Raw genomic sequence first — 57671 nt, 5'->3', positions numbered from 1 at the left:
GCCTGCTCTTTTAACTCATACAGATGTTTTTCAATCCCTGCCACATTCATATGATAATCGAATGAAGAGACATAGTTTTCACCCTTTGGATTGGGTAAAGAGGGTAAACCAGCTTGTTTTTGAATATGGCTAATTGCATCGACACGGAAACCATCAATACCTCGTTCCAACCACCAATGAATCATTTTAAATAGTGCTTGTTTAACTTCAGGGTTTTCCCAATTAAGATCTGGCTGTTTTTTAGAAAATAGGTGCAAATAATATTGTGCAGTTTTGTCATCATATTCCCATGCACTACCATGAAAAATACTTTCCCAGTTATTTGGTTCGCAAGTCGGCTTTTCAGCTGTAGGCTCACAACCATCACGCCAAATATACCAATCACGCTTAGGGCTATCTTTGTTATCTCGCGATTCGATGAACCATGGATGCTCATCGCTAGTGTGGTTTATCACTAAATCCATAATAATGCGAATGCCACGTTCATGAGCAGCAGTGATTAATTTATCCACATCCTCAAGGGTTCCAAAGTCAGGATGAATCGCTTGATAGTCACTGATATCGTAACCGTTATCATCATTCGGTGATGCGTAGAATGGGCAGATCCATATTAAATCAATGCCCAAATCAGCAAGATAATCTAGCTTAGCAATGATCCCATTGATGTCACCAATACCGTCCTGGTTTGTATCATAAAAACTACGGGGATAAATTTGGTAGGCAGTTGCTTTCTTCCACCACGCGAGTGGTTTTGAGTGTAGATTATTAGCGAGTGTCATCGGTTATACTATGTGTGTTATCGTTAACACATAGTGTTAAATGGAACCTATTTGGACTCAATACAATTTCAGAGAAACTGTGAACTTTCTCTCATTCTTATGTCGAATGTGCCTTCAACGGAACTGAAATCGCGCTTGAGCAATTTTTTGACAGCTTGGTAGCCCACTTGATAGTAGTTAAAAGCGACAGTAGTCAGGCTTGGGACTAACAAATCGCTGTAGTCATAGTCACCCATGCCTACAATCCATAAGTTATGACCAATCTTGAGTTGCTGTTCTTTGGCGCGACGATATAAACGAATAGCAATATTATCGGTGGCACAAAAGTAGACATGATTAGGCTGTAATTGAATTGCCTGGTAGCCGGCTTTGTCCTCCGAGTTGGCTAGAGCTTGTAGTGAAAAATTCAACTCAGGGACGGTGTCAGTAATGGTGGCTTGCATCAACTTAGTACGGCTGGAAAGCATACGCTCATCATAAATATAATGTACGGCTGCCAGCGGTGCCTGCTGTTGTTTTAACTGAGTGATGGTTTGGGAAACGAGTGCTTTAATTGCAGCATGGTCGGGGTAATATAAACAGCAATGGTGGGGGGTGTTTTTACCAATAAATAACACATTGTCTAAGGTTTGATAAAACGTCTCTTCGACACTGTGCTTTGAAGCAATAATAATAGTGCCCAATGCATTTAAGCCATTAAACTCTCTCACAGCTTGGCATTCTGACTCATGGTTAAACCCTGAGGCATGAAAAAGCATTCGTACTTGTGATTCATTGGCAGCCGCCAGTGCCCCTTTGATTACTAAACTAGTTGTATATGACTCAATGCGAGGAGCAACGAAACCAATAATATTAGATTGGCTACGAATGGAACGAGCAAATATATTAGGGGTATAATGATTTTCTTTGACGATAGCATCAATTTTAAGGCGATTTTCAGCCGAGACATAACCGTCATTAAAGTAACGTGACACGGTCATTGTTGAAATTCCAAGCTGTCTTGAAATCTCCGCCATGGTCATTTTTTTACTCATCACATTTTCCTTCCATAATGTATTATTGCCATATTATCCAATATATTGGCTGACAACAAAGTAAATAAAAACGCTACCTGATGATATACACATAGTACTTCAAGTTTATAAGATATTGTCCACTTCTTGACCTGAACTGAATACCCGTAGTTACGGCCTTGCTAGCTCAGGTCTTCAGTGCAACGACTGCTAATTTAAAAATGGGCAGGAGATATCACCGACGTAGCTACAAACAAATATTGGCTATAATTAGTTGCCATTATTGACCTTTATTCAAGGCAAGTTATTGGTTGGTTTATGGGTACGAGAATAAAGGCCTCATTGATCTGTGATGTCTTATCGATGGCTTTATTTCGCCGAGAGTTTCCTGAAACGGTTATTACTCATAGCGAGGTAGTCAGTATTGTTTGAAAGACTATTGAGGCCTCATAAGCACCTATAACCTAAAGCAAAGTATGAGTAGGAAAAGAAATTGCTGGGATATAGAAAAGGGCTAATACGCTTAGGTAATAGCTTCTAACTCGATCAGGTTATCAAGGGCTTCTTGGTCGGTTTTACCACAAATGACAGGGCAAGCTTTGAATTGGTGACATACCTTCGGGCGTGAAGGTTGACCAAATAATTTGCAGAGATCTTGCTCATTTAATTGGATGCAGCGTACCCCAGCAGGCTTACCATTAGGCATTCCAGGAATAGCAGATGTAATACTTGGAGCGATACAGCATGCTCCACAACCTAGGCGACATTCCATCAAATTAAACTCACTAAATAACAGGGTGCGCGATAGTAGCAAAAAATGATGAGAGTGACAGCTGTTGATTGAATCAAAGAATGAACAATTATTATCCTTGAACTTTTTATGGGCTAGCGGTATAACACGCACCCCAGTAAAAGAGTAAGAAGTAATCCTATGACGAATCCATTTTGGCAAGAAAAGACACTAGAACAGATGACCGAGAACGAGTGGGAATCACTTTGTGACGGTTGTGGTAAGTGCTGCCTGCATAAACTAATGGATGAAGATAGCGATGAAGTTTACTACACCAATGTGGCGTGTAGCTGGTTAAACGACAAAACATGTTCGTGTAAAGATTACCCGAACCGCTTCACTTCAGGTGAAGAGTGTTTGAAGCTGACTCGTGACAAGATCGATGAGTTTCACTGGCTACCAGACACTTGTGCTTACCGTCTTCTATCAGAATCTAAGCCGATCCCTGAATGGCACCCGTTGATCACCGGATCAAAAACAGAGATGCATGCAGCAGGTGAAAGCGTTCGTAACAAAGTGGTATACGAAATCGATGTTGTCGATTGGGAAGAACACATCTTGAACCACCCGAACCGCTAGTTAACGAAGACTAGTCAATCACCCGAATAAAAAAAGGCTCACATTTCTGTGAGCCTTTGTCGTATTTAGGAGGGTCCAAATCAATGGACTGTGTCATGGCTAATGTCAAGCAAGCGGTAAGTCTGCAACCACCTGGTTGAACGTGATACGAGCATTCTGAGCTTGCTCAGATAACTCGATCTTTTTCGCTTGTGCGGCACTAAGATTACTCTCGGCCTGCTCAAGTGCTTGTTGTAGGTTCTCTGGTAACTCGTGAGTTTCCATTTGTGAACCTTGTTCTAACACATAAGCGCGAATTTCTTTCTTCACTGCGGCAAGTTCTGTGTAAGCAACACGCTCAAGTTCTGCGGCTTCTTGTGCTGCATCTCTTTCTTTCTCAAACTGAGCCAACGCCATACCTTCAGCAGACCAAGGGTCCATGTCTGGCAGTTCTTCGATGTTGATCGTTGGCTCGATATACGCATCTTGATGGCGTAGGTCGAGGTTAGTCGCACGAACCGCTGAAATCATCAGCATCACAGAGATAGCAAGCAGTGGTAAGCCACCAACAATCGCCGCCGTTTGTAGCGTACTTAGACCGCCTAAGAACATTAGAATCGTTGGTAAGAACGACAGAGTAAATGCCCAGAACATACGGTTCCAGCGCATTGGCTCTTCGGTCACGTTATTTTGTACAACAGACGCTAGGATGTATGAGATAGAGTCAAATGTTGTTGCCGTGAAAATGATACACAGCATTGTAAATACAGCGATAACCAGCGTGCTCATTGGCAATTGTGCAAGCATCGAGAAGATAGCTTTGGTTGCGCCTTCCGCATTCAAAATGGCAACGACATCTAGCTCACCAGAAAGCTGCAGTGATAGGCCGTAGTTACCTAAGATCATGAAGAACAGGAAACAACCTAGAGAACCAAAGAAGATCGACCCTGACACCATTTGTTTGATGGTTCTGCCGCGAGAGATACGCGCAACAAACAGACCCATACTCGGTGCAAATACTAGCCACCATGCCCAGTAGAAAATCGTCCAGTCTTGTGGGAAGTGAGTGTTTTCGAATGTACCGTAACCACCAAATGGTTCAGCCCACGTTGCCATCACGAAGAAGTTAGACAGTAGACGACCAATTGAGTCTAAGCCTGTTTCTAACATGAAGATTGTTGGACCCGCGATCAGAACGAAAGCCAGTAGACCCATCGCACCCCAGAAGTTGATGTTACTTAGGATCTTGATGCCTTTTTCCAATCCAGCATAAGATGAGTAAGCAAAAATCGCAGTACACACTAAAAGCACCATCACTTGCGTTAGGTTATTTTTAGGTAGACCAAATAGGTGATTTAGACCTTCAGTGATCAGAGGAGCGGCTAAACCTAATGTTGTTGCAGCGCCGCCTAATAGACCGAAAATGAATAGGATATCAACGATCTTTCCTGGTACGCCTTTACTACGGTGTTCACCAAGAACAGGCATTAATGCGCTTGAAATCTTTAGAACAGGTTGTTTACGTACGTAGAAGAAGTAAGCGATAGGAATTGCCGGGATTAGGTAGATAGACCATGCGATTGGTCCCCAGTGGAATAGGCCGTAGGTCGCAGCCCAGCGTACTGCTTCTTCACTGCCAGGTTCTAGTTGGAAAGGCGGTGATTGGTAGTAGTAAGCCCACTCAATACAGCCCCAATACAAGATACTTGCACCGATACCGCCACAAAATAGCATGGCAGCCCATGATGCAGTTTTAAACTCAGGCTCTTCATCAGCTTCGCCTAGTTTAATTTGTCCCATATCACTGAATACTACGTACACCATAAATGCACAGGCTGCGAGACCTAGAGCAAGATACAGGAATCCGAGTTGATCAGTCATGAATGTTTTCGCAACCGCAATCCAGTCTGCGCCCTGTGCAGGGAACAAAATGAGCGGGAAAACTATCGTGAGTAGGAGTGCTATAGCACCAAAAAAGGTTGGCTTATCGATAAGCTCAAAAGTGTTTTTCACGAGTATTATTCCATTAAAATGAGAGCGGAATTATGGAATGAACTCGTTTTTTAGACCTAATCGGGTCTATTGTCGTAACGATAAATCGCTTTTATTCTAGAGAATGCGATAGGTTGGCAAGGCTAAATGAGTGCGAGAAGAATACCGCCTACGGTTGCCGCTGCGGACAGGTATTGCCCCGCTGAATAAGAACCATCATCTTCTTCTTCAATCTTATCTGGGTGATCCATACCCAAGGCACCATGAGCGAATGACTCAACTTTATCGGTAACTGTCGCGTTTTCTGCTTCGACTTTCTTCGCTTCTTTATCAATTTCTTTTAGGGCAGATAAGAGTGCTTTGCCTTCATCAGAAAGCTTAACCGTATTTTGCTCAACCTTAAGCGGTGTAGGCTTTTCAGCTTCGTTAGCTGAACTCTTAGCGTTCATCTGCGAAGGCGAATACAGCTGAGTATTACTCGTTCCTACTGGCGTCATATAGCTCTCCTTACCTATCCTTAAATATAGTATCGGCAGAGGTGTGAAAAACTTGTGCAATTAATCATCGATAGTGATGTTTTTTTATTCGCACATTACATTTTCGTCTGCTTGGTTAAATCGTCTATTTACTAAGCAAGTCTTGTGCCGATAAGAATGTTTGATTTTAGATAGAGTTAGGATGAATGACGGGAACGTGATCAAGTTGTGACGATGGGCTAATTATCTAGGATTAGCCCATCGACTCTTTAGCTTAGAAGAGTGGATCAACAGATCCTACTCACACTCTAGGCTAGCGCTACGTTTTGACAGATGCTTGTATGTCTTCATTCGGTTCTCTTTCTTAACAAAGCGAGCCGGCGGCGAAAGCACTTCAAGCTGATAATCACCGCTATCCGATGAGATCGCTTCAACCGGGCTGATGATGGCGATTTTTAAATCAGGGTTACGACGTAGAATTGATGCCGCCGTCCCTAAACCACCCTCGGTGTGGAACTTGCCAGCCACGTGAATCACTTGTTTATCAGGGTTTGATGCTAGGTAATCCACAATCGACTCAGCCATGGTTTCGTCCCAGGTAACCTGAGCGGCAAACTGCTTTTCTGTTTGCTCTGGCGTACCGTGATGCATAGAAGCCATGAACTTTTCTTTGTAAGGGCTATCGCCAGTATCCACTTCGGCAGCAATCCATTGGCGTTGCTCGGTCGATAATTGGTCTAGGTAAGGCAATCCTTTACGGCCAATACACTGCACGAATGGCTTTGGTGCATTTGCCGCAATAACATCGACGTCGTTGGCTTTTGCGAACTCAACTAACGCGCGGTAATCACTTTCGTAATTTGGCCAAGCTGCCGCTTGAGACATGAGAATTTGTTCGCCAATTTCGCCGTTTAAGTATTGGTCAAGTGTGGCTTGGTGCTCTCGAGTGAACTGTTCCATTGAAAGCGCAATGTTTGATGTTGCGTTGCGGCGCGCTTTTAAGAAGTCGGTTTGGAAGCGGTGAATGGCAGAATGCGTGTGCCATTCGCCAATTAGAACCACATCAGCGTCAATCAGCTGCTCGGGTAATGCATCGAGAGAAAGTGTTTCGCCTTGTGGAGAAGCGAACTGGTAGTCATAGAATGTGGAAACGGATTCCGTTTGAGCCACTTTTTGAGAAGTGTCTTTTGCAGGTTGACTAGCACAAGCCGTGAGAAGAGTAGCTAATCCGATAAGAATAATACGTTGCATGAAATGCCTCCTTGAAGAACACGCATACTAAAGGAGGCAAGATAAGATTTCAATGCAAACGATAATCAATATCAATTAAATTTGTTTGCGGTACACTCGCAGCATAAAGTCAGCTTCACAGTTGAATTGCTCTGCCTCGGTGAGTTGTAGTTTAAACTCTTCACTCGCCTTCCAAGCAAACGGCGTCATCTGTAGCAGGTCGAATGCATCTGACCCCGATAGTTCCATCATATAGTTTAGTTGCTCTTGATGCTCAAGCGTAAAACCTTCGATCACTTCTGGATCTTCGTCGTGCAAGCGAACGCCATCATAAATTGCATCACGCAGTTGATACAGGTGTCGGCTAGCTGGTGTCACGGTGATCACCACACCATTATCTTTGATGGTGCGTTGTAACTCTTCAGCCTTGCAAGGCGCGTAAATGCGTAGAATTCCGTCTAAGCTGTTTTCAGCAAAGGGTAGGCGATGGCTTGATGCAACTGAGAAGTCGACAGCAGGGTAGCGTTTAGCGGCGTATTTGATAGCAATCTTAGAAATGTCTAGGCCAAAAGTAGCCCCTTTCTTTTCTTGAAGATTCACAGCAATTTCGTTGGTGTAATAACCTTCGCCACAACCAATATCCAATAGGCTAGGCGTCTCTTCTGGTAGATAGCGAGAACACAACGTCACCACCGCTTGGCGCATTGGGTCATAGTGGTTACCTTCAAGGAAGCGACGACGTGCCTGCATCATCTCTTTGTTGTCACCTGGATCTTTTGAGCGTTTGTGGTGCGCAGGCATCAAATTGACGTAGCCTTCTTTCGCTAGGTCGAACTGATGGTTCTTTTCACACTTAAACGTACGATCGTTTTGAGATAAAGATTGGTGACACAAAGGGCATTGGTAAGTCATGGAGACCTCTAAAGGAGAATAGACAGCGCAAGTGTAACGAGCTAAAACCAAAAAGTAAAAGAGCGACATAAAGCCGCTCAAAAATCGTTTTTTATAACTGTATTTATACGGTTATTGGGCACTAATCACAGTAATCAGCTGGTGGCTTTCACCAGGCTGTAATGTTTTTCCTGCTTCTAGGCTTGGTGCGTGCAGTGTTGATTCAACACATAGCATGGTTAGGTAACCGTCGTCTTGCATGTCGCCCATACCCGCAGCGCCTTCTGCCCACGGGTTCCACAGTACTGCAGAGTTATGACCGTGGTTTTCAACTGTTAGCGTGCGATCCAGCTTCTTGTCAGCAACAAAGATTTGCGCTTCTGGTTGCGTGTAAACGCGGTCAATCGTGTCGGTCAGTACCAGTTCAGATCCACCTTGGCAGATCTTGCCACCTTGCAGGCTATCAATGTACTCAGCACCCATACCAGTGGTGGTTGTGTTGTGGATATCGCCAACGTTTAGGTAAGTGTGTAGTGCACCAGAGAAAGTCCATGGCTGAGAATCAGTGTTCTTCACGTCCAGCGTTACTTTTAGTTGTTCGCCGATCTCAACATTCAAGCGAGCATCAAACTGATGAGGCCATACTGCTAGCGTCTCTTCGCTTGGCTTCAGACCTAAGCTAACAATCACGCCAGCTTCGCTTTCACGGTGTTCAACCAATTGCCATTCACTTGAACGGGCAAAACCATGTGCTGGTGCTGCAATGCGGCCAAACCAAGGCCAACATACTGGAATACCACCACGCAGAGCCGTTTTACCATCGAACTTAGCTTGTTGGCTCATCCAAATTAGGTCTTCTTGACCTTGCGGTTGGAATGACACCACATGGCCGCCAAACAGTGAAATCGCTGCGTTTGCTTTATCGTGGATAACGCGAACCAGTTTTACACCTTCGTGTTCAACGATAGTGACGTTGTCAGAAAGTACCGCCAGTGCAGGTAGAGTAGATAAATCCATTACATGATCCTTCTAAGGAAATTGAATTCAAATGCTGACTAGAGTGATGCTTGTGTTTTCATGAGTAACAAGCAGAGTCAGTATTAGAATTGAATTTTGCGTTTGGGCTATCTTGATGAGCTTAGACAGACGCGGTTTAAAAGATAGCAGGCATTAAAAAGGCGACACTAAGGTCGCCTTTTTCAAAGTCTGCTCAAAACAGCCTTCGCTAATGCTTATCTAAAGCGATTTCTAAAAAGAAATTACTTAGAGATGTGAGCGATTAGGTCTAGAACTTTGTTTGAGTAACCGATTTCGTTGTCGTACCAAGATACAACTTTAACGAATTTGTCAGTTAGAGCAACACCAGCTTTAGCATCGAATACTGAAGTTTGAACTTCACCGATGAAATCTTGTGATACTACTTGGTCTTCAGTGTAACCAAGAACGCCAGCCATTTCGCCTTCAGAAGCTTCTTTCATTGCAGCACAAATTTCTTCGTAAGATGCAGCTTCTTTTAGGTTAACTGTTAGGTCAACTACAGATACGTTAGCAGTTGGTACACGGAAAGCCATACCAGTTAGAAGGCCGTTTAGTTCTGGAAGAACAACGCCTACAGCTTTAGCAGCACCAGTTGAAGATGGGATGATGTTTTGAGAAGCACCACGGCCACCGCGCCAGTCTTTAGCAGAAGGGCCATCTACAGTTTTTTGAGTTGCTGTAGTAGCGTGAACTGTAGTCATAAGACCAGACTCAATGCCCCACTTATCGTTAAGTACTTTAGCGATAGGTGCAAGACAGTTAGTAGTACAAGAAGCGTTAGAAACGATGTCTTGACCAGCGTAAGATGCTTGGTTAACGCCCATTACGAACATTGGAGTTGCATCTTTAGAAGGACCAGTAAGAACTACTTTCTTAGCGCCAGCAGTGATGTGCTTACGTGCAGTCTCGTCAGTTAGGAAAAGACCAGTTGCTTCAGCAACTACGTCTACGTCGATAGCATCCCACTTAAGGTCTTCTGGGTTACGCTCAGCTGTAACACGTACAGTTTTACCGTTAACGATTAGGTTACCGCCTTCAACTTCAACAGTACCGTTGAAACGGCCGTGAGTTGAGTCGTACTTAAGCATGTATGCCATGTACTCTACGTCGATTAGATCGTTAATACCTACTACTTCGATGTCTGCACGCTCTTGAGCTGCGCGGAATACGAAACGGCCGATACGGCCAAAACCGTTAATACCTACTTTGATAGTCATTGTAGTTGCTCCACAACTTAATTTCTGATTAAAGATAACTGGTAGTAAAATTACAGAATCCAGTATACATCTGCAATAGATAATCCGACTTAACTTGTTTAATGTCAAAAAAAAGCGACGCTTTTCTTAACAATTGGGTGTAAGTGATTGAAAATTGACCATTGCAAGTGGCTCTGTACCCTTCCAGTTGGGTAAAATACCCCTAAATGATGATTCACTTATGAGTGTATATGTACAATGTTTCCTGGTGAGAAAGTATGTGCTACAAAACGACTCATATGCAAGCCTTTATAGAAAAAAGTAAATATAATAACTGAGAATGTGGAGAGATATTAACGTGATTCAAAAGGGAGGAAATATGATAAAGCCTGATGAATACTGGCGTGAGCGCCTAACGGACGACGAATTTTCAGTGTGTCGTGAGCGTGGTACTGAAGCCCCATATAGCGGCAAGTTACTGCACAACCATAAGACTGGCGTCTATAGCTGCACATGCTGTGAAAGCCCTTTGTTTCTGTCGGATAACAAATATGACTCTGGGTGTGGTTGGCCAAGCTTTGATGCCCCAGTGAATGATGAAGCAGTACGCTATATAGAAGATCTAAGTCACGGAATGAAGCGTGTAGAGATCCGTTGTACCGCCTGTGATAGCCATTTAGGTCACGTTTTTCCAGATGGCCCGAAGACCACAGGTGAACGGTTCTGTGTTAATTCAGTGTCGTTAATTTTCAACAAAAATGACGAAAGTACGAAATAACTTGTAACTATTGTCTAATCCTTACAGGTCGCATTTGTCGATTTAGGAATGCTGAAACGCCCAAGATTTCAGATTTAACTCTAGTACAAATAAAAACAGCTACCAAAAAGGTAGCTGTTTTTATTTGAAAGCAGGTGAATAAGAAGCTTAAGTAAGAACACTATAAATGAAGCGATCAGTAACTCGGGACGATTGAAGGGCTGTAAATTCCATCCTCAATCGCTTCGACGATGTTATCTGCGTCTTTATTTAGCTGCTTATAGGTTGCCTTGTCGAAATGGTACAACACCGTGAGCTCGGCTTCAGAAGCAATCGGCACGTCAAAGTCTTTGGCAACCATTGCCCAAACGTACGCTTTTTCCATATGTCCCAGGCTGTGGTTGATACTGGCCATCGACTTGAAGATTTCAGTGTTGGCTACCGAGCCATTAGAAAGCGTTAGCGCATTATTGAGTAGCTTAAGTGTCTTTATATGATTGCGGGTGGTATAGAAGGTTGCCAAGGCATATTGCATCTCAGCTGTGTTTAACGCTTCAGAGCCTTCTAGTTGTAGGAAACTGCGTCTGGCATTGGTGTCCCCAGTTTGCGACCACAAGAAGTAAAGCGTTTCCGGTGTATCAGATTTCGATAGCTCATCAACAATGCGCTCAGACTCTTCGATACTGTGCATTAAAGAGGTAAAGCGACGCTCTTGCAGCTTAGATTGATCGATCGTTTCGATCTGTGCCGCGAGCTCTAGGCACTTTTTGTAGGCAGTGACTAATTCGAATTCTTTAATTTTGTTGATTTCGGTGGGTTGCTTCTGAACTTCAAATCGATGCCAGATGAGGTCGGTACGTGCGACACGACATTGCCCATCGTTCATGTTCAATTGTTCACACTGAAGACCCGGATTGCTTTGGCACAGTTGATCGGTATTTTTGTTCCCTTCAAGACACCCAACCAGAGTGAAAGGCAATAGGCTAATCGCCAACCATTTCATAATTTTCATATTCCTTCACTTGTGATCAGATGCACTTATTATTGGTCAGGTTCTTGACTCAATTCTGTTACGGGTTATTTTCTGGTGAAAATTGTTAAAACTAAGGCTTTACCATGGATGCAGAACAACTTCTTAGCGCAATGACACCCGAGGTCTACGAACGTTTAACCTACGCAGTTGAAACGGGTAAATGGCCAGAAGGTACGGCGCTCTCAAAAGAACAGCGCGACTCGTGTATGCAAGCGGTTATGTTATACCAATCTAAACATAACTCTGAAGCTCAACATATGACAATTGCAGCTGGTGGTGAGATTAGCTTTAAATCTAAGTCTGAACTAAAGAAACAGTTTAAGTCAGATCAAGAAGACATTGTGAGAGTTAACCCGAATCATTAAGCTTAAATTACAACAAAGGGGTGGCAATGTGCCACCCCTTTTAGTTTAACTCGTTTATTTATAAGCAATAAAACGATTTAGTTCACGTTAAGCCGCCGTTACTTTCATAGAATAACTGGCTTTAACGTGAATCCTTGAACAGGTTATAAGCTCATCTCACCGCGCAATACTTGTTGCATCTGAGCCTTCACTTCTTCGTAGCCTAGGTTTTGGCTTAATAGATAATGCAACTTCGCCAGTGCCGCTTCTGGTGTCATATCGTAACCACTCACCACGCCCGCTTCTGCTAGTGCACAACCTGTCGCGTAACCACCCATGTTGACTTTACCAGCCAAACATTGAGTTAGGTTCACCACAATAACACCGCGCTCTGAGGCATCTTTCAGGTGCTGAAGCAGTTCTGGGTTTTGTGGTGCGTTACCCACACCGAAAGTAAGCAGAATCATCGCGTTAACAGGTTGTAATAGCGTGTTACGGATAACTTCGTGTGAGATGCCTGGGTACATTGTGATTACGCCGATAGGTTGCGGAGTAATGTTATGAACCTTGAAAGCACCTTTAGGTTGTTCGTTTACCTTTACGTTATTGCTAAGTTGGATATTGATACCCGCTTCTAGCAATGGATTCAGGTTTGGAGACGTAAACGCATTGAAGCCATCTGCGTGTGATTTTGTGCTGCGGTTACCACGCATCAACTTGTTGTTGAAGAACAGTGTCACTTCGTTGATAGGGTAGTTTGCGGCAATGTGTAGCGCATTCAGCAGGTTTGCTTGTCCGTCTGAACGAAGCTCTGCTAGTGGGATCTGAGAGCCCGTAACAATCACAGGTTTGCCGAGGTTTTCAAGCATGAAAGACAGTGCAGAGGCAGTGTAAGCCATAGTGTCTGTGCCATGCAGGATAACGAAACCATCGTACTTATCGTAGTTCGCGCGAATGTCATCAGCGATAGTCTGCCAATCAAGTGGCGTCATATCTGAAGAGTCCATTAATGGAGAGTATTCGTGAATGGTGTACTTAGGCATCTCTGGGCGATGGAATTCAGGCATGCCAGCTAGCTGCTTATCCATGAAACCTGCGACTGGAACATAGCCGTGGTCAATAGACTTCTGCATGCCAATTGTGCCGCCGGTGTACGCGATATAGATGTGTTTTCTTTCCATGGCGATTAATACTTAGTGTGATGTAGGGAACAGGGGGGCGATTATAGCGAATTATCATGCAATAAAAAGAGGCACCTCACACAGAGGCACCCCTTAGCTATTGAGTTATTGGCTCAACTTATTGAACTTGGCAATTTAAGCAGAAAGCGTATCGGCCTTGTGGGTCGTTAAAGTTGCCTAACAGCTGGCTATCTTGAGCTAACTGTTGAGTAACAGGCTGTAAACTGCTTGGTATCATCGATTGAATATCTAGGCCTATCGACATCTGAACTTGGTTCATAAATTCTTGAATAAATTGTTCAGTGGCCGAAAGTGGCTCTTCTACCCAGTAGATGTTGTAGCTTTCAAGCTCTGCAAGTGAAGCCGCAGCTGCAACCGCATCATCGAAATCACCAATCTCATCGACTAAGCCTTTCTGAATCGCATCTTGACCTGTCCAAACTCGACCTTGAGCAATCTTGTCGACAGCATCGACTTCCAGACCGCGATTTTCTCCAACTAGGCTGATGAATCGGCGGTATCCGTTTTCAATGCCCATTTGGAACGCGTCTTTCGCGCCATCGCTAAGTCCAGTTGTAATACCAAGACCTGAGAAAGGTGAGGTGCCAACGCCATCAGTGTAAACACCAATATCGTTCAACCCTTTTTCGAAGGTGGTGATAACACTGAAGATACCAATTGAACCCGTTAGTGTGGTTGGCTGAGCTAGGATCTTATCCGCACCCATCGAGATCCAGTAACCACCCGAAGCAGCAAGGCTCGACATCGACACAACAACCGGTTTACCCGCTTGCTTGATCGCTTCTATTTCATTACGGATAACTTCAGAAGCAAAGGCACTGCCACCTGGGCTATCGACACGAAGTACAACCGCTTTCACTTTATCGTCGTTACGTGCTTGGCGCAGTAGGGCTGCTGTGGTATCGCCGCCAACGGTGCCACGTGGTTGCTTGCCATCCATAATTGCGCCGCTCGCTACAATCACGGCAACGTCGTGTGATTCACTAGTCATGTTTGGAAGCATGGTTGTACGGTATTCGTAGTAACCAAACGCGTTGTAGCTGTCTTGGCCGTCACTGCCGAAAACATCGGCAAGCTCTAGTCGAACTTGCTGGCGTGTCGCTAGCTCATCCACTAAGCCAAGTTTCTCGGCCAGTTTTGCAATGTCACCGTCCACAGACTCAAGTTCTTTCAAGAAGGTGTCCATGCTTGGGTTCAGTGTCTTAGCGTCTATTTGACGGTTGTTGCTGACATCATCAACGTACGCACCCCATAGTTGGCTTAACCAACGAGAAGCGGACTCTTTCGCTGCGTCTGACATGTCATCACGAATGAAAGGTTCGATAGCTGACTTATAAGTGCCTACACGGAACACGTGCGTGTTGACGTCTAGTTTCTCTAACAACGTTTTGTAGTAAAGCGAGTAAGCGCTATAGCCTTTAAGAAGAACCCCACCATCTGGTGATAGGAATACCTTAGTTGCGTAGCTGGCTAGGTAGTATTGGCTTTGGTTGTAAAAGTCACCCACCGCATAAATCGGTTTGCCTGATGCTTTGAACTCATTCAATGCTTTAGCAATGTAGCGCAGCTTGGTCAGGTTGGTTTCTGGCAGCTCTTTGAGTGCTAAAACGATACCAGTAACCTTGTCATCGTCTTTTGCGTAGCGAATCGTTTCAACGATATCAAACAGGATGTTCTCTTTTGGAAGGTCTTTGCCAAGCAGTGAACCTGTGACCGAATCCATCGGATTGATATAGCGGCTTTGTTCCACAATAGGGCCAGACAGGTTAAGCACTAAAGCCGAATCCTGTGGAACCGTCGGTTGAGCCGTATCTGAGTGGAAGTACACAAAGTAGATGATGGCGATACTGAGTAAAAAGACTAGGTTAACCAGCGCAAGACGTACAAACGTAATGAGCTTCCAAATCCCTTTAAAGATCATGCCTATAAATTTGAATATTTTTTTCATTCTGTCTCCGCAGTGAGATCACGTCGCTTTAACAAGCCGTAGTACCATTAATCTCAATAATATTAACTGCTTAGTATCCTACGATAATTCCCAAGCTCAAACTACACCAAGAATTGTTAATCGATATATATTCTCATTAAGTGTAGTCAAATTAAGGGCTTCTGAACGATTAATACGTGCAGCATTATGATCGGTGTTACAAAAATGTAAACGGTTGTTTGAACTTTTGGTAATTGAACTATACTGTGGTCAGACCACAAGGATAAAATAATAGAAGTGATGTCTGCCATGTACCCACATTTACTTGAACCACTCGATCTTGGATTTACCCAGTTACGTAACCGTGTATTGATGGGATCAATGCATACAGGTTTAGAAGAAAATAAAGAAGGTCTCCACAAACTCGCCGCGTTTTATGAAGAGCGAGCAAAAGGAGGCGTTGGCCTTATTGTTACCGGTGGTTTCTCTCCTAATTTACGTGGCAGATTAACCCCATTTAGTGCTGAATTCAGTAAAGTGAAGCATGCAAAAGCTCACCAAGTTGTTACCGAGGCCGTCCACAAGCATGGCGGTAAGATTGCCCTTCAGTTGCTGCATGCTGGCCGCTATGCCATGCACCCATTCGCGCAAAGTGCTTCGGGTATTAAAGCGCCAATCGCTAAGTTCGCACCGAGTGAGATGAGCCCTCGTCAGATTAAAAAGACCATTGGTGCCTTTGCCAACAGTGCCGAACTCGCCCAAGTCGCGGGTTACGACGGCATTGAGATTATGGGATCTGAAGGTTACTTGATTAACCAATTCATCTGTAAACGTACCAATATGCGTTACGACGAATGGGGCGGTTCTTATGAGAAGCGCATGCGTTTCCCGCTGGAGATTGTTAAATCGATTCGCGAAGCAGTGGGTGACGACTTCATTATTATTTTCCGACTGTCGATGCTGGATTTGGTTGAGCAAGGCAGCACCTTTGAAGATGTTGTTCTATTGGCTCAAAAGCTGGAAGAAGCAGGCGTGACTATTATCAATACCGGCATCGGTTGGCATGAAGCGCGTGTTCCGACTATCGCGACACAAGTACCACGTGGTGCATTCTCTTGGGTGACGGAAAAAGTGAAACCATACGTGTCGATCCCAGTGGTGACATGTAACCGAATTAATACGCCAGAAGAGGCCGAACGTATTCTTAGCTCTGGGCAGGCTGATATGGTGTCTATGGCGCGTCCATTCTTGGCAGACCCGGATTTTGTTAATAAAGCAGCTCAAGACCAAGCTCAGTTCATCAATACCTGTATCGGTTGTAACCAAGCTTGCCTTGATAACGTGTTTAAAGGTAAACGTGCGAGCTGTTTGGTGAACCCACGCGCTTGTTACGAGACTGAAATTGTTGTTCAGCCAGCGCAAGCGACTAAGACCATTGCGGTTGTTGGCGCAGGCCCAGCCGGTTTAGCTTGTGCGACGACACTAGCCCAGCGTGGACACAAGGTTGACTTGATTGAGAAAAATGACCGTATCGGCGGCCAGTTTAGATTAGCAATGCAGATACCGGGCAAAGAAGAGTTCAGAGAAACGATTCGTTATTTTGCTAACCAAATCGATGCATCCGGCGTGAATCTGAAACTGGATACGGAAGCAACGTTTGAGATGTTGTTGAAGTACGATGAAGTGGTGATGGCTGCTGGCGTAGAGCCAAGAAAGCTCGATATTGAGGGCATTGACCAAGAAAACGTGGTCGATTACCAAACCTTGATTCGCGAAAAGACACCAGTAGGCGAAAAGGTCGCGATTGTTGGTGCTGGTGGTATCGGTGTCGATGTGGCAACCATGCTCACCGAGCCGGCGTCACACAGCCTAGATGATTGGCTGCATGAGTGGGGCATCGATAAGAACATGGAACACCCAGGTGGTTTGTATCCTTACCCGGATTCATTCAGCGACAAAACGGTTTGGGTGATGCAGCGTAAAGCGGGGCGCGTTGGTAAAGGTCCGGGCAAAACAACGGGCTGGATTCACAAACGCACGCTAGAGAAACGAGGTGTGAATCTACTGGGCGGTGTAAGCTACAACAAGATTGATGACCAAGGTCTGCATATCAGTATTGGCAAGAAAGAACAGGTCCTCGATGCCGATTCCGTTATCGTGTGTGCAGGTCAGGTGTCAGTTCGTCCATTTGAAGATATGTGGCAAGAGTTTGGTGGCAAACTGCACGTGATAGGCGGTGCTGATTATGCCGGTGAGCTGGATGCAGTACGTGCTATCCGTCAAGGTGTTGAGTTAGCTATTAAGTTATAGAATCATCTATCAAACTGTAATCTTATCGGTAGATATTGTTACTTAATTTGCTGAGCTAGATTTTGAACAAGGCTCCTAAGTCATAGATTTAGGAGCCTTTATTGTTTCTAATCTAGCCCAAATTGACAGCCGTTGAGATTTATTATCGTTTGTATTCTGTGCTAAAGTTCAAGTATACAAATAATAAAGAAATAGTAAGGACTTCAAATGGATGCTTTGGATCTATTGCTCAACAGACGCTCAATCGCAAAACTCTCTGATCCGGCACCTGAAGGTGTGGCGTTAGAAAACATCATCAAAGCAGGGCTGCGTGCTCCAGACCACGGTGCACTAACACCATGGCGCTTTGTTATCGCGCAAGGTTCAGGCCTACAAAAGCTTTCAGACATCTTGGTGCGCGCCGCTGAAGCGGATGACAGCGAAGAAGCGGTTATCGAGAAAGTAAAAAAAGCGCCGTTCCGAGCTCCAATGGTGATCACCGTGATTGCAAAAGTCACCGAGCACGAGAAAGTGCCTGCTATCGAACAACATCTGTCTGCGGGTTGTGCTGCACAGGCGATGCAAATGGCCGCAGTCGCACAAGGTTTCCAAGGCTTTTGGCGCTCAGGTAAATGGATGTTCCACCCAGAAGTACACCAAGCATTTGGCCTAGAAGGCGACGATGAAATTGTTGGCTTCCTATACCTAGGCACTCCAGGCTGTACACCAATGAAAGTGCCAGAGCGCGACTTCTCTAAGTTCGTTGAGTTTTTATAAAGAAAGCTGAAGCTTGAATAGTGGAATGCTAACTGTATAAACAACCAGTTTTTCTTGATTTATTAGAGCCACATTAGATAATGTGGCTCTAATTGTTTGTAGCATCTGGAAAAACATGTCTCGCCTTATTATTGCTGAAAAACCAAGCCTCGGCCGCGCGATCGCCGCTGCACTACCTAATCCACAGAAGAAAGACCAAGGGTTTATCAAATGTGGTAACGGGGATGTGGTGACTTGGTGTATTGGACACTTATTGGAGCAGGTTGAGCCGGATGCTTATGATGACCGTTATAAGAAGTGGAACTTAGCCGATCTTCCTATTGTGCCAGAGCAATGGCAGCTAAGACCGCGTAAGACGTCAAGCAAACAGCTCACGGTGATCCGAAAGCTATTGAAGGACGCAACCCAAATTGTCCATGCGGGAGACCCAGATAGAGAAGGGCAGCTGCTGGTGGATGAAGTGATCGATTACTGCAAAGTCTCTAAGGCTAAGAAAGAGTCGATGGACAGGCTACTGATCAGCGACTTGAACTTACCTGCCGTAAAACGTGCACTTTCTCAAATGCGCAGCAACCGTGACTTTATTCCGCTTTCTATTTCCGCATTAGCGCGCTCTAGAGCCGATTGGCTGTATGGCATGAACATGACTCGTGCTTATACCTTACTCGGTCAAAAGGCTGGCTACCAAGGTGTGTTGTCGGTCGGGCGAGTACAAACGCCTGTACTTGGTTTGGTGGTAAGGCGCGATGAAGAGATCGAAAACTTTATTCCGAAAGATTACTTCACTTTGCACGCTTTGATCCCTTATCAAAATCACGGCCAGAGCTTTGATATTCGTGCGCGTTGGAAGCCAAGCGAAGCATGTAAACCATGGCAAGATGAAGAAGGGCGCGTGCTCAATCGAAAGCTGGTTGAGAATGTGGCTAACCGAATTGCGAATCAACCCGCGACGGTGACGGAATCAGAGCAAAAGCAAAGTAAACAAGCTGCGCCACTGCCTTACTCGCTGTCAGCCTTGCAGATTGATGCGTCTAAGCGTTTTGGTATGAGTGCTCAACAGGTGTTAGATACGTGTCAGTCATTGTACGAGAAACACAAACTCATCACTTACCCACGTTCTGATAGCCGCTATCTACCTAAAGAGCACTACTCGCAGCGAGAATCGATCGTTGATGCTATCGCTAACAATGCGAAAGAGCTGCAAAGTGGCGCTCAAGGTGCGGACCTTTCTCTTAAATCAAAAGCATGGAACGACAGTAAGGTCGATGCTCACCACGCGATTATTCCTACTCCGAAGAAGTCATCGGTGAACGGCCTGTCTGCCAACGAGATGAAAATCTATCAGCAAATCGCTCGTCAGTATCTAATGCAGTTTTACTCACCTGCGGTTTTTGCTGATGCTAAGCTGGTCTTTGATATCGCTGGTGGCGTGTTCATCGCAAAAGGGCGTCAGCTTATCAACCCGGGTTGGAAGGTGTTGATGGGTAAAACGGATACCGAAGAAAAAGGGGATGGCACGGATACGATTCCTCCATTGGATAAAGGTACGGTGTTGACGTGCCGTGAAGGCGTGATTGGTGATAAGAAAACTGAGCCACCAAAACACTTCACGGAAGCGACATTGCTTCAAGCGATGACAGGTATCGCGCGTTTTGTTGCGAACAAAGATCTCAAAGCCATTTTGAAAGAAACCGATGGCCTTGGCACAGAAGCAACCCGTGCGGGTATTCTAGATACTCTATTCAAAAGGCAGCTGCTAACGCGCCAAGGTAAGAGTATTCACAGTAGCCCTGCGGGCAGAGGCTTGATTCATGCCTTACCTGAGGATTCTACCTTCCCAGACATGACGGCACATTGGGAGCACCAGCTGCAAGGCATGGCAGAACGAAATCAAGCGTATCAGCCTTTCATGCAAGCGTTAGAAAGCAAGATTGATGGTTTAATGGGTAAAGTAAAAACGGGAGAAGTTCCTGAATCACTCCGCCACCTTCCTAAAGTCGAGAGACCTGCCTTCAAACGCCGTAAAGGCGGTGGGGCGAAGAAGTCTTACGCCAAGACAGGTACGTATGCTAAGAAAGGTACTTCCGCTAAAAAGAGCACTAAAAGCTAAGACTTATTGAGGTTAGGATTAGCGACCGACTTTACGGCCACAACGTTTAAACAGTTGCTGCCAATAGTCAACATGGCGACGAGTGGATGATCGAAAGGCTTGATGTGCATCTTGGATGGGAAAGTAATAACTGTGCAGTTCAGGTTGCGCGTCAAACATTCCTAGTTGCGGGGCTATGTGCTGATAGTAGCCATCCAGTTGCGCCATGTAAGGCTGAACCTTACCTATGTATTGTTGCTCGAACACATTGTTGAGATAGCGGAACTTAGTGGTGTCTCGTTGTTTACCACAGATGATCTTGTCATCAAAAGTTGTCAGCTGTTTGGTGATGGTATCAAGCTCAACTGACGCCCGAGCGAGCGAGTAGTATAAATCCCCAAGGGTCGAACTCTTCTCTAATACTTCTTGAACCTCAGTGGTTTTGCCGGAAACGAGCGATGTGTTTAACGCTTGATTGATGTGTTCTAACGCATCACTGGTTTGTCGTACCTGATCGCCTATATCAGCGCGTAACCACTGACTACCCCGCATTTGTGACTGCATAGCATCGCTGGCATAGATGAGATTCCATTGATGCAGTGGAAACTGTGCGAGTTTCTGTTGCTCAATTTCTCTTAGTAATTCTACGATCTCTGGGTCTAATTCATTACTGGATAAACATTTGCCCACGCCTTCAAGTAGCGCGACTTGATAATCGTAATTACGAAACTCATCCGCGACCTTGCCCAGAACCGAATTTCTTTCTGCAATCAGATTGAACAATCCACACTGACGAAGCTGGTAGCTGTCGATGAGACCGATAGAGAGTGAGGGCACGTCAAGCAGCAGTTCTCGTTTTCTCGGTAGGCTTTCAAATTCCCATTCCTCTATTATCTCGTCAGCATCTTGTACTCTGGCTATCTTTGTTTGATAGTCGTCGAACAAGTCGCCGGGGCCATCACTGAAACAGCCAGCTAGCATCACTGTTAGACAAAACAGCGTTGAGTGCTTAACTAGGTTTGAGAGATGCCCTGCATTCATCTGTGGATTACCAGTCAATTTCGCTGCCATCGAAATTGAAGAAGTGACCACTCACTTCGGTATTCGCTGACTCGATGACTTCAATCAGGCCGGAAGCTGAAGTGTCGGTGTCGATCAGAGCATTAGGGCCACCCATTTCAGTCTGCACCCAACCTGGATGCAGTGCTAACACCGTAAAGCCATCATCGGTTAAGTCGTTGCTTAGGCTCTTCACCACGGAGTTTAGAGCGGCTTTAGAGGAGCGATAGATGTAACCGCCGCCTGAGGTGTTCTCTGACATACTGCCGACTCTAGAGGATAAACAAGCGACCTTTTTGATATCGCTGTCTTTGAGTAAAGGCAATAGCGTTTCGACAAGCTTTAGTGGAGCGATGGTGTTGACTTCGAATACACGACGCCACTCTTCAACATCGGTATTACCCAGCCCGTAGCCTTTAGGGCCATAGTAGCCAGCGTTGTTGATCAAGATATCAATCGACTCTATTTGCGAAGGGAGTTGGCTTACTGCTTGGTAATCGGTTATCTCTAATTGAATACAGGTAAGGTTGGTGTTGTGGTCTGCGAGTGAGAGCAGTTCTTTTGCTGAATTGTCATCACGATAAGTCGCGTACACCTTGTGATTACTTTCCAAGTATTGTCGAGTCAGGCTTAAGCCAATGCCGCGGTTCGCTCCAGTAATAAAAATAACGCTCATGGTGATTCCTTTTCAGTTCAATTAGTTAAGTTTGATGGCTTAACACGAGAAAATCAACGCTCCACCAACTGGCCATTAGCATTCCTACAAAAATCATTACTGCTGCCGCTGAGCCGCAGATCACCCCAAAGATGAGTATTAGGTTTTTCATTGCTGTCTCTTTTTTAAAGCCAAGATAATGATAACTATTATCATCAATTAAGGTTGTCGCCTAGGCTGAGACTGTTATGATTTTGAGAAAGATACGCAATTAACCTGATTATGATTCCTTTAATTTACCACCCAATCTATTCGCAGTTACCTTTACCAGAAGGTCACCGTTACCCGATTAACAAATATCAGTTGTTACACAGTGCCGTTGAAGCATTAATGGATAGAGATCCTCTATGGAAGAGTCAGTTTGAAATGTTCCAACCAACGCCAGTTTCGGTTGAACAGGTAAAACAGGTTCACGATAGTGAGTATGTGGATTTGCTTGTTTCTGGTAATTTGCCCGCAGCAAAGATGAGACGTATCGGTTTCCCCTGGAGTGAACAACTTATCGAAAGAACACTCTACTCAAGTGGTGGAACCTGCTTGGCCGCTGAAATGGCAATAGAGACTGGTTTAGCGATTCATTTGAGTGGTGGTTATCATCATGCGCATCATGATTTTGGCAGTGGCTTTTGTTTGTTGAACGATTTGGTTTTAGCGGCAAAACACGCGCTGACCTTTGAACATATCGATAAAGTGCTGATCGTTGATAGCGACGTTCATCATGGTGATGGCACAGCAACTCTTTGCCAAGACAACGACGACATCATTACTCTGTCGTTCCACTGCGATAAAAACTTCCCTGCACGAAAGCCGCTATCCGATTTAGATGTGCCATTAAGTCGTGAAACAGAAGATGAAGAGTTCCTACGTTGTTTTGAACAAGTCACTAAGTTAGCGATTGCTCACCATCAACCTGATCTGATTATTTATGATGCGGGGATAGATATTCATCAAGACGATGAACTGGGTTATTTGAATGTCTCGACACAAGGGATATTTGAGCGCGACTGTTTCATGATTGAATTAGCGAAATCAGAGTCTATTCCGATGGCTTGCGTAGTCGGTGGCGGGTACCGCACTAAACACCAAGATCTGGTGCCGATTCACATGCAGCTGTTAAAAGCGGCCTATCATGTTCACGGTTAACCTCTCAAATTAGCGGCTGATAGTTCATTGAAATGATGGTGTGAAATAAGCGCCTTTTGCACCATAAAAGACACGCTTGCACCATTGTGACTCATATAAAGTGCTTTTTTATTAATTAGTTACGTATTTGTGTGGTTAATTGTGGTCTGTAAATTGCTTGACCCATGTGTCTATAAAAACACAAGGGATAAAAATGAACCTGACGGACAAGGAACGTAGTTGGCTTAATTGGTTTGGCGCAACAGGAAAACTGGCTATGCGCAGAGCTTGTTTCCTCAATCGAAGTAGGACGGAGGAGCTTGAACAAGCTTTTGAAAGTATTGCTCACACGCGAGTTCAACTTCTGCATAACTGGGTCAAGAATCAATGGGACTTTTTAGAAGACTCTGCTGTTTATTTGGCAAGTCGAACGGAAGAGCAAGCACAGGGGACGTTATCTAGCCTTCTTAAACGCAGTACGGATTTTTCTGAGTTGGCGATCGTCGATGCTAAGGGGATAGCACAAGCATCGAGTTATCATGAGCATGTAGGGGTTAACCTTGGAGACAAGAAGGCTTTAGTTGAAGGGGCTTCAAAGCGTTATCTGCATGGGCCGTATATGGATCAGCGCACGTTGAACGTAGGGGCTTCGAGTTCATCGTTTCATGACCAAGTAACGCTGATGTTTTATGTCCCCTTTTCTCGGGATGAAGGGGCGCCGCAATTCCTATGTGGTCGTGTTCCAAATGATGTTATTGGTGACATTATTCAAAGAGAAGCGGGGCATATTTATAGCGAGTCGGGTGATAACTATATCTTTATGGTCGACTCCATTCATGATCCTCATACTCAGCCGGGTGTTGCGCTCTCTCGTTCTCGCTTTGAAGATAATACCTTTTCACACGGCGAGAACTTAAAGCAAGGGATTCATACTGATTGGGGAACGGTTAAGATCCAGCACCACACCGAATTTGAGATTCGCTTTACGGACCCAGCCACCAACCAGCTTCACCCAGGCGTAAGAGAAACCATTAAAAATGGCAATAACTTGTTTATTGGTTATCCGGGGTATTCTGACTATCGCCACATACCCGTTATTGGCAAAGGTATCACTTTTCAATTGGATGGTTCACCAGATACCTTTGGCATGATGTGTGAGTCCGATTTAGAAGAGGTCTACAGAGACCGAAGTCTAAGTTATACCTTATCTAAGCACTTTATCAGCTGCATGCTACTGCCTCTATTTGTTCCATTACTGTTTGCCAACCTTTATACACTCACACCTTTTATGCAGAGTGGCATTATGTTCGCTTGCGCGTTGCTTTCATTGGGCTTATTCCGTTTAGTTAGCGCCAAACCACTAGCGAAGAAGATTCATGAAATGACCGGGGTAATGCAGACCTTAGCTGAAGGTGATGGCAACTTAAGTCGGAGACTTGATCCCACCACATTCAGTCATAATGAACTTGGCAACTTAGGGCGCTGGACTAACAGTTTTATCGACAATTTAGATAACACGGTGAGTGAGTTGATCCATGCGAGTCACGAAGTTAGAGAGGTTTCGGAATCGATGTTTCGTCGCAGTGTCGTGATGAAGCAAACCAGTGATGATGCATCACAAGCGTTAAGCAATATGCTTCAGTTGAGTCAGTATCAACAGAGCGAAATTACTCATGCGAGTGTCTCAGCAACGCAAATGGACACGGTGATGAAACAAGCCGTCCTGAGCGCAGAGAAGGAGTACAATCAGTCCGTCGAAGGCATGGAGATTGTTCGCAATATCGTAGAAAGCTCGGCGCATAGCGTGAATGAGGTGAATAATGAAATGACTAAGGTGTCTGACATTATAGATATCATTACTGACATTACCGCGCAGACTAACCTTTTGGCCTTGAATGCGGCCATTGAGTCGGCAAGAGCAGGTGAACACGGGAGAGGGTTCTCTGTCGTCGCTTCTGAAGTAAGAACTCTGGCTGACCGAACTTCACAAGCTGCTAACCATATTAGTGACCTAATGAAAGAGCTGCATAGTAAGTCTCGCAGTGCTGTTGAGTCCATGGAGCGAGGTGTCGAGAATGTGAGTAAAGGAAACTTAACAGTCGACTCAAATGCTCGCAGTGAGCAAATTCAATCAGCGGTGAGTGACCTCTTTACCACGATGTCTAACTTAGATGAAAACAGTCAGAAAAATGGACAAACGGCAGATAAAGCCCAACGTTCAATATCTGACTTACAACTGTCTACTAAGCAACTCGCACGTCGAGTGTCCTTGATGGGCAATGCATTGAGCCGTTTAGACCAATTGATTGGGCGTTTTGAAGTGAGCCGAAAGGTGGCGTAGTGGAAAATACGTAAGTTCTTTACGCAAACGCCAGATACAAAAAAGCCGCTGATTTCTCAGCGGCTTTCTTTAATGTGGTGGAGGGATAGGGATTTGAACCCTAGAACCGCTATTAACGGTTGCCGGTTTTCAAGACCGGTGCTTTCGACCACTCAGCCATCCCTCCAATGGCGCATATAATATAAGGGTGGCTTTCGCTTGTAAATACCCTTATTAACTGACTGCTTTTTTTATGAACGCTTTTTGGTGTTTTTGTTCTGAATGATTATTTATTGTTCGGTTTATTAAGAAGCCGACAAAATCTAATATTCAATAAGCCAAGTATTCCCAACTTTTGTTATACGTGAAGTGTTTCTGTGCTATTAAAAAAGAAAGTATCTAATTGGCTTGCAGGTAAAGTTATGAGGGGAGTGGCTTAGGCGCATGAACTTTTAGTTTAGAACGGTGAGATCGGAATTTAAAACTAGGTATAAAGTGAATGGGTTTGAAACTGGGACTGTAGAGAGTTTTGTTAGATGAGCTTTATATTTTAAAAAGCTTCAGATGCAAAAAAGCCGCTGATTTCTCAGCGGCTTTCTTTAAAGTGGTGGAGGGATAGGGATTTGAACCCTAGAACCGCTATTAACGGTTGCCGGTTTTCAAGACCGGTGCTTTCGACCACTCAGCCATCCCTCCAGTGGCGTGAATAATATAAGGGGTGGAGGATCTTGTAAACCCTTAATTTTCATAATTTTGTTTTGTTGCTTGTTTTCTAATCATTCACGGCAATAAAAAAGGGAAGCCATTGGCTTCCCTTTGCTGTTTGCTGATTATTTAGTCATTTTTTGTGTAGAAACGCTGTAGCTCTGTCAGGCCTTGCATCAACACAGGTAAGCGAGGGCTTACGTTTTTCAGGCGCTTGTAATTTTGGTCGTACAATTTGTAGTTACCAAATTTATCCAACACCGTTGTTTGCTGGTCAGTAACAAGAGCAAGTTCACGAGAGTCGCCCGCGAGAATCCACTTTCTGTTACGTTCATTAAACAGGCTGCGACCACTACTGAAATCTGTTGGGTTCGAAGATACACCCAATAGCTCTTGCATCAGTGTTACTGACACGTCTAGATGACTAGAACGGTGGGTGTATTCAGAAGCAGACTTGCCAGGCCAGCTGATAAACAGTGGTACTTGTAACTGATAACGACTGTAGTTGGAGTTTGCACCCCAGCTGTTGGTTTTGGTTTCGTTAAACTCAGTACCGTGGTTAGAGGTAATGATAACCACCGTGTTATCGGCAAGCTCTAAGCGTTCCAGTTCAGCGTAGATAGTTGCTAGCTGAGCATCGGCCGCTGTCGCCGACTTTTGATAGTCTGCTGCAAAACGCTCTGCTGTCGTTAGCGTAGAGTCCGACTCTGAACTTGAATCGTAGCTGGCGAAGTTATCCAGTGTGGTTAATTCAATAAAGTTAAACCAAGGGCGTTTAGCTTGCGGTGATTGAATCCAGTTAGACCAAGCTTTTATGGCACTCTGGTCATCATAAGTTGCTTGCTCTGGCATCACATCACGGCCTCGGAAGATAATATCCGAGTAAAGTGCATCGCTAAAGTTGTCGCCACTGAAAGCAGCGAACTTGTAATCGTGATTCTCTAAAACATCGAGCAATACTGCGCTTGACCCCTGAGCTTCAATGCTGCTTGCGTAGCTGCTCGGTAGGCCGTAGAACAAGCCAAAAATACCGAACATATCGTTACTTGAACTGTAGTGGTTGGTGAAGTTGATCGACTGTTGCGCGTAGGCATAGCTGTTTGGCATCGCCGTCGCATTAAGTGCGTCAGAGCGAAGGTTGTTCACACTCACCATCAGGATATTAAGATCATCACTGCGGCGGTTGTATTGAATTTTTTCTAGCGGGTAGCTAACTAGGTTTACGTTCTCTTTGTTCGCTTCTAAACGCTCAAGGTACTCTTCACGGTCTAATAGGCCATGTTTTTCCATAAAGCTTTTCGCTGTCATTGGGTAAGACAGTGGGAAGTTCGCTTTCTGGCTAGTAATTGGGTTATAGAAGTACGCATCAGCCCACATGTAGGTCAAGTGGCTGCTGATGAAACACAAGAAGAAGACGGCAGTAATCGGACGGCCAATGTGTTTATGAGACAGTTTACGCTGCTTACGCCAAACCCACTCAGATAGACCGAGTTGCAGCAAGAAGATAAGCGGCATAACAATGAAGAGGTGCTGCAAATCAGACGTGAATGCAGATTCCTCTCCACTGAATAAAACCTCCCACACGACAGGCGTCAGGTGGAGGTTTATATTTTGATACGTTTGGGTATCAATCAGTAGGACAGTTAAACCTATGGTCGCGAAGATAACGGCAACCAAACGTAATAACTTCCTCGACGGAAGAATAAAAGTGAGCGGGAACAGCACTAATAGATAGAGCGCGAACACTAAAAAGCCAAAATGACCAACCCACGATGCAGCCAAATAGAATTGGCCTAGCAAGGTTTCTGGCCAAGCAGATTGAGTAATATAACGAGTACCAATCAACATCGCAGCAATGATGTTGAAAAATGCAAACCAGTGACCCCAACCAACCAGTCGAGATACACGATCGCTATATGAGTTTGCGCTGTCTACCATTTATAATTCTTTTATCCGTCAATCAAATTTAGTGAGACTTTTTATCTTCAAGAGAAGAAATTAAAGCCTCGGCAAATTTTTCAGCAATTCCTTTGCGTTGTGAAGCAGCAACATTCTGATTTAAGACATTGGTTGCGATATTTCCAGCGATCATCAGTGAAAGTTCTGGCGAAGCTTTGTGCTTAGTTAGTACAGCACCTACTTCAGCTAGGATTTTTTCAACTTGATCATCTGTGTATTTAGATATAATCGGCATAAGGACTCTAATAATGATAGTAAAAGCGGCTTATGATAACCTACTATGCACGACAACTGAAACCTGAACGGTAATATTTTCACTATGAGCCTTCACCTTTCCAACGTAATTTTACACCAGCTGAGCAAGAACGATCAGGATGAGCTGATTGTTAACTATCGTGCTGAATCTCTAGAAAACGATGCTTCATCTGAAAGCCTAGTTGCTGAACTTCACCGTGTTTTTAATTCAAAAGCAGGCAAAGGGTTTGGTTCTTTCAAATCTGACAGCGAATTCCAGCAGTGGTTGCATCAACTTCGTGCTGGTGAGACAAACTTTTACGATTTTTCTCAAAAGAGTGCGCAACGTCTAAAAGACGAACTATCAAAGTACCCATTCGCTGACGAAGGTATCTTGGTAATGGCTGAATATCAGTCACTTGCAACAGATTACCTTTTCATTGGTTTATTGCCTTCAAACCAAAGCCTAAAGGTAACTGAAGGGCTTGATATTAGTGCGACTGACTACCTTGATATCTCAAAAATGGATATCGCGGCTCGCCTAGACCTTTCTACTTATGAGACTGATAAAGAGTCAAACCGTTACTTAACTTATATTAAAGGACGTGTTGGCCGTAAAGTCGCGGATTTCTTCTTAGATTTCTTACAAGCTGAAGTCGGTTTGGATGCGAAACAGCAGAACCAAGTACTGATGCAAGCGGTAGAAGACTTCGTTTCTGACTCTAAATTAGAGAAAGAAGAAGCGATCAGCTACAAAAAGCAGGTTGCGGATTACTGTAACGAGCAGCTTAAAGCGGGCGATGAAGTACAAGTTCGTGAACTTTCTGGTGAGTTGCCAGCAAGCACAGGTGGCACAAGCTTCTTTGACTATACTAGTGAGCAAGGCTACGAGTTAGAAGACAGCTTCCCAGCCGATCGCGCAACTATGCGTAAACTAACAAAATTTGTTGGTGCTGGTGGCGGTTTGAATGTTAGTTTTGATAGTCTGCTTCTAGGCGAACGTATCTTTTACGATCCGGAGACAGACACGCTAACGATTAAAGGCACTCCACCGAACTTACGTGACCAACTGACTCGCAATAAGTCATAGTCCGAAGTTAACGGATAAAAGCGGCAGCAGGACGTTGTCGCTTATTTTGTGCTTAATCTTTTAGCTACGGTCATGGCTTCAAGTTAACACGCACAAGGAATATAGATGGAACAATCAGTAGCAAAGCCCAAACGCTTTAAAAAACCAGCCACCTTTTTGGTTGTGCTCTTGGCTCTGTGGTTACTTCCTTCATTGGCTCTTCTTAATCTAAGCCGTTCCTACACCAATTCTCTAGCTCAAATCGAAGAGCTCGGTATTCGAGTCAACGAATTGAGGCAATCGCTTTATTTCTCAGAACCGCTTCGAGTCTCTCGTATCAATGATCTCGCACTCGATGCTCAGTTGGTTTATTCGATCCGACTGCAGATTGAATCTGATTTCCAACACGCCTTGTTTCGTCCTGATGTCAACCAACTGTTGTACGTAGCTGATCAGTTCCTAGAAAAGTTCGATGAGTTCATTCCAATAGAAAGCCAAGTTCAAGACATCGTTGATAACATTAAGATCTTGCGTGCTGATAAAGAGCTTTCCCCTCAGCTAAAACCGCTCCTCAACGAATTCGGTGTTGTGGTATTTGAAGCAATGTACTCTGAAAATCAAAGTTCGTCAGCGACTTATCGCGCCTTTGATTCCATTCTAGAAAAATCTTATTCCTTAGAAAACGAAGAACAAGATGCACTCCAACAACTACTGGCTGATGCGTCAGCATTGTTGAGTGATTACGCTCAGCTTAACTATTTGGTTGATAAGATTAAGAAAAACTCAGTAAATGAACAGATCATAAAACTCGAAGCTGAGTTCCATGATCGTCAATTCAACCTATTGTTGGTGATGCTAGGCTTAAGCTTGGTGGCGATGAGCGGGATAGTGTTTTGGGGCGTTAGGTCCACAAAAACGATGAAAGAAGCAGACCAAGAACTCAGCTCTGAACTAGAAATTAATTCAAGTAAGGAAGACGCTTCTTATAGCGATGTTGTTTCCTCAGCAGTGAAACAAGCAGATAGTGACGCTTATGTATCCGAGAACAGGCCAACGCGCCAGTCTTCCGACTCTCAACCTCCGCAGAGCATTAATGTTACAAGCCAACCCGTTGTACCGCAATACTCTATTCAGCAAGTCCCTGAACAGGCGCCAGTAGTAGAGAAACACGTTGCCAGTGTCACAGATTCAAAGCCTGCGATTGATATCGAAGACATGTTAGAAACGCTCGATGGTGATGCTGAGTCTGTTGAACTCTTGCTTGGTGTGTTTGTACAAGACCACGCAGGTGACTACGAGAAGTTTAAGTCTTTGTTGACCAAAGATGAAACCTCCGCGGCTCGCATTGTACATAGCTTAAAAGGCGTGGCTGGCAGTATTAAAGCGTCTCGGTTAGCCATCATTGCCGCAACCATTGAAATGACAATGAAGCAGTCCAGAGCGATCAGTGAACATGATTTAGCTGAACTAGAGCAGGCTATAAAAGCCTCTGTGGATTCTGCTCATGAATATTTAGACAGTCAGCGTTAACTTTTACAGGATTTTTGACAATACTCTGACGAAGCGCTCATACAATCAGCGCCCTTAGTCTTTGTCAGAGGTTTATATGTTACGAGTTTCGAGTCGAAGTTGGATGGTGTTGGTGCTTAGCATTGTGCTAAGTGGTTGTTCTCTCTTAGAAGTTAAGTTAGATAGTCAAACGACGCCTCTCACTCAACAAGAGTTAAATGCTCGGATCATGACGCGTGAATACGCCAAGATGTTCTTTACACGAGTAGAAGATTCGGCCGATCTCATCGCGCAATCTTACCCTGCTGATGACACCTTACATCAATCTTATGTGTTGCTTTGGAAGATCCATGCAGAGCAGGGCTTACAACAAGCGGCTTACCAAACTTCCCCTATGTCTGCGTTAATTGACTCGTGGGTTTTCACTGCCCAAATGAATCAGTTTTATAGCCAAGGCGACGGCGCGGATCTGTTCGCGACGGATGATGCAGTAGAGACCGCTCGTTTTCTTGATCAAGAAGCCGAGAAGCTGGCAAAGGGTGTATTGAGCTCGAGTGATTTCAAAAACAGCAAAGCGTTCGTTGCGCAGTTTTCTGCTAGCCACCCATTTAAAGACCTCACATTCAGAAGCACACCTGCTTACCGTGAATGGCTAAATTACCTTGGTAAAGACGAATCGCAAATCGTTCAGAGCTTAGGCACCATGCCAGAAGCAATGAGTGACGCATCTGATCGTTTAAGCCTTATGGCTGACCAGACACCAAAACTGATGTCGTGGAAGGCGGAGTTGGTTGCATTGAATAGCTCACTAACGGGTGAAGACCTATCGATGACGCTGGAAAGCCTTCGTCAAACATCAGCAAGCATGCAAGACTTCATTGAGAACAATCCGGAGTACATGCAAACACTGGCTTCTATTATGTCGACAGAAATGCAACCATTGCTCAACGACCTCAGTGATAAAACCGACCAAAAACTGGCGATGCTGAGTGATGAACGTGTGGCATTAGAAAAAATGGTGACACGTGAGAGAGAAGCTCTAGTAGAGATGATTGCGAAAGAGCGCATCGAGATTGCCGGCATTGTGACTTCAGAAAGAGAACTGTTCACGCAAGACCTTGATCGCGTCTCTCAAGAGGTGGTGGTACTGGCGATTGATAAGCTAATGGAGTTAATCAAAGGTGTGATTATCTACTTCATCCTGTTTATCTTAGTAGTGTTCTTTGCACCGTTAGGCATCGGTTACTGGTTGGGTAAACGAACCGCCAATAAATAGATAAATAAGTAAATCAGCAGATCAAAAAAGAGCGCTCTAGGGCGCTCTTTTTGCATTTATCCATTAACGTTTTGAGTTACGTTCGAAAGCGTTAGCTCCTGAACTTAAGCTTGTTGCTTGCTTAACTCGGTCGCTTCTTCAGCTTCAAACGCTGGTGCTGTTGGTTCACACTTATCAACGAACCAACCCATGTAAGATGTCACGATAGTCACGATGATACAGATGAAGCTTAACCACATGAAGGGTGCGTAAGACAGCGTCGCAACACCAAGAATACTCGCCATGTAGATACCGTTATCACTCCAGGGAACCATACCCGACGTTAGCGTGCCACCAAACTCAGCATTACGAGATAGGTTCTTACGCTTGTAGCCTAAACGGTCGTAGTTTTTCGCACAGATTTTTGGCGTAAGGATTAACGATACGTACATTGCAGAACCGAACACGTTACCCATGAAGGCCGTACCAATTGTGCTCGTCGCTAGTGAGCCTGCGCTGTTTACGCGGCGCTCAAACACCTTAGCGATTGTCTCTAGTACGCCCACTTTATCCAGTAAGCCACCGAAACCTAGACCAAATACGATAACCGCAACTGAACCTAGCATTGAAGACATGCCGCCACGGTTAAGAATCGAATCAATAAACTCTACGCCAGATGAGATTGAGAACGGTGCCCAAGCAGTGTTGAATGCCGTTAGGAAGTCGATATCTTGGATCATGACTGCCCAGATAATACCCAGCAGAGAACCAAAACTGATGACCGGGAATGAAGGCATACGGAAAGCCAACAGACCAAGCACGATAAGTACCGGAACGAATGAGTAAGGCGTGATGTAGAACTGAACTTCCATTGCTTTGATTACAGAGTCTACTTGGCTCATGTCAACGTTGCCCGCGTAGTGGAAACCAAACGCAGTAAACATGATGCCTGTAATCACGTAGCTGATTAACGCAACTGGAAGCATGCCCTTGATGTGTTCAACCACTTCAACACCAGACATTGAAGAAGCCAGAATCACTGAATCAGAAAGAGGAGACATCTTGTCACCGAAGTAACAGCCTGACAGCACGGCACCTGCAGTAATCGGTGCTGGAACACCTAGGCCTTGGCCGATACCCATCATCGCGATACCTGCTGTACCCGCAGCACCCCAAGAAGTACCGGTCGCCAATGCAGTTAGAGAACAGATGATCATGGTCGCTAAAAGGAAAATAGAAGGGTGGATAGCTTTCAGACCATAGTAAATGATAGTAGGTACGATCCCGCCTGAGATCCAAGTACCAACAAGAGCGCCAACGGCTAAAAGTATTAAAACCGCGCCTAAGCCATTGGATATTCCTTTGAGTGCTGCTTTTTCTAAGTCTTTGTATTGGTGTCCAAGACGAATACCAAGAACCATGATAATGAACCAGCCAATATACAAGGCAAGTTGAATTGGAAGGTCAAGCTTTGCAGTAAAGGAAAAAGCAAGGGATAGAAATAGTCCTAACGCGATGAATACCTGCAATAGGTTCGGTAGGCGAGTTTTACTCTGCTTCATAAAAGCCTCTTGTGATTTCGAGCATTTATAGTGCTTCGTTATAGTGTGTGGTGCAAAACGGACACTACAGTAATTAGTTTATTATATCGAAAAAATACGCCCAAGTTGTGATATTTGACTGTTAACTCAATCAATTGTGGTTTCATAATCTAAATTTTTGTTACATTCATGATTGTTACATGTTGAAATCTGTCGCACGTTGTTTTCGTTTTGTAAAATAAAACTCTGATTAACCTTGGTTTAAAAGAGGGATTTACTGTTTGTGATGAGCGTCGATTGAATCGACTTTGGCGATGTAAATGTTTGAATTTGACGATAATGGACGCTTAATCAATGAGGTGGAGATGGAATGTCGATACAGAGATAACTGCACGATTCATTACGTTCACTTAAAAGAAACGAAAAAGTTACACTTTTTGACAAAAAGCACTTGAGTTCTGTTTCTGAAAAACTTATAGATGGGGGAGAGCAATTTTTAATTTATACATGGAGAGTGAGCGATGAGAGTAGGTCTAGTTGGTTGGCGCGGTATGGTTGGTTCTGTACTGATGCAACGTATGGTTGAAGAGAAAGACTTCGACTTGATTGAGCCTGTTTATTACAGCACATCTCAGATTGGTATTCCTGCCCCTGTTTTAGGTGGTAAAGATGCGGGTCTACTTCAAGACGCTTTTGATATTGATAGCCTAAAACAGCTTGATGCTGTGATTACCTGTCAAGGCGGCGATTACACATCAAAAGTATACCCAGCACTGCGTCAAGCAGGTTGGAAAGGTTACTGGATTGATGCAGCATCTACTCTGCGTATGGATGCTGATTCAATCATCACTCTTGATCCTGTTAACTTGGCTCAAATCCAGCAAGGCATTCACAGCGGCACCAACACGTTCGTTGGCGGTAACTGTACTGTGAGCTTAATGCTTATGGCTCTAGGTGGTCTGTACGAGAAAGGCATGGTTGAGTGGATGAGTGCCATGACTTACCAAGCAGCTTCTGGTGCGGGTGCTAAGAACATGCGTGAGCTGATCTCACAAATGGGTGTGATCAACGACAGCGTAAGTTCTGAGTTAGCAAACCCTTCAAGCTCAATTCTTGATATCGATAAGAAAGTGGCTGATACGATTCGTTCATCTTCATTCCCAACAGACCAATTTGGTGCTCCGCTTGCAGGCTCACTGATTCCTTGGATCGATGTGAAGCGTGAAAACGGTCAGAGTAAAGAAGAGTGGAAAGCCGGTGTTGAAGCGAACAAGATTCTTGGTCTAGATGGTCAGCCAATCCCAATTGATGGTACTTGTGTACGAATCGGTGCAATGCGTTGTCACGCTCAAGCACTAACGATCAAGCTTAAGCAAGACGTGCCAATGGACGAGATCGAAGAGATCATCGCAACGCACAATGATTGGGTTAAAGTGATTCCTAATGACCGCGACATCACGGCACAGGAGCTAACACCAGCGAAAGTAACAGGCACAATGTCTGTACCTGTCGGTCGTCTGCGTAAGATGTCGATGGGTAACGACTTCCTAAACGCCTTCACGGTTGGTGACCAACTACTTTGGGGTGCTGCAGAACCACTACGTCGTACTCTACGCATTATCCTTGCTGAGAAATCGTAATAGGCAAGATTGCTTAAATTCTATTAGCTGATAAACCGAAAGGGTTGACGACAAACGTCAACCCTTTTTAGTTTATTGCTACCTCGTTATTCGGCCCTCGAAACTGCCCTTAAATCTCTTCGCATCTCGCTACTCGAATCTCGTGTCTGCTTTTATTTCTCGTCGGTGACGACACGCTTGTCTGGATCCGCTAATTCGCTAGCACAGTGCTTGCAATACATGGCGTCTGAATCATGACCCGCTCGGTTACAATTCGGGCACTTAACCAACTCTTTGTGCGAGTTCATCTCATTACTGAGTTCTGCAGTAATGATCCCGGTTGGCACTGCTAAGATAGAGTAACCCAATAGCATGGTCAGTGATGCTATGGCTTTACCAAGCGCGGTCTGCGGCACCATGTCACCATAACCTACCGTAGTGATAGTCACGATGGCCCAATAGATACTGTGAGGAATACTGGTGAAGCCATTGTCAGGACCTTCAATAACAAAGATCAAGGCGCCAAAGATAACCACCAAGATGCCGACGGTGCTAAAGAAGATCAGTATCTTTCGTCGTGCCATTAATAGTGAGCGCAACAGAATATTGGAATCTTGCAGGTAGCGAACCAGCTTTAGAATTCGGAAGATACGCATCACACGCAGCAGTCTCACCACACCCATAAATGAAGCGCCTGGGAAGATGATTGCTAGGTAGGTCGGAAGAATCGCCAATAGGTCAACGACACCATAAAAACTGGTGGCGTAAGATTTTGGCTTTGGGGAGCAATAGAGCCTTAACAAATACTCAAGAGTGAAGAGTGCAGTGAAGGTGTATTCGATATAACGCAGCTGTTGTGACCATTCGGTCATCACATTAGGGATGGATTCTAAGATCAGAACCAACAGCGAAGCCAAGATTGCAACGATCAGAGTTATATCAAATGCACGTCCGGCTGGCGTGTGAGTACCAAAGATAATGACGTACAAATGATGCTTGAGTGGCTTGCGTGACATAAGGAGAGGTTCGTCTTCTGTTAAATGCATTAACAGTCATTATACAAGCTTCATAATAACGAGGCGAGTGAAAGCCCAATTGCTTTACTCGCCTCATCTATATTTCAATATTGTTGCCCTTTATAGAGCAACCGAAATGTTGTTAAACGTTATGCCAAGCCTGGGAACAGATTACGTAGGCCATTGGCGATGAACTCGATGCCCAATGCGCCAAGAATCAGACCCATGATACGAGTGATCACGTTGATACCCGTTTGACCTAAAAAGCGAACGATAACCGGCGCTGAACGGAACAAAAGCCAAGAGCACGTTGCGAATGCGATGATGCTAATGCCGATGCCGACCGTATCAATAGCAGCAGGGTAGCGAGAACCATAAACAATGGTCGAGCTGATTGCACCTGGGCCTGCCATTAGCGGCATAGCAAGTGGAACAACGCCGATCTGCTCTTTGCTGATGTATTCAGACTTCTCTTGTTTGTTCTGCTTATCTTCACCGAGCTTACCGCTCATCATCGAAAATGCGATGCTCAGTAATAGTAAACCACCTGCAACACGGAATGAGTCCAGCGAGATACTAAACATATCAAGAAGCATTTGCCCTGCAACAAGTGACATAATCAAGATCACGGCAACAGCAATATTTGCTTGTAAGGCTGTCCTGTTCCTCTCTTCTGGCGGCATATGAGCAGTAAGAGAAACAAAAACAGGCATGATGCCGATTGGGTTTACGGCAGCAACAAGCCCAAGGAAGAATTGCATAAAAATTGCGAGTTCTAAGCCTTGCATGAGAGCGATCTCCAGTTAGCGTACTTAAGGTTGAAGGGTTGATCTGTGAATAGTTTAGGCGCGTAATGTAAGGGACAAACTCAATTTACGCGAATGAAAAAAACTAACTTGAAATGGGTGATTCTTTTTAGAAAAACTAATTGAATCTCACTTTTGTTTTAAGCCTGTTGCAAGCTAGTTGGTAGTGTTTCATTTTGTAATTTATTATTGAGTAACTGTTAACCGACGCACGAAATTAATAAAAATTATGTCAGAATCTAGCCCGTACAACGCTATGGATATACTCTCAGTAGCACGAATATAGCTGTATACATGTAATTTAACGGACTAAAAATGAAACTTTTTTACAGTTTATTACGCTATGTAGAAAAAAGTTGTCTGTTTGCTTGTTTTTTGCGCGAACGAAAAGTGTGAGTTTAATCTATATAAATCATGCTCTTAAGTTCATTTTTGCGATTGCCTTACTACTTTCTGGTTAATTCTTTTTGGGTAACTGATCTGGGTCAATTTTTTTCACACAGTGAAATAATATACTCAGCCCTGAAAGCAATTTACTAAGAACGCTGGTGTTTAAGGTTAACGGCAAGCAGCGAATTTAATAAAAAGTTTTTAATATTTATTATTTTAGGAGATCCACCATGCCTGTAACTAACTTAGCGGAACTTGATGCTCTAGTAGCTCGCGTTAAAGCAGCACAAGAAGAGTTTGCAACATTCTCTCAAGAGAAAGTAGACGCAATCTTCCGCGCAGCTTCTCTTGCTGCTAACCACGCTCGTATTCCACTTGCTCAACAAGCAGTTGCTGAATCTGGAATGGGTATTGTTGAAGATAAGGTTATCAAAAACCACTTTGCATCTGAATTTATCTACAACAAATACAAAGACGAAAAAACATGTGGCATCTTAGAAGAAGATGACAACCTAGGCACAATGACTATCGCTGAGCCTGTAGGTATCATCTGTGGTATCGTTCCAACAACGAACCCAACTTCTACAGCAATCTTCAAATCTCTAATTTCTCTTAAGACACGTAACGGCATCATCTTCTCGCCACACCCACGTGCAAAGAACTCAACTAACGACGCAGCGAAACTAGTTCTAGACGCAGCTGTTGCAGCTGGTGCTCCAAGAGACATCATCGGTTGGATCGACCAACCATCTGTAGAGCTTTCTAACGCGCTTATGAAGCACGACGGTATCGCACTTATCCTTGCTACTGGTGGTCCAGGCATGGTTAAAGCAGCATACTCTTCAGGTAAGCCTGCTATCGGTGTTGGTGCTGGTAACGTTCCTGTCGTTATCGATGAAACAGCTGACATCAAACGTGCTGTAGCATCTATCCTTATGTCTAAGACTTTCGATAACGGCGTAGTATGTGCTTCTGAGCAAGCTGCAATCGTAGTTAGCGAAGTATATGACGAAGTTAAAGAGCGTTTCGCTTCTCACAAAGCTCACGTTCTATCTAAAGCTGACGCCGATAAAGTACGTAAAGTTCTGCTTATCGACGGCAACCTAAACGCTAAAATCGTAGGTCAACCTGCTCCAGCAATCGCTGAAATGGCTGGTGTTAAAGTTCCTGCTGATACAAAAGTACTTGTAGGTGAAGGTCTTGGTAAAGTTTCTTACGATGACGAATTCGCTCACGAGAAACTATCTCCAACTCTAGGTCTATTCCGCGCAGATGACTTCGAAGACGCAGTTGCTCAAGCGGTAACTATGGTTGAAATCGGTGGTATCGGTCACACATCTGGTCTTTACACTAACCAAGATACTAACGCAGACCGCATCCGTTACTTCGGTGACAAGATGAAGACTGCTCGTATCCTAATCAACATCCCGACTACTCACGGTGGTATCGGTGACCTGTACAACTTCAACGTTGCACCTTCTCTAACTCTAGGTTGTGGTTCATGGGGTGGTAACTCTATCTCTGAGAACGTAGGTCCTAAGCACCTTATCAACAAGAAAACTGTAGCGAAGCGAGCTGAAAACATGTTGTGGCACAAACTACCTAAGTCTATCTACTTCCGTCGTGGTAGCCTTCCAATCGCAATGAGCGACCTAGAAGGTAAGAAACGCGCATTCCTAGTAACTGACCGTTTCCTATTCAACAACGGTTACGCAGATGACGTAGTTAGCTTGCTTAAAGCACAAGGCATCGAAGTTCAAACTTTCTTCGACGTAGAAGCGGATCCAACGCTATCTGTTGTTGAGAAAGGCGCTGAAGCAATGAAGAGCTTCCAACCTGACGTAATCCTTGCTCTAGGTGGCGGTTCTCCAATGGATGCTGCTAAGATCATGTGGGTTATGTACGAGCACCCAGAAACTCACTTCGAAGAACTAGCAATGCGCTTTATGGACATCCGTAAACGTATCTACAAGTTCCCTAAAATGGGTCAAAAAGCTGAGCTTGTATGTATCACTACAACTTCAGGTACAGGTTCAGAGGTTACTCCATTCGCTGTTGTTACTGACGACAAGACTGGTGCTAAATACCCACTAGCTGATTACGAAATCACGCCAAACATGGCTATCGTTGATGCGAACCTAGTAATGAACATGCCTAAGTCTCTAACAGCGTTCGGTGGTTACGATGCAGTAACTCACGCTCTTGAAGCTTACGTATCTGTTCTAGCGAACGAGTACTCAGACGGTCAAGCTCTTCAAGCTCTTAAGATGCTTAAAGAATACCTACCATCAAGCTACAAAAATGGTGCGGCTGACCCAATAGCTCGTGAGAAAGTACACAACGCAGCAACTATCGCTGGTGTAGCATTTGCGAACGCATTCCTAGGTGTGTGTCACTCAATGGCTCACAAAATTGGTGCTGAGTTCCACCTACCACACGGTCTTGCTAACGCACTACTTATCTCAAACGTTGTACGTTACAACGCGAACGATAACCCAACTAAGCAGACTGCATTCTCTCAGTACGACCGTCCACAAGCACGTCGTCGTTACGCTGAAGTTGCTGACCACCTAGGCCTAAGCCAAGCTGGTGACCGTACAGCTCAGAAGATTGAACGTCTACTGACTTGGTTAGAAGAGCTTAAAGTTGACCTAGATATCCCACTATCTATCCAAGCTGCGGGTGTTAACGAGTCTGACTTCATCGCTAAACTAGACGAGCTAGCTGTTGAAGCGTTCGATGACCAGTGTACAGGTGCTAACCCACGTTACCCTCTAATCACTGAGCTAAAAGAAGTTCTAACAACTTCTTACTTCGGCCAACCATACGTTGAAGGCGAAACTTTCGAAGGTACTACAGTTATCCTTAAGAAAGCAGACCAAAAGCCAGCTGAAGCGAAAGCGCCAAAAGCTAAAAAAGAAAAAGCTAACGCATAATAAGTAAGCATTAGTTTTGAGATAAGTTTTCGCTAGCACGATACTTATCTATCGGGAAAAGATGAAAGCCCCAGTCGAGAGACTGGGGCTTTTTTTATGTTTGGTTCGTTTGTAAAACGGATTGAGAGGCAATAGCTCTGCTACTTAATATGAGCTGAGCCAGTCATGTTCAATTGGAATAGGGAGTTAAACCTCTGCCGCGACAACTCGCCCACTGAAGTAGTCATTCGAGACAATGTATTCGGTTGTTCTGGTCAGCTCGTCTTGCAGCTGCGCCCAGTGACATCGGTTGAGCTTGCCATCGGAGTTATGAACGGCGGGAACAACGCCACCCACTCGAATGCCAAAGGGAGTCAGCTCTTTCGCCCAACTATGGGTAAAGCCAGTGATCATTGAGTTTGCGCTCTCTAAGCCAGACACATCGTGAAAGTCATCATGAGATATCACATTAACAATCACGCCTTCCTTATCTTCCTCTCGCAATCTCTCAGCACTGATTTGCCCAAATGCGAACAGGGTCGATGCCATCGATGAGAGATCATTAATAAAGCTGCTCACAGGCTGATCGCCAATTAGGCTAGGCATTGGGGAGCTTATCCAGTTATTGACCAGCACATCGGGTGTCGTGTTGAAGGTGGTTTGAATAAAATCATATACGCTGAGAATCGCTTGGCTGTCATTGCCTTTGAGCGTGTAGTGGTAAACAGAGTCAGAAAACCGGGCACACTGTAGATACGTCGCTTTAAGTGCTTCCGTGTCTTTATCACAAAGGATGACGGTGGCTCCAAGGTTAACAAAGTGGTTCGCAATCGCCCCCCCCAGTCGCGAGCCGGCAGATGTCACCAATATGATTGAGCTTTTTATTTCCATCCCAGTACCTAAACAAATCGTCCATGTCGGATAAGGATGGGTTAAAATTTATACAACGGGTGTGAATTGGTTCAAACTAAGGTGTGCCAATTAATAAGTTTTTATGAACTTAGTGGCACGTCACATTTTGTAGTAACTTCAAGCGGTAACCGACATCAGGTGTTTTTAGGTTGCCTAAGGCTAGTGGTTCATATCATTCGTGTGAATACTTTGAAGTGTGCGAGTTAGTCGAAGAAGAGCTATGGATAGACAGCGAAAAAGGGAAAGGTAGGCGACCGCTATACTTGAGCTTGAATTTGATACTGACGTTGCGCGGTGGTTAGCTCATTGTAGAGCGTGGCATGTGGCAAATCAGGTAAATGCTTGTTTGCGAGTTTGCGTCGGTCATGACCAGAAAGGTTTTGGTAAACCTCTTCGGGTAAGTCGGCTGTATCTTCAGGCATGAAGGCAAGCGCTTCAGGTTTCAAGTAATGGCTGAGCTTGGCGCTGGCAAGGCTAGCTTGATGAAAATGATTAGATTGCTGAGCTGAAATCTCATATGAAGACTGGTTTGAACGCAGTTGTTGAGGTTCTGCTATGCCAAATTGTTTGCGCAGGCGATCTTCATTTGTCTCTGTGATTTCAATGGTGTCAATTGGCGTGCAATCACGGACATCATTAGAAAACATAGATAACAGCAACGCGAAATCTGCACGGCGACCTTGCTCAACCGCTTGGCTGATCCCGATGCCGAACTTCAGTTCGTTGATGATTCCTGCTTTGTCTAAAGTATGTATTTGCATGTCGCCTCTCATTGGATACACCTTTAACGGCATGGAGTCGGCAAACTTTAGTGTTTAATTACAGGCAAATAGAGAATTTATGTAGGGTTGGGAAGAAGGCTATCAATAGTTCGAGAAGTAAGCGCTATTGGCGGGTTTATTACGAAATGTTTAGATTTTGTGGAACACGACAGATACAAAAAAGCTCACGCCGAGGCATGAGCTTTCAATAGATAACTCGCTATAAATAGCGCAGCGTAAGCAATAATTACTTAGCTAGGTTCTCTTCTACGAAAGACCAGTTTACTAGGTTCCAGAATGCAGCCATGTAGTCAGGGCGAACATTGCGGAAATCGATGTAGTAAGCGTGTTCCCATAGGTCAACAGTTAGAAGTGGAGTAACACCTTCTTCTGTTAGAGGAGTAGCAGCGTTAGAAGTGTTAACGATGTCTAGAGAACCGTCAGCTTTCTTAACTAACCAAGTCCAAGAAGAACCGAAGTTGTTGATTGCTGAATCAGTGAATTTCGCTTTGAATTCTTCGAAAGAACCGAATGCAGCGTTGATAGCTTCTGCAACAGCGCCAGTTGGTTCGCCGCCCGCTTTAGGAGCAAGACAGTGCCAGTAGAACGTGTGGTTCCAGATTTGAGCAGCGTTATTGAAAACACCACCAGTAGAAGTCTTAACGATCTCTTCTAGTGTTTTGCCTTCAAACTCAGTACCTGGGATAAGGCCGTTTAGCTTAACAACGTAAGTGTTGTGGTGCTTACCGTGGTGGAAATCTAGCGTTTCTGCTGAGATGTGTGGTTCTAGCGCGTCTTTCGCGTAAGGAAGAGCCGGTAGTTCAAATGCCATTGCTCAATTCTCCATTGATATGAAAGAGTTAACTCTTTCGATTGCTTCCAGTGATATTATTATTCATGGCTCGCTATACTGCCAACCATGGTCAATTTGCTGACTTGCGATATAGTTTAGCAAGTTTTTACTTTATTAAAAGCTTATTTCATTACTTTTGTGTGAATTGTTAGCTTAGCTTGTTAACCGCTTTTTTTATATGGTTTTTATTCTTTTAGTTTGGGGTAGAATAAAGGCAATAAAAGCCGTAATCCATTAACGAGGAAGCAATGGAAACTATCGATAAAATCAAACAGCAAATTGAAGAAAACACTATTCTACTGTACATGAAAGGTTCTCCTAAGCTACCTAGCTGTGGTTTCTCTTCTCAAGCGTCTCAAGCTCTAATGGCATGTGGCGAAAAATTTGCTTACGTAGATATCCTACAAAACCCTGATATCCGTGCAGAGCTTCCTGCTTACGCACAGTGGCCAACTTTCCCACAACTTTGGGTTGAAGGTGAGCTAATCGGTGGTTGTGACATCATTCTTGAGATGTTCCAAAAAGGCGAACTTCAGCCAATCATCAAAGAAGCAGCGGCTAAAGTTGCTGGCGATGACGCTGAATAAGTTCTAGCCTTTGCGCTGAATAGTTAAAATGAGGGGCCTTAATCAGGCTCCTTTTTTGTTTGAATTGATCGAATCATTGACTCGATAAGGAATGAACAATGAACGTAAAACTTCATTATGTGCATGATCCAATGTGCAGCTGGTGTTGGGGTTACAAGCCAACACTTGAGTTATTGAAACAACAATTGCCTGCGAGCATTGAGTTTAACTATGTAGTGGGTGGTTTGGCCCCGGATTCTGATGAGCCAATGTCAGAAGAGATGAAAGGCAAGCTGCAAGCGATTTGGAAGCAGATCGAAGCTAAGTTGGGTACTGAGTTTAACCATGATTTTTGGACAGAGTGCCAACCTGTTCGCAGTACTTACCCTGCGTGCCGTGCCGTGATTGCTGCAGGTTTTCAAGACCACTACGAAGCGATGCTTGAAGCGATTCAACATGCTTACTACCTTCGTGCGATGTTGCCACATAGCCAAGACACACATTTGCAGTTGGCTGAAGAGCTAGGTATGAATGTTCAACAGTTTGAAAATGACCTTTCTAGCAAGTTATTGGAAAGTGAGTTAGATGACCAGCTAGGCTTTAAAGAAGCGATGGGTGTATTTTCTTACCCGACCTTAATGCTTGAAGTGAACGGCATCTTTAGTGAAGTTGAATTGGATTATCATTCAACGGAAGCGACGCTTAAGTCTATTCGCGAAATTTTAGTGAGTAATGCTCCCGCTGCGTAATTCAGCGAGAGTCATCTGTATTCGCAATGATTTCTAAGGCTTACTCATCAGAGTAAGCCTTTTTTGTTTGGTGTCGCTAGTTCAATGAGAGTGAGCGGAAGGAAGAGTAGAATGAATCTCAGAGACAAAAAAGACCGCACGAGGCGGTCTTTATAAAAGTGAGCGTAGGACTGTTTAACTACAGAACCTAATTACAGAACCATGGCTGCAATCCAACCGAATACGATCAGTGGGATGTTGTAGTGCAGGAACGTCGGTACTACGGTTTCCCATACGTGCTCGTGTTGACCATCAGCATTTAGACCAGACGTTGGACCTAATGTTGAGTCAGAAGCCGGAGAGCCCGCATCACCAAGTGCAGCAGCTGTACCTACTAGAGCGATTGTTGCCATTGGCGAGAAGCCAAATGCTGCTGCTAGTGGAACGTAGATAGTTGCAAGGATTGGAATCGTAGAGAACGAAGAACCAATGCCCATAGTAACCAATAGACCAACAATTAGCATAAGTAGTGCTGCTAGAGGCTTGTTGTCGCCGATGCTTGTTGAAAGTGCTTCAACCAAAGATTCAACGCCACCTGTTTGCTTCATAACTGCCGCGAAACCTGCTGCTGCAATCATGATGAAACCGATCATTGCCATCATGTGAACGCCCTTGGTGAAGACATCTTGTGTCTCTTTCCAAGCAATAACGCCACCGAAGGTAAATACCATGAAACCCGCTAGAGCACCGATGATCATAGAGCCAGTCGATAGTTGAACTGTTAGCGCTGCTACGATACCAGCTGCTGCTACTAGGATGTGCTTCTTGTTGATCTCTTTCACTTCTGTTGAAACAACAGTGTGAGAGGTTTCTTTGTATTGGCGAGGCTTACGGTAAGTAAAGAATACTGCAGTAAGAAGACCGAAGATCATGCCCGCAGCGGGTAACAACATCGCCATTGGCACTTGGCTTGCTACTACGTTTTCAAGACCATTGTCGTGAAGGTTTTTAAGCAGAATGTTGTTTAGGAAGATGCCACCAAAACCAATCGGTAGCACCATGTAAGGTGTAATCAGACCAAAAGTAAGTACACACGCAACTAGACGGCGGTCTAGGTTCATTTTTGCGAATACGCCTAGTAGAGGTGGGATTAAGATTGGGATGAAGGCGATATGTACTGGAATCACGTTTTGCGAAGACATGGTCACTAAGATCAACGACGCAAGCATGCCGTATTTAAGACCAGTCGATGCCGCACTGTTCTCTTTGCCGTGAATGCGTTTGATAACACTTTGAGCAAGGAGATCTGTGATACCAGAACGTGAGATAGCAACAGCGAATGTACCAAGCATAGCGTAGCTAAGTGCAATCGTTGCACCGCCGCCTAATCCACTTTCGAAAGCCGCGACTGCGTCGTTCAAGCTCATACCAGAGGCTACGCCACCGATAATTGCACTGAACGTCAGAGCAACGACTACGTTTACACGCATCAAAGCTAAAACAAGCATGATGCAAACTGAAATTACAACAGGATTCATATTATTCTCGGGATGTTGTGTTTTTTATGAAGGCAATACGAAAAAACGTTTACCGACTCTATTTTTTATTCTTCGTCAACAAGAGGCCAACCACCAAGGGCTTTCCATTTGTTTACAATGCCGCAAAATAACTCTGTGGTTTTTTGCGTATCATACAAAGCAGAGTGTGCTTCTTTGTTGTCAAATTCCATCCCTGCAGTGCGGCAAGCTTTAGCCAAAACGGTTTGACCGTAGGCAAGACCACTAAGAGCTGCAGTGTCAAAAGTAGCAAATGGATGGAAAGGGACGCGTTTAAGCTTACAGCGCTCACTTGCCGCATTAACGAAGTTCAAATCGAATGTAGCGTTGTGAGCAACCATGATTGCGCGACTGCAATCTGAAGCTTTTTGTTCTTTTCTCACTAGCTTGTAGATTTCTTTAAGGGCTTCTTGTTCCGACACAGCACCACGTAATGGGCTAAATGGGTCTTTAATTCCGTTAAAGTCTAATGCTGCCTGCTCTATATTTGCGCCTTCAAAAGGCTCAATGTGAAAATGAAGCGTTGATGCAGGGTGCAGATCTCCGTTCTCATCCATTTTTAATGTAATGGCACAGATTTCTAATAATGCATCGGTTTCAGCGTTAAACCCTGCGGTTTCCACGTCGATGACCACTGGAAAATAGCCGCGAAAGCGTTTTTTTAGGGTCAGAGCTTCGTTTTCTACAGTCATGTTAGCCCAAATAAGTGTGATTAAGGCTGCATTATTGCAGATAATAGCAGTGATAAAAACTAGGGAAGGGCAATAAATCATAAATTACCTAACCCATTACGGCTTGATAATTGCATGTTTGAACGTGAGAGAAAAATGCGGCAATTGGCTGCATTGTTAAACGAATTGCTTAAGAGATACTCCACTTTATGAAGAAACAACTCATAACAGGTTCAATGCTATTTTCGCTACTTGTGTCGTCATCGGTCATGGCACAAGAAAAGCGTTACGGAGCATCTCCTCAACAGTCGACATGGGAGATGGTGGCCAACACGCCACTAGAATGTCGCTTGGTTCACCCAATTCCAAACTTTGGTGATGCTGAGTTCTCATCTCGCGCGAGTAAAAAAATCATTTTGGACTTTGAGCTTAAAATGCGTCGCCCAATGGGTGCTACGCGTAATGTCAGCTTGATTTCGATGCCGCCACCTTGGCGTCCGGGTGAAAGTGCTGATCGCATGACAACCATTAAGTTCTTTCAACAATTTGATGGCTATGTCGGTGGTCAAACAGCTTGGGGCATCTTGAGTGAGTTGGAGAAAGGGCGTTATCCGACATTCAGCTACCAAGAGTGGCAGAGCCGAGATCAACGTATCGAAGTGTCGTTGTCGTCGGTGTTGTTCCAAGAAAAATACAATGTGTTCAGTGACTGTGTTGCTAACCTGCTGCCTTACAGCTTTGAAGATATCTCTTTCACTATTTTGCATTACGACCGCAACAGCGACCAGCTGAACAAGTCGTCGCGCAAAAGGCTGAGCCAGATTGCCGATTACGTTCGCTATAACCAAGACATCGACCTTGTGCTGGTGGCAACGTACACCGACTCTGTCGACAGCAAAGGGATTAGCCAAAACCTTTCAGAGCGCAGAGCAGAATCGTTAAGAGAGTACTTCAAATCTCTAGGCCTGCCAGAAGATCGTATCCAAGTGCAAGGCTATGGCAAGCGTCGTCCGATTGCGGACAATAACTCGCCAATTGGTAAAGATAAGAACCGACGTGTTGTGATCTCTTTAGGTCGCACACAGGTTTAAGCTAAACAACAGCTTGTTTTGAAATGACAAAGCCCGTCTTGATGACGGGCTTTTTTATGTTTTAAATTTGGAGTCGTTGTTTTAACGGAACTTGTTTAATTCAAGCGGAAGCGGGCGATCATTTCACAGTTGGTCGCGGTATCGATCTTTTCCACCATAGAGGCAATTTTAGGGTTTGGGTGGCGTTTCATGAAATCGATCAGCGCTTTCTTACAGCAACCAATAGAATCGATAAAGCTTGAACATTGAGTATTAGGGCACTGAGGGATCAGTGTGAGTACCTTTTCAGAAGCCAGTTGAAGATACTTGAGCTCGTATTCAGTGTCGCCAGCCCAACGCCAGAATTGAGCAAGATTGTGGCAAGAAATCACCGAGATCAGTAAGCGTTCATCGGCTTGAATATCGGTGCGTTTTGTAATTTCTTCACTTAAGTTCAAAGCCTGCTGATAATGAAGAATACTTCGTACAGGATCGTCGAGCTGCAATGCAGTATCGGCAAGTAACGTGTGTTTTTCCCATTCGCTAATCATTGTATTACCTCACTAATCAATAGGTGGTTAATTTAAATGATAATCATTATCATGTAAAGTTTCATCAATGAGATTGTTAAGAATAATTGGTAAAGAATATCGATTATGGTGAGAGTGATAAAAAAGAAGCGAGCATAGTGCTCGCTTCGTTTTTCATTTCTTCAGGCGTTCAAACCCAACTTCTCAAAGAGGTTAAGGAATTAACCTTCTAGACCTGCGCTTGCTTGTTTGTTCTGAATCAGCTCAATCATGTAGCCATCAGGATCTTTCACGAACGCAATGTGTGTAGAGCCGCCTTTAACCGGACCCGCTTCTCGCGTTACGTTGCCGCCAGCTGCTTTAATCGCATCACACGTTGTGTAGATGTCATCAACACCGATAGCAACGTGACCAAAAGCAGAGCCAAGATCGTATTCCGTGGTGCCCCAGTTGTAAGTCAGCTCAATCACTGCGCCTTGAGATTCGTCGCCAAAGCCAACGAAAGCCAGTGTGTATTCGTACTCTTTGTTTTCGTTCTTACGTAATAGCTGCATGCCCATTACATTGGTGTAGAACTCGATAGACTTGTCTAGATCACCCACGCGTAGCATGGTGTGTAAAATACGACCGTTTGACATGATTTGCTCCTAGCTTGTTATTGGTTGTTTCTTTTATAGCACTATATATGAGCAAGCTCATAAGCAACACCAAAGAGATGATGAGTTTGGTCATATTTTCTTATTCTCATCATCTATCTTACTCTCCCCCTCTACCTTTTTTCTTATTTGTATTACAAGAAATTAAAGAGCGACGGCCTTATTAATTTGTCAGTCACTAGCGCTTAATTCGCAGTTTTGCATAAATAGTAAGTTTGAGTGTTGGTCTTTTTTGTAATGGCCAAGAATGGCCTTGGTTGTTGAATTGTGACTTATATCTCCATCTTGTTGCTGATTTCCTTTCGTTTTTACAATTGGCATCTAACTTTCCATTTTATCAATTTATGATTACGCCAACATCTCCCTGTTTATAGAAAGGTTATTCCGATGTTTTACTTCGTTATTAAGGAATTTTCGATAAAATACGCCGATAACCAATGGTTTTTACGAAAGTGCAAAGGGTGTCTATTTTTTGTGCTTATCTTTTTTAAACAATAGTTTGGGCTTGTATTGTTTGTTTTATGTTTGATGTTTGATGTGGTTGTGTTTTCAAAGTAGTTGTCAAGTGTGTATCAAGTGTATCTTTTGCGATCTTTGCTAAATAGACAATCCTTACTATATAGTTTTTCAAGCGCACCAAATCGACTAAATATTCACTTTTGATTTGTGCGATTTTTCTATCACATAAGAATAAGTATTATTTTATTACATTAGCCTCGGCGTGAGGCATTGATGTGGAGTACTCAAATGACGAGTAAATGGTTTACACAACAAAGTTCAGATGTTTTAAACGAACTGAACGCAGATCAAACGACAGGTTTATTAACTTCTGAAGCGGATGCACGCTTAGAGAAGCACGGCACTAACGAACTGACTGCACAAGAGTCAGCTTCTGCGTGGGAACTGTATATTCATCAATATAAAAACCCACTGATTTTTATTCTAGCTGTTGGTGCAATCGTTTCTTGGTCTACTGGCCACGCGATTGATGCTATTGCTATTGCAGTGATTATCCTTATCAATACTGGTATCGCGTTCTGGCAAGAATTTAAAGCTCAGAAAGGGATGGAAGCGCTAAAAGAAATGGCAGCTCCAGAAGCCGAAGTGATGCGCGATGGTAAATGGATCAGTGTTCCAGCTAAAACCCTCGTTCCTGGTGACATCATCAAAATTAATACTGGCGATATTCTGCCTTCTGATGTTCGTATTCTTGAGTCAAACCGTCTGACGGTAGATGAGGCTGCACTGACCGGTGAATCTGAGCCAGTGAATAAGCAGTCTGAACGCCTTGAAGATGAGACCCTTGGTCTTGGCGATCAGAAAAACATGGGCTTCATGACAACAATCGTGACTACAGGTACAGGCCTTGCTGTGGTAACAAGCACAGGTATGCAAACTGAAGTTGGTCACATCGCTGATATGATGAACCAAACGGAAGAGACGAAAACACCAATGCAAGAGCGTATGGACACCATCGCACTCGCATTATTGGTTGTTGCTCTTGTGGTTGTTGCTATTGTTTGTGCTATCGGTGTTTACCACGGTATGCCATGGTTAGAAATCCTAACAACAGGTATCTCTTTATCGGTTGCCGCTATTCCTGAAGGTTTACCAACGGTGGTTACTATCGTATTAACGATGGGCTCGACTAAGATGGTTAAGAATAATGCTTTGGCTAAACAGCTAGCAGCAATCGAAACGCTTGGTTCTACAACCGTTATCTGTTCAGATAAAACCGGTACGCTAACACAAAACCAAATGCAGGTGATGAAAGCGTACGATGTGTCTGGTCGTTACTGGGATGTGTCAGGTAAAGGTTTTGATCCTAAGGGTGAATTCATTACCAAAGGTCACAATGTCGAAGCGACAAACAGCCCTGCAATGATGAAAGGTCTTGTTGTTGCAACGCTTTGTAACGATGCTGAATATGTAAATGCTGATGGTAAATGGACGGTTCGTGGCAACCCGACAGAAGGTGCACTAATTGTTGCAGCTGCAAAAGCAGGTCTTAAACAAGATGAAATGCTATCAACGGGTGGCTACTCAATCGTTAAGAAGTTCCCGTTCGATTCTGGTCGTAAGATGGCTTCTGTTATCGTTCGTGACCCACAAGGTAAGCACTTCCTAGCATTGAAAGGTGCGCCAGATGTTGTTCTTGGTAAATCAACCAGCTTCATGGTTGACGGTGGTTTCGTACCAACGGTTGGCTGTGAAGTTTCAGGCAACTTGGCTCTCGATACCGCACCGTCTCAAGAGCTTCATTTAAACTTTGAAGCGGCAATCCAAACCTTTGGTGGTGATGCTCTGCGTACACTTGCCGTTGGTTTCCGTGAATTAAAAGAAGAAGAGCTTGAGTTAGATTTCCCTGAGCTTGAAAAAGACGTCAGCATCCTGGGTATCTATGGCATCATGGATCCACCACGCCCAGAAGTACGCGATGCAGTAAATAGCTGTTATAGCGCTGGTGTTCGTACGGTAATGATTACCGGTGACCACGCAGTCACGGCAGCAGCGATTGCTCGTGAAATCGGAATCATCCGTAGCGAAGACGATCTAGTGGTAACGGGTGCTGAGCTTGACCAAATGGATGACGAGAAGCTGTTGTCTATCTGTTCTCAGGTTGCAGTATTTGCCCGTGTTACTCCAGAGCACAAGCTGCGTATCGTAAAAGCGCAGCAAGAGAACAATGAAGTTGCCTCTATGACCGGTGACGGCGTGAACGATGCGCCAGCACTGCGTCGTGCAGACATTGGTGTTGCGATGGGTATTACAGGTACGTCTGTTGCGAAAGACTCAGGTGACCTTATCCTGTTGGATGACAACTTCAGTACTATCGTGAAGGCGGTACGTCAGGGTCGTCAAATTTTCGATAACCTACGTAAGTTTATCCGCCAAGCACTTACAGCGAACGTGGGTGAGGTTTCGGTAATCCTATTTGCATTCCTACTCATGGGACCAGATGTAGTACTTCCGCTAACTCCACTAATGATTTTATGGGTTAACCTCGTTTCTGATGGTCTACCAGCACTCGCACTCGGTGTTGAGCCAGAAGAGAAAGATCTCATGGAGCGTAAGCCAGGCAAACGTGACCAAGGCTTCTTCTCTAATGGTCTAGGCGCTCGTATCCTAACTCGTGGTCTCGCATTAGGTGGTCTAAGTTTTGTGACATTCTCTTACGCACTCGACGGTGGTTACAGTGCTCAATACGCACAAACCGTTGCGTTTTTAACACTGATCTTTGCTCAACTTTGGAGCTTGTTCGATGCACGTACGTTTACAACGATTTATCGTAAGAATCCGTTCACTAACCACTACCTACTTGGTGCGGTGGCAGTATCGGCTATCTTGTCTTTAAGTGTTGTGTACACAAGCTTCGGTCAGTTGGTATTCAGCACAGAAGCGCTAGAGTTTAATCACTTAATATCGTTAATCTTCATTGCAGCAGTACCAACATTTGTTCTATCTGCTATCAAAGAAGTGACTAAAGTGGAGTTTATCTAAGACAGACTTCTTAGCTAAATAATTGAATCCCGCCATAAAAGGCGGGATTTTTTATGCCTGTTGTCTTGGGAGCGCAGAATTAGAAGTGAAAACTTATGTAGAGGCGGATTCTAGAGAGTGGCAATAAAAAAGCAGCGCTTTAAGCGCTGCCGTATTGATTAATCGTTGTGAACGGAAAGACTAATCTTCGCTCTTTTCTTTGAATTCACTTTATATGAACTAAAAATCATCTTTACTCGGTGGGTGAGTGAGTGACTATCTAGTTATTGTAAGGGGTGTAAGTGCCATCAACGGTAAAAATACATTACAAATACCCTTTAATTTGTAAAGGTGATGATTTTATAAGACTAAACTCGACAAAATCATCCCCAATATCCTTTACAAAAATAGTAACAAATTAATCAAATACACTCTAGTTGACTTTACCCAAAGTCTTGGCAAGGCGATGGCCTCACTGCGTGAACCATCACCCTGCTAAAAGGGTATCTAGGGGAATGATGGTAAAGTAAAATAATAAAGCCACTCCTGACGCTCGCACGGCTCGCTAGTCGCTAGGCGTTTATGATTTTTCTTGACCATCGGTATCACTCACAAAAGAGCTTCGTAACTCGTTTTTGGACAGGAATCATTTAGAGTACTCTGTCTAAGTCGACTAATATTGATTAGAAAAAATATCCCAAATTATCAAAGATCTATAATTAGTTTTGCCCTCTTTATCTACAAAACGAGCGGTGAGCGGTAGCCGTAGAGTACAGGGCAAGATCACCAAGCTTTACCTTGAGCTAAGTTTTTTATCTTATACTTCTTTTTGATAACAAACCAAGTCAACCATGTCTGAGCTCAATTTATTCAAGTACTTTGTAGCCATTGAAGATACACGCCAATCAGGATGAGTTGTAAATAAACTCTTTGATATTCTGTTCCTTACCACTAGCGTTGTGATTGCAGGAAGTCAAGGTTGGGAAGAAATTGAAAAGTTCGGGCGTGACAAACTGGATTGGTTGCGTAAGTTTTAGTTTTCTTTGCATTTTGACCTAATTACTCTTTATTAAAAACGACGTATACTCCCTCAAAAGTAGCAACCAACTCATCCGCACAAAATAGATTGCAGGCTATTTGAACACGCCCTTTTCCCTTGCGTTGAAACGCACGATGAAACCGAGACCACGCCGTAAGGTTGTCATATTTACATACTGCTGTTACATCTTTGTTGGCGGGCTTCAGGTATCGAATGCTATTTTCTTGAATAACAATTTGATGTTTTTTACCCTCTAACTGGGCATAAACTAAAGACCAACCTGCCAAAATACCAACAACAGATAAGCTGCCGCCAAACACCGTATTCATGTGGTTTGTATTCACTCTCAATGGTGCAGTAATCTCGATATTTTTGCTGCTACAAGTATTCACACCGATACCGAGAGACTTTGATACTGGTATATGATGATGAAGGTAGACTTCAAGCTCTCTATTTTTCATATAGACCGTTGCCTTTTTCAGACCGCCACAATATTGCAAAAGTCCGTTTTAGAGGGATGCAGGAATTACACTTTAGCTAATTCAGTTAATACTTGCTTATAAGTATCCACTGATTGGGCTCCAGAAATAGCGCTCTCGCGATTGAATACAACCGTTGGAACACCTGATATACCCGCTTGTTTCCATTGTTGTTCCAGCGACTGGACATGACTTCGAATATCATCATCATCTAGGCATTGCATTGCTTCGTCAACATTAATACCAAGACTTTGCAACTCTTGCTCGAGGGTACTCTTGCTGGATATATCTTTTTGCTCGCTATAAAACGAAGCAAATAACCGGTTTTTAAGCTCGGTTTGCTTGCCTACACTTTTTGCATGCTCCAGAAGAATATGAGCATCAAGGGTATTTACAGCTTTTAGCCCGTCAAAGTAGTCGAATTTAAATCCAACGTCTTCTCCAAGCTCTGTCATCTCTTTTCTGAAACGAATGCTATCTTCTAATGTAGTACCGTACTTCCTTTTAAGGTGGGCACGTAGGTCTTCACCTTCAAGCGGCATATCTGGATTTAACTGAAAAGGTTGCCACTCAATCTCAATGCGATCTTCTATACCAAGCTCTTTTATCGCGGTATTTAAACGCTTATAACCGATAATACACCAAGGACAAATCACATCTGACACTATATCCAATTTGATTTTCTTATTCATATTTAACTCTTTTTATCAAGCGTTTAGTTTCAATTTTATTTCATTAAATAACACTAAGCAGAATCCAAATTGTTTATTATTCGGTATCCTGCTCATTTTCACCGTAGAGAGTTGCGGTTCTATATTTTTTGCTCACAAAGCTGAATTGTTGGAACGGTATTAGTGAAGTTCGGTACATCAGCTTTTATCTTCTCTGCATTTGGGCCAAATGCCGTTTGAAATGACTCTATAGATTCAAATGAAATTGTACTAATCGCCACATATGCCGCTGCTTCACCAGGAACAACACTTGTTAGCCCTGCATCTACTGTCGCCCCTTTTAGTGCGTCTCCCAGAAGCTCTCCTATCATAGGAACATGTTTGTTGCAGTAGTAATCAAAATCAAAAATCACATCATCGTTATTTGGGTATATTACGTATACTTTAATCATTGCTTTTTCCCTTTTTCCCTTTTTCTTTCACTAAAGTTTTAAACTGTTGGGGGTTACATTTTGTTCTTGGGCATTGCTTTTCCAATCATTGATTCACCCATTATTGCCTGCTTTTGGTGGGAGATGATCCCAGAAAGAATAGCGGTCATTCGATTACGTTTACCTGGAACCACAACTGCTTTTCTACCCAAACCATTGATAGCTATTTCTGCTACTTCCGCTGGATCTTTTGCAACCATTGGTAGTTTTGACCAGTCAACACCATTATCAGCAGTCATCGGTGTAGTTGTTAACCCAGGAGAAAGAACCGTTACATCAATACCTTTGGGTTTAAGTTCGCCATGAAGAGATGCACCTAGCTGAAGAACATAGGCTTTGGTACCTGCATAATTTGAAAAATATGGGGAAACCATATGACCAGAAAGACTTGATACCATTAAAATGCCGCCTCTTTTTCTTTCGATCATCGCTGGTGTAAAGTGGTGAGTCAGTTGCAATACAGAGGTAACGTTAAGCTGTATCATCTTCAACTCTTGCTCTAGAGATGATTTAGCAAACGAACCATTAACTTCAATACCAGCGGCTAGTACAAGTAGCCCAATACTTTTGTCAATTTGCTTAACTTTTTCGACGCCTTCTGACGTACTTAAGTCAGCAGAAACGGTCGTTGCTTTAATTCCGTAGCGTTCAGTAAGCAACGTAGCTTGCTCTTCAAGCTCTTTTTCTCGACGAGCGACCAAAACAATGTTCAATCCTTTTGCTGCAATCTGGCTTGCCATTTCTGCGCCAATGCCTGATGTTGCCCCTGTGATAAGTGCCCAATCACCATATTTTTCTTTAAAGCTGATACCCATAATTCGTTACCTTTCTCTGTGTTTAGTTGATGGGGTAACTATATGGAATTTGGAGGTACAGGGCTCTCCATAAAAGTTCAAAAATTGCTCACATTAGTTCAAACGAGCCAACCTGAATGGAAAGGTTAAAATGCGTTGGTGTCAGGTTAAACGAAATTGAGAAGGGGATAGACCTGTTTGTCCTTTAAAGGCACGGTTAAACGTGGAAATCGACTCGAAACCTGTTTCAAAAACGATGTCGGAGATACGTAAGCTATTATCTTTCAGTAACACTTTAGCTTTGTTGATTTTTAATTTGGTAATGTATTTTATTGGGGGTTCTGAATACACCTCTTTAAACTTACGTTTAAAAGTAGAAACACTCATATGACACAATGCTGCCAACTCATCCACACTCAGATCCGCATACAGATTACTTTGGATAATATCTTCAAATTTGGCAAAGTTAGGTTTAAACATAGAAGCAAGAAAATCGAGTTCAGAAGGTGCGCTGGTTCTTTTCGCCATAAGAATGACAAATTCACGTAGTTTGCTCTCGATAAGCAAATCATCCGCCAACTCTGGAGAATCCAGCAATATACTGATGCTATCACGATAGTGCTCTAGCAATTTGTCCACTTCAACCTGCAAAATATTATAATCGACCCTGTATTTTGACTGGCTAATATCAAAGTTAAACAGTGACTGAAATATTTCAGGATAGAGAAGGATACCAATCGCTTCACCTGCACCTTCATCATTATGATAGCTAGTGTTTTCATAAAAGTAGTTGGTGCATTTTGCCAGTATTCCGCAGTTTTTGTTCAATGAAGCAGATTCTGTCTGTTCCCTGACGTTAAAATCGCCATTTGTGACAAACGCAAAACACGCTTCACTGTCTACAAATACGCGCGGCATACGTTTGAAACTGGGTATATCTTGTTTTTGAAAAACAATACGTCCATTATATTTTATTGTTTTCATTTAAAGGCACCATTCAATAGTATTGCGATAAGGATAAAGCAGTCTACCTGCTCGATTAACTAATTGGCTCAACTAGAATCGTGTTGCTACGGTGCTGCACTCATAATCATTAGACATCTAAAACTCGACAACAAAGCTAAAGCTCGAGAATAGTCTACGCATAATCTATTTTTCAAATGTACTCAATACAAGCATGAATGCATGTATAGATCGAGCGAGAGATTCATGTGGTCTTTGCCCTCTTGATTGAACTTTTAGTCCTTGACGAAACGTAAGGAAATAGTCGGTCAAATGCTCTGCATCTATACCATCAATAAGTCGTTCTGTTTTCTCATATTGAGTAAAAAATGCCAGTGTTGCAATACGACCTTGTTCAAACTTCTTAATAACATACTCATAGAGGGCTGGTTCGTTTGATTTTAATTCAACAATACTGTTTGTAATTAAGCAGCCGTAAGTGAGTAGATCATTCTCTGGATTTAAGAACTCACTATCAAATAAATATTGAAGATTCTCTGATATTGATTTATTTGAGTCGAGTTTCTTGAGTACCACAGACATGTGATGCTCAACATAGAAATCTACTATACATTTAAACACGGTTTCTTTGTTGCCAAACGCGTTGTAAATACTGGTTTTCGTTAATCCTGTAACGGTCGATAATTGATCCACCTTAGTCGACGCATAACCATGCTGCCAAAAATATTTGGCCATAACTCCAAGCACTTCTATCTCGTCAAACTGTCTTTTCTTTGCCATTTATCTATACAACTACATAAAATTCTTATTGACACCTATTGTACTAGTTAGTACAT

General features: G+C 43.8%; 50 protein-coding genes, 2 tRNA genes and 1 pseudogene (1 of these 53 only partly in view). 19 read left to right on the top strand and 34 right to left on the bottom strand.

The genetic code is table 11. The annotated features are described in order from the left end of the window. On the bottom strand, window positions 1–779 hold the start of the coding sequence (locus AB4154_RS08345) for an alpha-glucosidase (protein WP_102320046.1). The gene continues 955 nt to the left of window position 1, outside the view; the window shows 779 of its 1734 coding nt (coding positions 1–779); the start codon lies at window positions 777–779; its stop codon lies beyond the left edge, outside the window. Between the two features lie 68 nt (window positions 780–847). Beyond that, entirely contained in the window at window positions 848–1813 is a 966-nt protein-coding gene (locus AB4154_RS08340; protein ID WP_017070321.1) for a LacI family DNA-binding transcriptional regulator, read from the bottom strand. Between the two features lie 140 nt (window positions 1814–1953). Between AB4154_RS08340 and AB4154_RS08335 the strand changes: the two are divergent. Next, window positions 1954–2295: pseudogene (locus tag AB4154_RS08335) on the top strand (DDE-type integrase/transposase/recombinase); the annotation flags it as partial. Window positions 2296–2315: 20 nt separating this feature from the next. Here AB4154_RS08335 and AB4154_RS08330 read toward each other — a convergent pair. After that, complete coding sequence (locus AB4154_RS08330; protein WP_017059389.1) at window positions 2316–2564, bottom strand: YkgJ family cysteine cluster protein; 249 nt, start codon at window positions 2562–2564, stop codon at window positions 2316–2318. Between the two features lie 159 nt (window positions 2565–2723). On the opposite strand from AB4154_RS08330, the gene AB4154_RS08325 reads away from it, so the two are divergent. Further along, window positions 2724–3161: a YcgN family cysteine cluster protein gene (locus tag AB4154_RS08325; protein ID WP_229647121.1), complete on the top strand. Its 438-nt coding sequence runs from the start codon at window positions 2724–2726 to the stop codon at window positions 3159–3161. Between the two features lie 105 nt (window positions 3162–3266). Here AB4154_RS08325 and AB4154_RS08320 read toward each other — a convergent pair whose 3' ends face one another. From AB4154_RS08320 to gap, 6 genes are all read right to left on the bottom strand, one after another. Continuing rightward, a complete protein-coding gene (locus tag AB4154_RS08320; RefSeq protein WP_017063436.1) occupies window positions 3267–5153 on the bottom strand; it encodes a BCCT family transporter in 1887 nt (628 codons plus the stop codon). A 122-nt stretch (window positions 5154–5275) separates the two neighbouring features. Next, on the bottom strand, window positions 5276–5629 hold the full coding sequence (locus AB4154_RS08315) for a hypothetical protein (protein ID WP_017070749.1): 354 nt from the start codon (window positions 5627–5629) through the stop codon (window positions 5276–5278). Between the two features lie 276 nt (window positions 5630–5905). Continuing rightward, window positions 5906–6859 carry a ChaN family lipoprotein gene (locus AB4154_RS08310; protein ID WP_372122688.1) on the bottom strand — a complete coding sequence of 318 codons (954 nt, stop codon included), beginning with the start codon at window positions 6857–6859 and terminating at the stop codon, window positions 5906–5908. A gap of 75 nt (window positions 6860–6934) precedes the next feature. After that, complete coding sequence (rlmA, locus tag AB4154_RS08305; protein ID WP_372122686.1) at window positions 6935–7750, bottom strand: 23S rRNA (guanine(745)-N(1))-methyltransferase; 816 nt, start codon at window positions 7748–7750, stop codon at window positions 6935–6937. A 111-nt stretch (window positions 7751–7861) separates the two neighbouring features. Then, entirely contained in the window at window positions 7862–8746 is an 885-nt protein-coding gene (locus AB4154_RS08300) for a D-hexose-6-phosphate mutarotase (RefSeq protein WP_102332525.1), read from the bottom strand. Between the two features lie 242 nt (window positions 8747–8988). Then, the gene (gap, locus tag AB4154_RS08295) at window positions 8989–9984 is read right to left on the bottom strand and encodes a type I glyceraldehyde-3-phosphate dehydrogenase (protein WP_017059382.1); all 996 of its coding nucleotides are present in this window, start codon (window positions 9982–9984) and stop codon (window positions 8989–8991) included. Between the two features lie 319 nt (window positions 9985–10303). Here gap and msrB point away from each other — a divergent pair, with 319 nt between their 5' ends. After that, entirely contained in the window at window positions 10304–10741 is a 438-nt protein-coding gene (gene msrB, locus AB4154_RS08290; protein ID WP_080582205.1) for a peptide-methionine (R)-S-oxide reductase MsrB, read from the top strand. A gap of 175 nt (window positions 10742–10916) precedes the next feature. On the opposite strand, the gene AB4154_RS08285 is transcribed toward msrB, so the two are convergent. After that, entirely contained in the window at window positions 10917–11723 is an 807-nt protein-coding gene (locus AB4154_RS08285) for a DUF2989 domain-containing protein (RefSeq protein ID WP_372122722.1), read from the bottom strand. A gap of 113 nt (window positions 11724–11836) precedes the next feature. Between AB4154_RS08285 and AB4154_RS08280 the strand changes: the two genes are divergently transcribed. Further along, on the top strand, window positions 11837–12118 hold the full coding sequence (locus tag AB4154_RS08280; RefSeq protein ID WP_010437067.1) for a YeaC family protein: 282 nt from the start codon (window positions 11837–11839) through the stop codon (window positions 12116–12118). A gap of 143 nt (window positions 12119–12261) precedes the next feature. Here the strand turns inward: AB4154_RS08280 and ansA are convergent, their stop codons facing one another. Both ansA and sppA read right to left on the bottom strand, forming a co-directional pair. Further along, window positions 12262–13278, bottom strand: a complete 1017-nt coding sequence (ansA, locus tag AB4154_RS08275; protein WP_017063439.1) for an asparaginase — start codon at window positions 13276–13278, stop codon at window positions 12262–12264. A gap of 118 nt (window positions 13279–13396) precedes the next feature. Continuing rightward, window positions 13397–15247 (bottom strand): signal peptide peptidase SppA, encoded by a 1851-nt coding sequence (gene sppA, locus AB4154_RS08270; protein WP_372122685.1) that lies wholly within the window; start codon window positions 15245–15247, stop codon window positions 13397–13399. 279 nt (window positions 15248–15526) lie between these two features. Between sppA and AB4154_RS08265 the strand changes: the two genes are divergently transcribed. The 3 genes from AB4154_RS08265 (at window position 15527) to AB4154_RS08255 (ending at window position 20402) form a co-directional block, all read left to right on the top strand. After that, window positions 15527–17536, top strand: a complete 2010-nt coding sequence (locus tag AB4154_RS08265; RefSeq protein WP_065584856.1) for an NADPH-dependent 2,4-dienoyl-CoA reductase — start codon at window positions 15527–15529, stop codon at window positions 17534–17536. A gap of 207 nt (window positions 17537–17743) precedes the next feature. Further along, complete coding sequence (locus AB4154_RS08260) at window positions 17744–18292, top strand: NAD(P)H nitroreductase (protein WP_017059376.1); 549 nt, start codon at window positions 17744–17746, stop codon at window positions 18290–18292. A 115-nt stretch (window positions 18293–18407) separates the two neighbouring features. Next, window positions 18408–20402: a DNA topoisomerase III gene (locus tag AB4154_RS08255; protein WP_372122683.1), complete on the top strand. Its 1995-nt coding sequence runs from the start codon at window positions 18408–18410 to the stop codon at window positions 20400–20402. Window positions 20403–20420: 18 nt separating this feature from the next. On the opposite strand, the gene AB4154_RS08250 is transcribed toward AB4154_RS08255, so the two are convergent. Together AB4154_RS08250 and AB4154_RS08245 are read right to left on the bottom strand one after the other, a co-directional pair. Beyond that, the gene (locus tag AB4154_RS08250) at window positions 20421–21452 is read right to left on the bottom strand and encodes a DUF3080 domain-containing protein (protein ID WP_017063445.1); all 1032 of its coding nucleotides are present in this window, start codon (window positions 21450–21452) and stop codon (window positions 20421–20423) included. Further along, the gene (locus AB4154_RS08245) at window positions 21430–22116 is read right to left on the bottom strand and encodes an SDR family oxidoreductase (RefSeq protein WP_017059372.1); all 687 of its coding nucleotides are present in this window, start codon (window positions 22114–22116) and stop codon (window positions 21430–21432) included. Before AB4154_RS08245 ends, AB4154_RS08250 begins: the two co-directional genes overlap by 23 nt. Before the next feature lie 261 nt (window positions 22117–22377). Between AB4154_RS08245 and AB4154_RS08240 the strand changes: the two genes are divergently transcribed. Further along, window positions 22378–23298 carry a histone deacetylase gene (locus AB4154_RS08240; protein WP_372122681.1) on the top strand — a complete coding sequence of 307 codons (921 nt, stop codon included), beginning with the start codon at window positions 22378–22380 and terminating at the stop codon, window positions 23296–23298. Between the two features lie 193 nt (window positions 23299–23491). Then, a complete protein-coding gene (locus AB4154_RS08235; protein ID WP_108111419.1) occupies window positions 23492–25618 on the top strand; it encodes a methyl-accepting chemotaxis protein in 2127 nt (708 codons plus the stop codon). A 75-nt stretch (window positions 25619–25693) separates the two neighbouring features. Here the strand turns inward: AB4154_RS08235 and AB4154_RS08230 are convergent. The 4 genes from AB4154_RS08230 to AB4154_RS08215 all read right to left on the bottom strand — a co-directional run bounded on the left by AB4154_RS08230 (window position 25694) and on the right by AB4154_RS08215 (window position 28496). Continuing rightward, a tRNA-Ser gene (locus tag AB4154_RS08230) sits at window positions 25694–25784 on the bottom strand. Between the two features lie 418 nt (window positions 25785–26202). Then, a tRNA-Ser gene (locus tag AB4154_RS08225) sits at window positions 26203–26293 on the bottom strand. Window positions 26294–26431: 138 nt separating this feature from the next. Beyond that, a complete protein-coding gene (locus AB4154_RS08220; RefSeq protein ID WP_017065981.1) occupies window positions 26432–28240 on the bottom strand; it encodes a DUF3413 domain-containing protein in 1809 nt (602 codons plus the stop codon). Between the two features lie 28 nt (window positions 28241–28268). After that, a complete protein-coding gene (locus tag AB4154_RS08215) occupies window positions 28269–28496 on the bottom strand; it encodes a YejL family protein (RefSeq protein ID WP_004734063.1) in 228 nt (75 codons plus the stop codon). Between the two features lie 84 nt (window positions 28497–28580). Here AB4154_RS08215 and yejK point away from each other — a divergent pair, with 84 nt between their 5' ends. From yejK to AB4154_RS08200, 3 genes are all read left to right on the top strand, one after another. Beyond that, complete coding sequence (gene yejK, locus AB4154_RS08210) at window positions 28581–29585, top strand: nucleoid-associated protein YejK (protein WP_372122679.1); 1005 nt, start codon at window positions 28581–28583, stop codon at window positions 29583–29585. 105 nt (window positions 29586–29690) lie between these two features. Next, a complete protein-coding gene (locus AB4154_RS08205; RefSeq protein ID WP_372122677.1) occupies window positions 29691–31094 on the top strand; it encodes an Hpt domain-containing protein in 1404 nt (467 codons plus the stop codon). Window positions 31095–31170: 76 nt separating this feature from the next. After that, complete coding sequence (locus AB4154_RS08200) at window positions 31171–32349, top strand: hypothetical protein (RefSeq protein WP_017065980.1); 1179 nt, start codon at window positions 31171–31173, stop codon at window positions 32347–32349. 104 nt (window positions 32350–32453) lie between these two features. Here the strand turns inward: AB4154_RS08200 and nhaC are convergent, their stop codons facing one another. Then, a complete protein-coding gene (gene nhaC / locus AB4154_RS08195; protein ID WP_017063453.1) occupies window positions 32454–33890 on the bottom strand; it encodes a Na+/H+ antiporter NhaC in 1437 nt (478 codons plus the stop codon). 500 nt (window positions 33891–34390) lie between these two features. Here nhaC and asd point away from each other — a divergent pair, with 500 nt between their 5' ends. After that, window positions 34391–35509, top strand: coding sequence for an aspartate-semialdehyde dehydrogenase (gene asd / locus AB4154_RS08190; RefSeq protein ID WP_017061186.1), 1119 nt, complete (start codon window positions 34391–34393; stop codon window positions 35507–35509). Between the two features lie 152 nt (window positions 35510–35661). On the opposite strand, the gene AB4154_RS08185 is transcribed toward asd, so the two are convergent. Together AB4154_RS08185 and AB4154_RS08180 are read right to left on the bottom strand one after the other, a co-directional pair. Further along, window positions 35662–36504, bottom strand: a complete 843-nt coding sequence (locus tag AB4154_RS08185; RefSeq protein ID WP_029235134.1) for an ion transporter — start codon at window positions 36502–36504, stop codon at window positions 35662–35664. A 149-nt stretch (window positions 36505–36653) separates the two neighbouring features. Next, on the bottom strand, window positions 36654–37292 hold the full coding sequence (locus AB4154_RS08180) for a YchE family NAAT transporter (RefSeq protein ID WP_017061184.1): 639 nt from the start codon (window positions 37290–37292) through the stop codon (window positions 36654–36656). A 638-nt stretch (window positions 37293–37930) separates the two neighbouring features. On the opposite strand from AB4154_RS08180, the gene adhE reads away from it, so the two are divergent. Then, window positions 37931–40636 carry a bifunctional acetaldehyde-CoA/alcohol dehydrogenase gene (gene adhE, locus AB4154_RS08175; RefSeq protein ID WP_017061183.1) on the top strand — a complete coding sequence of 902 codons (2706 nt, stop codon included), beginning with the start codon at window positions 37931–37933 and terminating at the stop codon, window positions 40634–40636. 186 nt (window positions 40637–40822) lie between these two features. Here adhE and AB4154_RS08170 read toward each other — a convergent pair whose 3' ends face one another. The 3 genes from AB4154_RS08170 to sodB all read right to left on the bottom strand — a co-directional run bounded on the left by AB4154_RS08170 (window position 40823) and on the right by sodB (window position 43120). Beyond that, window positions 40823–41506, bottom strand: a complete 684-nt coding sequence (locus tag AB4154_RS08170; protein ID WP_017061182.1) for an SDR family oxidoreductase — start codon at window positions 41504–41506, stop codon at window positions 40823–40825. A 278-nt stretch (window positions 41507–41784) separates the two neighbouring features. Continuing rightward, window positions 41785–42288: a VC2046/SO_2500 family protein gene (locus AB4154_RS08165; RefSeq protein WP_372122675.1), complete on the bottom strand. Its 504-nt coding sequence runs from the start codon at window positions 42286–42288 to the stop codon at window positions 41785–41787. Window positions 42289–42535: 247 nt separating this feature from the next. After that, the gene (gene sodB, locus AB4154_RS08160) at window positions 42536–43120 is read right to left on the bottom strand and encodes a superoxide dismutase [Fe] (RefSeq protein WP_004734050.1); all 585 of its coding nucleotides are present in this window, start codon (window positions 43118–43120) and stop codon (window positions 42536–42538) included. A 269-nt stretch (window positions 43121–43389) separates the two neighbouring features. On the opposite strand from sodB, the gene AB4154_RS08155 reads away from it, so the two are divergent. Beyond that, window positions 43390–43728: a Grx4 family monothiol glutaredoxin gene (locus AB4154_RS08155; protein ID WP_004741702.1), complete on the top strand. Its 339-nt coding sequence runs from the start codon at window positions 43390–43392 to the stop codon at window positions 43726–43728. A 98-nt stretch (window positions 43729–43826) separates the two neighbouring features. Then, window positions 43827–44456, top strand: a complete 630-nt coding sequence (locus AB4154_RS08150) for a DsbA family protein (protein ID WP_017061180.1) — start codon at window positions 43827–43829, stop codon at window positions 44454–44456. Window positions 44457–44647: 191 nt separating this feature from the next. On the opposite strand, the gene AB4154_RS08145 is transcribed toward AB4154_RS08150, so the two are convergent. Both AB4154_RS08145 and rnt read right to left on the bottom strand, forming a co-directional pair. Further along, complete coding sequence (locus tag AB4154_RS08145) at window positions 44648–45973, bottom strand: Na+/H+ antiporter family protein (protein ID WP_029235135.1); 1326 nt, start codon at window positions 45971–45973, stop codon at window positions 44648–44650. 65 nt (window positions 45974–46038) lie between these two features. Continuing rightward, window positions 46039–46683 carry a ribonuclease T gene (gene rnt / locus AB4154_RS08140; protein ID WP_017061178.1) on the bottom strand — a complete coding sequence of 215 codons (645 nt, stop codon included), beginning with the start codon at window positions 46681–46683 and terminating at the stop codon, window positions 46039–46041. Window positions 46684–46871: 188 nt separating this feature from the next. Between rnt and motY the strand changes: the two genes are divergently transcribed. Further along, window positions 46872–47753 carry a flagellar protein MotY gene (gene motY / locus AB4154_RS08135; protein ID WP_017063457.1) on the top strand — a complete coding sequence of 294 codons (882 nt, stop codon included), beginning with the start codon at window positions 46872–46874 and terminating at the stop codon, window positions 47751–47753. 95 nt (window positions 47754–47848) lie between these two features. Here the strand turns inward: motY and AB4154_RS08130 are convergent, their stop codons facing one another. Together AB4154_RS08130 and gloA are read right to left on the bottom strand one after the other, a co-directional pair. Next, window positions 47849–48283 (bottom strand): DUF2753 domain-containing protein, encoded by a 435-nt coding sequence (locus AB4154_RS08130; protein WP_372122673.1) that lies wholly within the window; start codon window positions 48281–48283, stop codon window positions 47849–47851. 200 nt (window positions 48284–48483) lie between these two features. Then, window positions 48484–48900: a lactoylglutathione lyase gene (gene gloA / locus AB4154_RS08125; protein ID WP_004734046.1), complete on the bottom strand. Its 417-nt coding sequence runs from the start codon at window positions 48898–48900 to the stop codon at window positions 48484–48486. A gap of 765 nt (window positions 48901–49665) precedes the next feature. On the opposite strand from gloA, the gene AB4154_RS08120 reads away from it, so the two are divergent. Together AB4154_RS08120 and AB4154_RS08115 are read left to right on the top strand one after the other, a co-directional pair. Then, a complete protein-coding gene (locus tag AB4154_RS08120; protein WP_372122671.1) occupies window positions 49666–52419 on the top strand; it encodes a cation-translocating P-type ATPase in 2754 nt (917 codons plus the stop codon). Window positions 52420–53333: 914 nt separating this feature from the next. Next, window positions 53334–53435 (top strand): transposase family protein, encoded by a 102-nt coding sequence (locus AB4154_RS08115; RefSeq protein WP_102430419.1) that lies wholly within the window; start codon window positions 53334–53336, stop codon window positions 53433–53435. A 22-nt stretch (window positions 53436–53457) separates the two neighbouring features. On the opposite strand, the gene AB4154_RS08110 is transcribed toward AB4154_RS08115, so the two are convergent. The 6 genes from AB4154_RS08110 to AB4154_RS08085 all read right to left on the bottom strand — a co-directional run bounded on the left by AB4154_RS08110 (window position 53458) and on the right by AB4154_RS08085 (window position 57615). Then, complete coding sequence (locus tag AB4154_RS08110; protein WP_102366907.1) at window positions 53458–53898, bottom strand: YiiD C-terminal domain-containing protein; 441 nt, start codon at window positions 53896–53898, stop codon at window positions 53458–53460. A gap of 65 nt (window positions 53899–53963) precedes the next feature. Next, a complete protein-coding gene (locus tag AB4154_RS08105; protein ID WP_102366906.1) occupies window positions 53964–54608 on the bottom strand; it encodes a DsbA family oxidoreductase in 645 nt (214 codons plus the stop codon). A 119-nt stretch (window positions 54609–54727) separates the two neighbouring features. After that, window positions 54728–55039, bottom strand: a complete 312-nt coding sequence (locus AB4154_RS08100) for an EthD family reductase (RefSeq protein ID WP_055024798.1) — start codon at window positions 55037–55039, stop codon at window positions 54728–54730. Window positions 55040–55092: 53 nt separating this feature from the next. Next, window positions 55093–55893 (bottom strand): SDR family oxidoreductase, encoded by an 801-nt coding sequence (locus AB4154_RS08095; protein WP_102366905.1) that lies wholly within the window; start codon window positions 55891–55893, stop codon window positions 55093–55095. A gap of 141 nt (window positions 55894–56034) precedes the next feature. Next, window positions 56035–56856: an AraC family transcriptional regulator gene (locus AB4154_RS08090; RefSeq protein ID WP_198589006.1), complete on the bottom strand. Its 822-nt coding sequence runs from the start codon at window positions 56854–56856 to the stop codon at window positions 56035–56037. A gap of 165 nt (window positions 56857–57021) precedes the next feature. Continuing rightward, window positions 57022–57615, bottom strand: a complete 594-nt coding sequence (locus tag AB4154_RS08085) for a TetR/AcrR family transcriptional regulator (protein ID WP_102366904.1) — start codon at window positions 57613–57615, stop codon at window positions 57022–57024. Window positions 57616–57671: the final 56 nt, after the last annotated feature.

The organism is Vibrio sp. 10N.286.51.B11 (genome assembly GCF_041469245.1).
Taxonomy (GTDB): domain Bacteria; phylum Pseudomonadota; class Gammaproteobacteria; order Enterobacterales; family Vibrionaceae; genus Vibrio; species Vibrio crassostreae_C.
This window is presented reverse-complemented; position numbering and strand designations above follow the sequence as displayed.

Bases quoted from the DNA above. Each gene is read 5' to 3' on its own strand.
- AB4154_RS08340 (WP_017070321.1), bottom strand. From the start codon at position 1,813: ATGAGTAAAAAAATGACCATGGCGGAGATTTCAAGACAGCTTGGAATT.
- AB4154_RS08330 (WP_017059389.1), bottom strand. From the start codon at position 2,564: ATGGAATGTCGCCTAGGTTGTGGAGCATGCTGTATCGCTCCAAGTATT.
- AB4154_RS08325 (WP_229647121.1), top strand. From the start codon at position 2,724: ATGACGAATCCATTTTGGCAAGAAAAGACACTAGAACAGATGACCGAG.
- AB4154_RS08315 (WP_017070749.1), bottom strand. From the start codon at position 5,629: ATGACGCCAGTAGGAACGAGTAATACTCAGCTGTATTCGCCTTCGCAG.
- AB4154_RS08310 (WP_372122688.1), bottom strand. From the start codon at position 6,859: ATGCAACGTATTATTCTTATCGGATTAGCTACTCTTCTCACGGCTTGT.
- rlmA (WP_372122686.1), bottom strand. From the start codon at position 7,750: ATGACTTACCAATGCCCTTTGTGTCACCAATCTTTATCTCAAAACGAT.
- AB4154_RS08300 (WP_102332525.1), bottom strand. From the start codon at position 8,746: ATGGATTTATCTACTCTACCTGCACTGGCGGTACTTTCTGACAACGTC.
- gap (WP_017059382.1), bottom strand. From the start codon at position 9,984: ATGACTATCAAAGTAGGTATTAACGGTTTTGGCCGTATCGGCCGTTTC.
- msrB (WP_080582205.1), top strand. From the start codon at position 10,304: ATGTGGAGAGATATTAACGTGATTCAAAAGGGAGGAAATATGATAAAG.
- AB4154_RS08285 (WP_372122722.1), bottom strand. From the start codon at position 11,723: ATGAAATGGTTGGCGATTAGCCTATTGCCTTTCACTCTGGTTGGGTGT.
- AB4154_RS08280 (WP_010437067.1), top strand. From the start codon at position 11,837: ATGGATGCAGAACAACTTCTTAGCGCAATGACACCCGAGGTCTACGAA.
- ansA (WP_017063439.1), bottom strand. From the start codon at position 13,278: ATGGAAAGAAAACACATCTATATCGCGTACACCGGCGGCACAATTGGC.
- sppA (WP_372122685.1), bottom strand. From the start codon at position 15,247: ATGAAAAAAATATTCAAATTTATAGGCATGATCTTTAAAGGGATTTGG.
- AB4154_RS08265 (WP_065584856.1), top strand. From the start codon at position 15,527: ATGTCTGCCATGTACCCACATTTACTTGAACCACTCGATCTTGGATTT.
- AB4154_RS08260 (WP_017059376.1), top strand. From the start codon at position 17,744: ATGGATGCTTTGGATCTATTGCTCAACAGACGCTCAATCGCAAAACTC.
- AB4154_RS08255 (WP_372122683.1), top strand. From the start codon at position 18,408: ATGTCTCGCCTTATTATTGCTGAAAAACCAAGCCTCGGCCGCGCGATC.
- AB4154_RS08250 (WP_017063445.1), bottom strand. From the start codon at position 21,452: ATGGCAGCGAAATTGACTGGTAATCCACAGATGAATGCAGGGCATCTC.
- AB4154_RS08245 (WP_017059372.1), bottom strand. From the start codon at position 22,116: ATGAGCGTTATTTTTATTACTGGAGCGAACCGCGGCATTGGCTTAAGC.
- AB4154_RS08240 (WP_372122681.1), top strand. From the start codon at position 22,378: ATGATTCCTTTAATTTACCACCCAATCTATTCGCAGTTACCTTTACCA.
- AB4154_RS08235 (WP_108111419.1), top strand. From the start codon at position 23,492: ATGAACCTGACGGACAAGGAACGTAGTTGGCTTAATTGGTTTGGCGCA.
- AB4154_RS08220 (WP_017065981.1), bottom strand. From the start codon at position 28,240: ATGGTAGACAGCGCAAACTCATATAGCGATCGTGTATCTCGACTGGTT.
- AB4154_RS08215 (WP_004734063.1), bottom strand. From the start codon at position 28,496: ATGCCGATTATATCTAAATACACAGATGATCAAGTTGAAAAAATCCTA.
- yejK (WP_372122679.1), top strand. From the start codon at position 28,581: ATGAGCCTTCACCTTTCCAACGTAATTTTACACCAGCTGAGCAAGAAC.
- AB4154_RS08205 (WP_372122677.1), top strand. From the start codon at position 29,691: ATGGAACAATCAGTAGCAAAGCCCAAACGCTTTAAAAAACCAGCCACC.
- AB4154_RS08200 (WP_017065980.1), top strand. From the start codon at position 31,171: ATGTTACGAGTTTCGAGTCGAAGTTGGATGGTGTTGGTGCTTAGCATT.
- nhaC (WP_017063453.1), bottom strand. From the start codon at position 33,890: ATGAAGCAGAGTAAAACTCGCCTACCGAACCTATTGCAGGTATTCATC.
- asd (WP_017061186.1), top strand. From the start codon at position 34,391: ATGAGAGTAGGTCTAGTTGGTTGGCGCGGTATGGTTGGTTCTGTACTG.
- AB4154_RS08185 (WP_029235134.1), bottom strand. From the start codon at position 36,504: ATGTCACGCAAGCCACTCAAGCATCATTTGTACGTCATTATCTTTGGT.
- AB4154_RS08180 (WP_017061184.1), bottom strand. From the start codon at position 37,292: ATGCAAGGCTTAGAACTCGCAATTTTTATGCAATTCTTCCTTGGGCTT.
- adhE (WP_017061183.1), top strand. From the start codon at position 37,931: ATGCCTGTAACTAACTTAGCGGAACTTGATGCTCTAGTAGCTCGCGTT.
- AB4154_RS08170 (WP_017061182.1), bottom strand. From the start codon at position 41,506: ATGGAAATAAAAAGCTCAATCATATTGGTGACATCTGCCGGCTCGCGA.
- AB4154_RS08165 (WP_372122675.1), bottom strand. From the start codon at position 42,288: ATGCAAATACATACTTTAGACAAAGCAGGAATCATCAACGAACTGAAG.
- sodB (WP_004734050.1), bottom strand. From the start codon at position 43,120: ATGGCATTTGAACTACCGGCTCTTCCTTACGCGAAAGACGCGCTAGAA.
- AB4154_RS08155 (WP_004741702.1), top strand. From the start codon at position 43,390: ATGGAAACTATCGATAAAATCAAACAGCAAATTGAAGAAAACACTATT.
- AB4154_RS08150 (WP_017061180.1), top strand. From the start codon at position 43,827: ATGAACGTAAAACTTCATTATGTGCATGATCCAATGTGCAGCTGGTGT.
- AB4154_RS08145 (WP_029235135.1), bottom strand. From the start codon at position 45,973: ATGAATCCTGTTGTAATTTCAGTTTGCATCATGCTTGTTTTAGCTTTG.
- rnt (WP_017061178.1), bottom strand. From the start codon at position 46,683: ATGACTGTAGAAAACGAAGCTCTGACCCTAAAAAAACGCTTTCGCGGC.
- motY (WP_017063457.1), top strand. From the start codon at position 46,872: ATGAAGAAACAACTCATAACAGGTTCAATGCTATTTTCGCTACTTGTG.
- AB4154_RS08130 (WP_372122673.1), bottom strand. From the start codon at position 48,283: ATGATTAGCGAATGGGAAAAACACACGTTACTTGCCGATACTGCATTG.
- gloA (WP_004734046.1), bottom strand. From the start codon at position 48,900: ATGTCAAACGGTCGTATTTTACACACCATGCTACGCGTGGGTGATCTA.
- AB4154_RS08120 (WP_372122671.1), top strand. From the start codon at position 49,666: ATGACGAGTAAATGGTTTACACAACAAAGTTCAGATGTTTTAAACGAA.
- AB4154_RS08110 (WP_102366907.1), bottom strand. From the start codon at position 53,898: ATGAAAAATAGAGAGCTTGAAGTCTACCTTCATCATCATATACCAGTA.
- AB4154_RS08105 (WP_102366906.1), bottom strand. From the start codon at position 54,608: ATGAATAAGAAAATCAAATTGGATATAGTGTCAGATGTGATTTGTCCT.
- AB4154_RS08100 (WP_055024798.1), bottom strand. From the start codon at position 55,039: ATGATTAAAGTATACGTAATATACCCAAATAACGATGATGTGATTTTT.
- AB4154_RS08095 (WP_102366905.1), bottom strand. From the start codon at position 55,893: ATGGGTATCAGCTTTAAAGAAAAATATGGTGATTGGGCACTTATCACA.
- AB4154_RS08090 (WP_198589006.1), bottom strand. From the start codon at position 56,856: ATGAAAACAATAAAATATAATGGACGTATTGTTTTTCAAAAACAAGAT.
- AB4154_RS08085 (WP_102366904.1), bottom strand. From the start codon at position 57,615: ATGGCAAAGAAAAGACAGTTTGACGAGATAGAAGTGCTTGGAGTTATG.